The organism is Kocuria flava, assembly GCF_001482365.1.
Classification (GTDB): Bacteria; Actinomycetota; Actinomycetes; order Actinomycetales; family Micrococcaceae; genus Kocuria; species Kocuria flava.
In genome coordinates, this window is record NZ_CP013254.1 from 283,458 (window position 1) to 338,601 (window position 55,144).

General features: G+C 75.4%; 54 protein-coding genes and 3 tRNA genes (2 of these 57 only partly in view). 11 read left to right on the forward strand and 46 right to left on the reverse strand.

Annotation, left to right across the window (positions count from 1 at the left end):
• Positions 1–390, reverse strand: partial view of an amidase gene (locus AS188_RS01295; protein ID WP_058857320.1) — the 5' end (the start) only. Its footprint begins 1,026 nt before the window's first position; 390 of the gene's 1,416 nt are visible here — the first part of the coding sequence; the start codon lies at positions 388–390; its stop codon lies off the left edge, out of view.
• Positions 391–706: 316 nt separating this feature from the next.
• Here AS188_RS01295 and AS188_RS01300 point away from each other — a divergent pair, with 316 nt between their 5' ends.
• Complete coding sequence (locus AS188_RS01300) at positions 707–1,369, forward strand: GntR family transcriptional regulator (protein WP_058857321.1); 663 nt, start codon at positions 707–709, stop codon at positions 1,367–1,369.
• A 120-nt stretch (positions 1,370–1,489) separates the two neighbouring features.
• On the opposite strand, the gene AS188_RS01305 is transcribed toward AS188_RS01300, so the two are convergent.
• Genes AS188_RS01305 through AS188_RS01315 form a run of 3 tightly spaced genes read right to left on the reverse strand, consistent with a single transcriptional unit; the run spans position 1,490 to position 7,355 of the window.
• Complete coding sequence (locus AS188_RS01305) at positions 1,490–2,980, reverse strand: NAD-dependent succinate-semialdehyde dehydrogenase (RefSeq protein ID WP_058857322.1); 1,491 nt, start codon at positions 2,978–2,980, stop codon at positions 1,490–1,492.
• A complete protein-coding gene (locus tag AS188_RS01310) occupies positions 2,977–6,069 on the reverse strand; it encodes an FAD-binding and (Fe-S)-binding domain-containing protein (RefSeq protein ID WP_083529135.1) in 3,093 nt (1,030 codons plus the stop codon). Before AS188_RS01310 ends, AS188_RS01305 begins: the two co-directional genes overlap by 4 nt.
• Positions 6,070–6,077: 8 nt before the next feature.
• Positions 6,078–7,355, reverse strand: coding sequence for an aspartate aminotransferase family protein (locus AS188_RS01315; RefSeq protein WP_058857323.1), 1,278 nt, complete (start codon positions 7,353–7,355; stop codon positions 6,078–6,080).
• Positions 7,356–7,420: 65 nt separating this feature from the next.
• Between AS188_RS01315 and AS188_RS01320 the strand changes: the two genes are divergently transcribed.
• Positions 7,421–8,404, forward strand: a complete 984-nt coding sequence (locus AS188_RS01320; protein ID WP_058857324.1) for a D-2-hydroxyacid dehydrogenase — start codon at positions 7,421–7,423, stop codon at positions 8,402–8,404.
• A gap of 33 nt (positions 8,405–8,437) precedes the next feature.
• On the opposite strand, the gene AS188_RS01325 is transcribed toward AS188_RS01320, so the two are convergent.
• Positions 8,438–8,941 carry a DUF3830 family protein gene (locus tag AS188_RS01325; protein WP_058857325.1) on the reverse strand — a complete coding sequence of 168 codons (504 nt, stop codon included), beginning with the start codon at positions 8,939–8,941 and terminating at the stop codon, positions 8,438–8,440.
• Positions 8,942–9,062: 121 nt separating this feature from the next.
• On the opposite strand from AS188_RS01325, the gene AS188_RS01330 reads away from it, so the two are divergent.
• Positions 9,063–9,773, forward strand: coding sequence for a maleate cis-trans isomerase family protein (locus AS188_RS01330; RefSeq protein ID WP_058857326.1), 711 nt, complete (start codon positions 9,063–9,065; stop codon positions 9,771–9,773).
• An 89-nt stretch (positions 9,774–9,862) separates the two neighbouring features.
• On the opposite strand, the gene AS188_RS01335 is transcribed toward AS188_RS01330, so the two are convergent.
• The 13 genes from AS188_RS01335 to modA form a co-directional block, all read right to left on the reverse strand.
• On the reverse strand, positions 9,863–10,618 hold the full coding sequence (locus AS188_RS01335) for a maleate cis-trans isomerase family protein (RefSeq protein WP_058857327.1): 756 nt from the start codon (positions 10,616–10,618) through the stop codon (positions 9,863–9,865).
• A 100-nt stretch (positions 10,619–10,718) separates the two neighbouring features.
• Entirely contained in the window at positions 10,719–11,138 is a 420-nt protein-coding gene (locus AS188_RS01340; protein WP_058857328.1) for a DUF3151 domain-containing protein, read from the reverse strand.
• 111 nt (positions 11,139–11,249) lie between these two features.
• Positions 11,250–12,272: a class II fructose-bisphosphate aldolase gene (fbaA, locus tag AS188_RS01345; RefSeq protein ID WP_058857329.1), complete on the reverse strand. Its 1,023-nt coding sequence runs from the start codon at positions 12,270–12,272 to the stop codon at positions 11,250–11,252.
• 82 nt (positions 12,273–12,354) lie between these two features.
• Positions 12,355–12,990: a TrmH family RNA methyltransferase gene (locus AS188_RS01350; RefSeq protein ID WP_058857330.1), complete on the reverse strand. Its 636-nt coding sequence runs from the start codon at positions 12,988–12,990 to the stop codon at positions 12,355–12,357.
• The gene (gene pyrE / locus AS188_RS01355) at positions 12,983–13,564 is read right to left on the reverse strand and encodes an orotate phosphoribosyltransferase (RefSeq protein WP_058857331.1); all 582 of its coding nucleotides are present in this window, start codon (positions 13,562–13,564) and stop codon (positions 12,983–12,985) included. The genes AS188_RS01350 and pyrE overlap by 8 nt, the downstream gene beginning before the upstream one ends.
• A 98-nt stretch (positions 13,565–13,662) precedes the next feature.
• Positions 13,663–14,421, reverse strand: a complete 759-nt coding sequence (locus AS188_RS01360; RefSeq protein ID WP_058857332.1) for an SDR family NAD(P)-dependent oxidoreductase — start codon at positions 14,419–14,421, stop codon at positions 13,663–13,665.
• Between the two features lie 30 nt (positions 14,422–14,451).
• Positions 14,452–15,660: an acyl-CoA dehydrogenase family protein gene (locus AS188_RS01365; RefSeq protein ID WP_058857333.1), complete on the reverse strand. Its 1,209-nt coding sequence runs from the start codon at positions 15,658–15,660 to the stop codon at positions 14,452–14,454.
• Between the two features lie 107 nt (positions 15,661–15,767).
• Entirely contained in the window at positions 15,768–16,478 is a 711-nt protein-coding gene (locus AS188_RS01370) for an ATP-binding cassette domain-containing protein (RefSeq protein WP_083529137.1), read from the reverse strand.
• On the reverse strand, positions 16,475–17,371 hold the full coding sequence (locus AS188_RS01375; protein ID WP_058859651.1) for an ABC transporter permease: 897 nt from the start codon (positions 17,369–17,371) through the stop codon (positions 16,475–16,477). The genes AS188_RS01370 and AS188_RS01375 overlap by 4 nt, the downstream gene beginning before the upstream one ends.
• Positions 17,372–17,402: 31 nt before the next feature.
• On the reverse strand, positions 17,403–19,247 hold the full coding sequence (recQ, locus tag AS188_RS01380) for a DNA helicase RecQ (RefSeq protein WP_058857334.1): 1,845 nt from the start codon (positions 19,245–19,247) through the stop codon (positions 17,403–17,405).
• Positions 19,248–19,342: 95 nt separating this feature from the next.
• On the reverse strand, positions 19,343–21,685 hold the full coding sequence (locus AS188_RS01385) for a glycoside hydrolase family 65 protein (protein ID WP_058857335.1): 2,343 nt from the start codon (positions 21,683–21,685) through the stop codon (positions 19,343–19,345).
• Between the two features lie 53 nt (positions 21,686–21,738).
• The gene (locus AS188_RS01390; RefSeq protein WP_058857336.1) at positions 21,739–22,518 is read right to left on the reverse strand and encodes an enoyl-CoA hydratase; all 780 of its coding nucleotides are present in this window, start codon (positions 22,516–22,518) and stop codon (positions 21,739–21,741) included.
• Positions 22,515–23,369: a molybdate ABC transporter substrate-binding protein gene (gene modA / locus AS188_RS01395; protein WP_083529140.1), complete on the reverse strand. Its 855-nt coding sequence runs from the start codon at positions 23,367–23,369 to the stop codon at positions 22,515–22,517. The genes AS188_RS01390 and modA overlap by 4 nt, the downstream gene beginning before the upstream one ends.
• A 78-nt stretch (positions 23,370–23,447) precedes the next feature.
• Between modA and nadE the strand changes: the two genes are divergently transcribed.
• On the forward strand, positions 23,448–24,272 hold the full coding sequence (nadE, locus tag AS188_RS01400) for an ammonia-dependent NAD(+) synthetase (protein ID WP_058857337.1): 825 nt from the start codon (positions 23,448–23,450) through the stop codon (positions 24,270–24,272).
• A 34-nt stretch (positions 24,273–24,306) separates the two neighbouring features.
• On the opposite strand, the gene AS188_RS01405 is transcribed toward nadE, so the two are convergent.
• Positions 24,307–25,650: a CAP domain-containing protein gene (locus AS188_RS01405; protein WP_058857338.1), complete on the reverse strand. Its 1,344-nt coding sequence runs from the start codon at positions 25,648–25,650 to the stop codon at positions 24,307–24,309.
• Between the two features lie 188 nt (positions 25,651–25,838).
• Here AS188_RS01405 and AS188_RS01410 point away from each other — a divergent pair, with 188 nt between their 5' ends.
• Together AS188_RS01410 and AS188_RS01415 are read left to right on the forward strand one after the other, a co-directional pair.
• Entirely contained in the window at positions 25,839–26,645 is an 807-nt protein-coding gene (locus AS188_RS01410) for an exodeoxyribonuclease III (protein WP_058857339.1), read from the forward strand.
• A gap of 5 nt (positions 26,646–26,650) precedes the next feature.
• Positions 26,651–27,523: a DUF8083 family protein gene (locus tag AS188_RS01415; RefSeq protein ID WP_157570904.1), complete on the forward strand. Its 873-nt coding sequence runs from the start codon at positions 26,651–26,653 to the stop codon at positions 27,521–27,523.
• A gap of 13 nt (positions 27,524–27,536) precedes the next feature.
• Here AS188_RS01415 and AS188_RS17050 read toward each other — a convergent pair whose 3' ends face one another.
• Genes AS188_RS17050 through AS188_RS01450 form a run of 8 tightly spaced genes read right to left on the reverse strand, consistent with a single transcriptional unit; the run spans position 27,537 to position 32,937 of the window.
• Complete coding sequence (locus AS188_RS17050) at positions 27,537–28,154, reverse strand: ABC transporter ATP-binding protein (protein WP_058857340.1); 618 nt, start codon at positions 28,152–28,154, stop codon at positions 27,537–27,539.
• On the reverse strand, positions 28,142–29,596 hold the full coding sequence (locus AS188_RS17055; RefSeq protein ID WP_058857341.1) for a hypothetical protein: 1,455 nt from the start codon (positions 29,594–29,596) through the stop codon (positions 28,142–28,144). Before AS188_RS17055 ends, AS188_RS17050 begins: the two co-directional genes overlap by 13 nt.
• A gap of 3 nt (positions 29,597–29,599) precedes the next feature.
• Positions 29,600–29,770 (reverse strand): hypothetical protein, encoded by a 171-nt coding sequence (locus AS188_RS16760; protein WP_157570905.1) that lies wholly within the window; start codon positions 29,768–29,770, stop codon positions 29,600–29,602.
• 13 nt (positions 29,771–29,783) lie between these two features.
• Positions 29,784–30,569: a hypothetical protein gene (locus AS188_RS01430; protein ID WP_058857342.1), complete on the reverse strand. Its 786-nt coding sequence runs from the start codon at positions 30,567–30,569 to the stop codon at positions 29,784–29,786.
• On the reverse strand, positions 30,566–31,480 hold the full coding sequence (locus tag AS188_RS17060) for an ATP-binding cassette domain-containing protein (protein WP_058857343.1): 915 nt from the start codon (positions 31,478–31,480) through the stop codon (positions 30,566–30,568). The genes AS188_RS01430 and AS188_RS17060 overlap by 4 nt, the downstream gene beginning before the upstream one ends.
• Positions 31,477–32,043, reverse strand: coding sequence for a hypothetical protein (locus AS188_RS17065; protein ID WP_058857344.1), 567 nt, complete (start codon positions 32,041–32,043; stop codon positions 31,477–31,479). Before AS188_RS17065 ends, AS188_RS17060 begins: the two co-directional genes overlap by 4 nt.
• Before the next feature lie 26 nt (positions 32,044–32,069).
• On the reverse strand, positions 32,070–32,594 hold the full coding sequence (locus AS188_RS01445) for a hypothetical protein (RefSeq protein WP_058857345.1): 525 nt from the start codon (positions 32,592–32,594) through the stop codon (positions 32,070–32,072).
• Between the two features lie 58 nt (positions 32,595–32,652).
• Complete coding sequence (locus AS188_RS01450) at positions 32,653–32,937, reverse strand: hypothetical protein (protein ID WP_058857346.1); 285 nt, start codon at positions 32,935–32,937, stop codon at positions 32,653–32,655.
• Between the two features lie 222 nt (positions 32,938–33,159).
• Between AS188_RS01450 and AS188_RS01455 the strand changes: the two genes are divergently transcribed.
• On the forward strand, positions 33,160–34,872 hold the full coding sequence (locus AS188_RS01455; RefSeq protein WP_058857347.1) for a glycoside hydrolase family 13 protein: 1,713 nt from the start codon (positions 33,160–33,162) through the stop codon (positions 34,870–34,872).
• 71 nt (positions 34,873–34,943) lie between these two features.
• On the opposite strand, the gene AS188_RS16765 is transcribed toward AS188_RS01455, so the two are convergent.
• The 5 genes from AS188_RS16765 to AS188_RS01475 form a co-directional block, all read right to left on the reverse strand.
• Complete coding sequence (locus AS188_RS16765) at positions 34,944–35,087, reverse strand: hypothetical protein (RefSeq protein WP_157570906.1); 144 nt, start codon at positions 35,085–35,087, stop codon at positions 34,944–34,946.
• Between the two features lie 65 nt (positions 35,088–35,152).
• The gene (locus AS188_RS01460) at positions 35,153–35,605 is read right to left on the reverse strand and encodes a hypothetical protein (protein ID WP_058857348.1); all 453 of its coding nucleotides are present in this window, start codon (positions 35,603–35,605) and stop codon (positions 35,153–35,155) included.
• Between the two features lie 120 nt (positions 35,606–35,725).
• Positions 35,726–35,798 (reverse strand) — tRNA-Phe (locus AS188_RS01465).
• A 58-nt stretch (positions 35,799–35,856) separates the two neighbouring features.
• Positions 35,857–35,930, reverse strand: a tRNA-Asp gene (locus AS188_RS01470).
• Positions 35,931–36,012: 82 nt separating this feature from the next.
• Positions 36,013–36,085: transfer RNA gene (locus AS188_RS01475), tRNA-Glu, on the reverse strand.
• Between the two features lie 143 nt (positions 36,086–36,228).
• Here AS188_RS01475 and AS188_RS01480 point away from each other — a divergent pair.
• Positions 36,229–36,579, forward strand: coding sequence for a metallopeptidase family protein (locus tag AS188_RS01480; protein ID WP_204356328.1), 351 nt, complete (start codon positions 36,229–36,231; stop codon positions 36,577–36,579).
• Between the two features lie 16 nt (positions 36,580–36,595).
• Here AS188_RS01480 and AS188_RS01485 read toward each other — a convergent pair whose 3' ends face one another.
• The gene (locus AS188_RS01485) at positions 36,596–37,660 is read right to left on the reverse strand and encodes a universal stress protein (RefSeq protein WP_083529145.1); all 1,065 of its coding nucleotides are present in this window, start codon (positions 37,658–37,660) and stop codon (positions 36,596–36,598) included.
• Positions 37,661–37,829: 169 nt separating this feature from the next.
• Between AS188_RS01485 and AS188_RS01490 the strand changes: the two genes are divergently transcribed.
• Positions 37,830–39,179 (forward strand): D-arabinono-1,4-lactone oxidase, encoded by a 1,350-nt coding sequence (locus tag AS188_RS01490; protein ID WP_058857350.1) that lies wholly within the window; start codon positions 37,830–37,832, stop codon positions 39,177–39,179.
• Between the two features lie 121 nt (positions 39,180–39,300).
• Here AS188_RS01490 and AS188_RS01495 read toward each other — a convergent pair whose 3' ends face one another.
• From AS188_RS01495 to AS188_RS01535, 9 genes are all read right to left on the reverse strand, one after another.
• The gene (locus AS188_RS01495; protein WP_058857351.1) at positions 39,301–40,731 is read right to left on the reverse strand and encodes an FAD-dependent oxidoreductase; all 1,431 of its coding nucleotides are present in this window, start codon (positions 40,729–40,731) and stop codon (positions 39,301–39,303) included.
• A gap of 101 nt (positions 40,732–40,832) precedes the next feature.
• The gene (locus AS188_RS01500; protein WP_058857352.1) at positions 40,833–41,804 is read right to left on the reverse strand and encodes an ABC transporter permease; all 972 of its coding nucleotides are present in this window, start codon (positions 41,802–41,804) and stop codon (positions 40,833–40,835) included.
• Positions 41,794–42,600 (reverse strand): ABC transporter ATP-binding protein, encoded by an 807-nt coding sequence (locus AS188_RS01505; protein WP_058857353.1) that lies wholly within the window; start codon positions 42,598–42,600, stop codon positions 41,794–41,796. Before AS188_RS01505 ends, AS188_RS01500 begins: the two co-directional genes overlap by 11 nt.
• Positions 42,597–43,727 carry an ABC transporter substrate-binding protein gene (locus AS188_RS01510; protein ID WP_058857354.1) on the reverse strand — a complete coding sequence of 377 codons (1,131 nt, stop codon included), beginning with the start codon at positions 43,725–43,727 and terminating at the stop codon, positions 42,597–42,599. The genes AS188_RS01505 and AS188_RS01510 overlap by 4 nt, the downstream gene beginning before the upstream one ends.
• A gap of 1 nt (position 43,728) precedes the next feature.
• Positions 43,729–45,108 carry a sulfate adenylyltransferase subunit 1 gene (locus AS188_RS01515; RefSeq protein ID WP_058857355.1) on the reverse strand — a complete coding sequence of 460 codons (1,380 nt, stop codon included), beginning with the start codon at positions 45,106–45,108 and terminating at the stop codon, positions 43,729–43,731.
• Between the two features lie 2 nt (positions 45,109–45,110).
• Entirely contained in the window at positions 45,111–46,055 is a 945-nt protein-coding gene (gene cysD / locus AS188_RS01520) for a sulfate adenylyltransferase subunit CysD (protein WP_261766160.1), read from the reverse strand.
• 44 nt (positions 46,056–46,099) lie between these two features.
• The gene (locus AS188_RS01525; RefSeq protein ID WP_058857357.1) at positions 46,100–46,855 is read right to left on the reverse strand and encodes a phosphoadenylyl-sulfate reductase; all 756 of its coding nucleotides are present in this window, start codon (positions 46,853–46,855) and stop codon (positions 46,100–46,102) included.
• A complete protein-coding gene (locus tag AS188_RS01530) occupies positions 46,852–48,546 on the reverse strand; it encodes a nitrite/sulfite reductase (protein WP_058857358.1) in 1,695 nt (564 codons plus the stop codon). The genes AS188_RS01525 and AS188_RS01530 overlap by 4 nt, the downstream gene beginning before the upstream one ends.
• Before the next feature lie 273 nt (positions 48,547–48,819).
• Positions 48,820–49,299 (reverse strand): YflT domain-containing protein, encoded by a 480-nt coding sequence (locus tag AS188_RS01535; protein ID WP_058857359.1) that lies wholly within the window; start codon positions 49,297–49,299, stop codon positions 48,820–48,822.
• Between the two features lie 219 nt (positions 49,300–49,518).
• Here AS188_RS01535 and AS188_RS01540 point away from each other — a divergent pair, with 219 nt between their 5' ends.
• Together AS188_RS01540 and AS188_RS01545 are read left to right on the forward strand one after the other, a co-directional pair.
• Positions 49,519–50,994, forward strand: a complete 1,476-nt coding sequence (locus AS188_RS01540; RefSeq protein ID WP_058857360.1) for an NCS2 family permease — start codon at positions 49,519–49,521, stop codon at positions 50,992–50,994.
• 38 nt (positions 50,995–51,032) lie between these two features.
• Entirely contained in the window at positions 51,033–51,428 is a 396-nt protein-coding gene (locus tag AS188_RS01545; protein ID WP_058857361.1) for a YchJ family protein, read from the forward strand.
• On the opposite strand, the gene AS188_RS01550 is transcribed toward AS188_RS01545, so the two are convergent.
• From AS188_RS01550 to AS188_RS01565, 4 genes are all read right to left on the reverse strand, one after another.
• Complete coding sequence (locus AS188_RS01550; protein ID WP_058857362.1) at positions 51,404–51,787, reverse strand: VOC family protein; 384 nt, start codon at positions 51,785–51,787, stop codon at positions 51,404–51,406. The two genes, AS188_RS01545 and AS188_RS01550, sit on opposite strands and share 25 nt — an antisense overlap.
• 10 nt (positions 51,788–51,797) lie before the next feature.
• Positions 51,798–52,661: an SDR family NAD(P)-dependent oxidoreductase gene (locus tag AS188_RS01555; protein ID WP_058857363.1), complete on the reverse strand. Its 864-nt coding sequence runs from the start codon at positions 52,659–52,661 to the stop codon at positions 51,798–51,800.
• 188 nt (positions 52,662–52,849) lie between these two features.
• A complete protein-coding gene (locus AS188_RS01560) occupies positions 52,850–54,202 on the reverse strand; it encodes an SLC5/6 family protein (protein WP_058857364.1) in 1,353 nt (450 codons plus the stop codon).
• Between the two features lie 209 nt (positions 54,203–54,411).
• A protein-coding gene (locus AS188_RS01565; RefSeq protein ID WP_058857365.1) for a macrolide 2'-phosphotransferase crosses the window boundary here: on the reverse strand, positions 54,412–55,144 show its 3' portion. The gene runs 161 nt beyond the window's last position; the window shows 733 of its 894 coding nt (coding positions 162–894); its start codon lies off the right edge, out of view; the stop codon is at positions 54,412–54,414.

The window sequence follows — 55,144 nt, forward strand, 5'->3', positions numbered from 1 at the left end:
CGCGAACTCGGGCGTGGTCGTCTTGCCCAGGAGCACGGCGCCGGTCTCTCGCAGCCGGGCCACGCAGGGGGCGTCCTCCTCCCACGGGCGGTCGGCGTCGATCAGCCGGGTCCCTCTCAGGGTGGGCCGGCCCCGGGTGTAGAAGATGTCCTTGACGGACGTGGGGACGCCGTCACCGGGGCCCAGCGGCTTCCCGGCCCGCCAGCGCTTCTCCGACGCCTCGGCCGCCTGCAGCGCCTGCTCGCCGTCCACGGAGACGAAGGCGTTCACGGTGCCGTCGAGGTCGTCGACGGCCTGCAGGGCGGCCCGCGCGGCGTCGACCGGGGAGAGGCTGCCGCTGCGGTAGCCCTCCAGCAGCTCCAGTGCCGTGAGGTCGGTCAGATCGCTCATGTGCTCTCCCTGTCGTCGCAGCGCCCTCGGCCGGCGCCCTGCGCCCCGGTCCCCGGACCTCGGGGCCCTCCGCGGTTGCTCCGCACGGGGCGGGCGGTGTGCCGCCCGGAGACCAGCCGATGTCGTCCGATTGTCTACAACTGGAGCATAGGGGTCGAGTGTGATCCAGGCAACACCGTGCCGACACATGTCGACCCGGCGCCGCTCCCCGCGTCAGGGCGGGCCGACCGCCCCGCGGACTCCGTCACCCCCGGTCGACTGAGGGTATGATTGTGGACAATCTTCACTTTCCGCGGTTCGCACGGCCGGAGGCACGATGACCAGTCCCACGCTCCATCCGGTGGTCCAGGAGACCACCCCCGCCCTCATCGCACGGCAGCTGCGCCGGGCCGTCGGCGAGGGCGAGCTCGCCCCCGGGCAGCAGCTGAACGAGGCCGAGCTCAGCCGCCGGCTGGGGGTCAGCCGCGGCCCCCTGCGGGAGGCCATGCAGCGACTCACCCAGGAGGGTCTGCTGGTCAGCATCCGGAACCGGGGCGTGTTCGTCATCGAGGTGACCGACGACGACGTGCGGGACATGTACCTGGCCCGCACGGCCGTGGAGCGGGCCGCGGCGGCGCGGGCCATCGAGGTCGACGGCGCGCACGCCGGCGCCCGCCTGGCCGAGGTGGTCGGGACCATGGCCGAGGCGGTCGCGCGCGACGACGCCGACGCCCTCACCGAGGCGGACCTGGAGTTCCACACGCTGCTGGTGGCCCTGGCCGGCAGCCCCCGGCTCTCCCGGATGCACACGACCCTCATGGTCGAGACCCGCATGTGCATCACGGCCCTCGAGGACCGCTACGCCTCCCACTCCTTCCGGCTGGAGGAGCACCGGGAGATCGCCGAGGCGGTCGGGCGGTGCGACACCGCCCACGTCGACCGGCTGCTGCTGGAGCACATGGAGGACGCCGTCGGGCGGCTCCGGCCCGCCGAGGCCTGACCCCCGGCCCGGTGCCCGCGGGTGCTCCGCCCCGGCGGAGCACCCCGGGCACGGGAGAGCCCCCGGAGGACCGGAGCGGTCCACCGGGGGCTCTCCCGGTGCGTGCACCGGGCACCGGTCTCAGCTGCGGGGCACGGCCATGTACTTGTGCTCGAGGAACTCCTCGATCCCCACGCGCCCGCCCTCGCGGCCCAGGCCGGAGGCCTTGACCCCGCCGAAGGGCGCCGCGGGGTTGGAGACGATGCCGGTGTTGAGTCCGAGCATGCCGACCTCGAGGGCCTCGCCCACCCGGAAGCCGCGGTCGACGTCCTGGGTGAAGAGGTAGCCCACCAGGCCCCACGGGGTGTCGTTGGCCATGCGCACGACCTCCTCCTCCGTGTCGAACGGGATCACGGGGGCCACCGGGCCGAAGATCTCCTCGCTCATGAGCTGGGCCGAGGGATCGACGTCGGACAGGACCGTCGGCGCGTAGAAATACCCCGCGCGGTCCGGGCGGGAGCCGCCGCAGACCACCGTGGCGCCCTTGGACACCGCGTCGTCCACCAGCTCCTGGACCTTGGTGAGCGCCTTCTCCTCGACGAGCGGACCGACGTCGGTGCCGTCCTGCGCGCCGTCGCCCACGGCGAGGGAGCCCAGACGCGCGGCGAGGCGCTCGGAGAACTCGCCGGCGATCGAGCGCTGCACGAAGAGCCGGTTGGCCGCGGTGCAGGCCTCGCCCATGTTGCGCATCTTCGCCGCGACGGCGCCCTCCACGGCGCGGTCGAGGTCGGCGTCCTCGAAGACGATGAACGGGGCGTTGCCGCCCAGCTCCATGGAGGAGCGCATGACGTGCTGGGCGGCCTGCTCGAGCAGGCGCACGCCCACCTCGGTGGAGCCGGTGAAGCTGATCTTGCGGGCGATCCCGGACGACATCCACGGGCCCACGACGGAGGAGGCCTTGGAGGTGCACACGACGTTGAGCACGCCCGCGGGCAGCCCGGCCTCCACGAGGATGTCCACCAGGGCCAGGGAGGACAGTGGCGTGAGGTTCGCCGGCTTGAAGACCATGGTGCAGCCGGCGGCGATGGCGGGGCCGATCTTGCGGGTGCCCATGGCCAGCGGGAAGTTCCAGGGCGTGACCAGCACGCACGGGCCCACCGGCTCCTTGGAGACGAGGATCCGGTTCCTCCCGTCCCCGGTGGTGGTGTGGTCGCCGCCGATGCGCACGGCCTCCTCGGAGAACCAGCGGAAGAACTCGGCGGCATAGGCCACCTCGCCCCTGGCCTCGGCGAAGGGCTTGCCCATCTCCGTGGTCATGACCAGGGCCAGCTCGTCCTGGCGCTCCATGATGAGGTCGTAGGCCCGGCGCAGGATCTCGCTGCGCTCCCGGGGCGCCGTGCGCGCCCACTCCTTCTGGGTCCGCCCGGCGGTCTCGATGGCGCGCCGGGCGTCCTCGGCGCCGCCGTCGGCGACCGTGGCGACGACCTCCTCGGTGGCGGGGTTGACGACGTCGAAGCGCGCGCCGGAGGCGGCCTCGCACCACTGGCCGTCGATGAACAGGCCGGTGCTGACCCTCCCGACGGCGTCGAGGGCCTGCTGGGAGGTGCGGGAAGCGTTGACGCTGGCGGTCATGGGGTGTCCTCTTTCTGGGTCGCGGAGGGGGTGTCGGCAGGAGCCGGTTCACGGGACGGTTCCGGGAGCCGGCCCGGGTCCAGGACCTGGGCCAGGTGCAGGCCCGGCCGGGCGGGGTCGAGGTGGTCGACCTGCATGGCGCAGGAGAAGCCGTCGGTGAGGACCACGGCCTCCGGCCCCGTGGCGCGCAGGGCCGGGGCCAGGGCGTTCTCGGCCACCTGCACGCTGACCTCGTAGTGCTGCTTCTCGAAGCCGAAGTTGCCGGCGACGCCGCAGCAGCCGGTGGCGTCGACGACCTCGGGCACCCCGGCCGCGGCGAGCACGGCCCGCTGCGCACCGGCACCGAAGACCGAGTACTCGTGGCAGTGGGTCTGCAGCACCACCTGCTGCGGCACCGGACCGGCCGGGGCGGGTCGCCACCCGCCGGCGGCGCGCTCGCCCGCGTGGGCGGCGAAGCTGCGCACGCGGGCCGCGACCCGTCGCGCCTGGTCCGTGGGGACGAGTTCCGGCAGGTCCGTGCGCAGGGCGGCGGCGCAGCTGGGCTCCACGACGACGATGGGCCGGTCGGTGCCGTCGTCGAGGGCCGCGGCGGCGTGGGCGAGCAGCTTCTTCGCCGTGCCGAGCTGGCCGGTGGAGATCCAGGTGAGCCCGCAGCACGCGTCCGCCGCGCACTCCACCGCCTCACCGGAGTCGGCCAGGACGCGGGCGGCGGCACCGGCCACCTCGGGGCGGAAGCCCCGGGTGAAGGTGTCCACGAACAGCACCGCCGAGCCGTCCCCGGGCGCGGTGCCGCCGGTCGCGTCGGCGACCTCGCGGCGCCACTGCCTCGCGCCGGCGAAGCGGGGCATCGCACGGTGCGTGGTCAGCCCGCCGGCCATCGCGGCGACCTTGGCCAGCGGGGTGGCCAGCACGGCGTTGACCAGCGGGGCGATCCGGCCGGTGAGCTTCAGCCAGCGCGGCAGCCAGCCCAGGGAGACGTGGGAGAGCGGGCGGAGCCTGCCGCGGTAGTAGTGGTCGAAGAACTCGGACTTGTAGGTGGCCATGTCCACGCCGGCCGGGCAGTCGGTGGCGCAGGCCTTGCAGGACAGGCACAGGTCCAGGACCTCGCGCACCTCCTCGGAGCGCCAGCCCTCCTGCACGGTGGCCGCGCCGCGGACCATGTCCTGGAGCACGCGGGCCCGGCCCCGGGTGGAGTCCTTCTCGTCCCGGGTGGCCCGGTAGCTGGGGCACATCACCCCGCCGGTGTCCGCGCGGCAGCGGCCCACGCCGATGCAGCCCTGCACGGCGTGCACCCAGGGGTCCGTCCCGGCGCCGGAGGCGGTGGCCGGGTCGTCGGTCTCCGCGAGGGAGCCGCCGTGGCCGCCGATCGGGCGCAGGTCGAAGCTCGTGCGCCACTCCCGCGCCGGCACCCCCTCCAGGGCCAGGTGGGCGTCCATCGGGTCCGGTGCCGTCATGGAGCCGGGGTTGAGGATCCCGGACGGGTCCCACAGCCGCCGGTACCGGGCGAAGGCCGCGAGCACGACCGGGGAGTACATGATCGGCAGCAGCTCCGACCGCGCCCGCCCGTCCCCGTGCTCGCCGGACAGCGACCCGCCGTGGCGGACCACCAGCTCGGCGGCCTCGCGCGTGAAGCGGCGGAAGACCTCCCGTCCGGCCCCGGTGCGCAGGTCGAAGGTGATGCGGATGTGCAGGCACCCCGCGCCGAAGTGCCCGTACATCACGCCGTCCAGCCCGTGCCCGTCCAGCAGGGCGCGCAGGTCGGCCAGGTAGTCCGCGAGGTCCTCCGGGGCCACCGCGGAGTCCTCCCAGCCGGGCCACGACTCACCGCCGGAGGCCAGGCGGGAGGACAGGCCCGCCCCGTCCTCACGCACGCGCCACAGGGAGGCGCGCGCCACGGGGTCCGGCACGGCCCGGCCCTCGACGAGCCGCCCGTTCCCGGCCAGCCGCTCGAGCAGCCGCTCGGCCTGCTCGGCCACGGTCCCCGGGTCGTCCCCGTCCAGGTCCACGAACAGCCAGGCCCGTCCGGCGGGCAGGCCCAGGACCGAGTCCGCCCCGCGCCGGAACCGCATGGTCTCCACGATGGCCTCGTCGGTGCCCTCCACGGCAGCCGGGGAGAACTCCAGGATCGTGGGCACGTCGCGCGCGGCGTCGACGACGTCCTCGTAGCCCAGACAGACCAGCAGCGCGCTGGCCGGCCTGGGCACGAGCTTCATCCGGGCACCCACGACGACCGCGCACGTGCCCTCGGAGCCCACCAGGGCCCGGGCCACGTCGAACTTCTTCTCGGGCAGGAGGTGCTGCAGGTGGTACCCGGAGACCTGGCGCTGGATCCGCCCCAGTTCCAGGCGGAACGCGGCCAGGTTCTCGTGGGCCAGGGCGCGCAGGGACTCCGCCAGCTGCGCGGCACGGGTCGCGGACACCTCGTCGTCCGGGTCGGTGGCGCGCAGCCCCGTGCTCGTGGCGGTGAGGCGGGCCCCGTCCGAGGTGACGACGTCGATCTCCGCCACGTGGTCGGAGGTGCGGCCGTAGCGCACGGAGTGGTTGCCGCACGCGTCGTTGCCGAGAGCCCCGCCGACCGTGGCCCGGTTCTTCGAGGAGGGGTCCGGCGCGAAGGTGGAGCGCCTGCCGGTGGCGGCCTCCACCTCCCGGGTGAGGTCCGAGAGCACCACGCCCGGCTCCACGTCCACGGTGCCCGCGGCCTCGTCCACGGTGCGGATCCGGTTCATGTGGCGGGAGAGGTCGAGCACCACCCCGGGGCCCACGGCGTTGCCGGCCATGGAGGTGCCCCCGCCCCGCACGGTCAGCGGCGTGCCGGTCTCCCGGCACGCCGCCACCGCCCCGACCACGTCCTCGACGGTGCGCGGGAACACCACCGCCACCGGGGCGACCCGGTAGTTCGAGGCGTCGTAGGCGTACTCGGCCAGCCGGCGCGGCGCGGCGTCGGCGGCCACGCCGACGGCCGCCAGCCGCGCCAGCACGGCGGGCTCCGCCGAGGCCTGCTCGCGCGCGGCGACGGCCTGGGCGTCCGCGGTCTTCGCGTCGGCGACCGCGCGGTCCGCCGTCGTGGGCTCGGAGGTGCCGGGGTTCATGGTGCCCTTCAGGATCCGGTGGCGGTGGTGACGGCCTCGGTGACGACGGCGACGGCGGCCTCGAAGCGCTCCAGGCCGGTGGCGATCTCCTCGGCCGTGACCACCAGGGGCGGGATGAGCCGGACCACGTTGCCCGCGGGGCCGCAGGTCAGGGTCAGCAGCTCCTGCTCCGTGGTGGCCTGCTGGACGGCGGCGGCCGTCCGGGCGTCCGGGGACCCGTCCTCGGCGGTGAACTCGATGCCCAGCATCAGGCCGCGGCCGCGGACGTCGCCGATCACCGGGAAGCGCTCCTGGATCTCCTCGACCCCAGCCTTCAGCTGCTCGCCGCGCACGCGCGAGTTCTCCACGAGGCCCTCCTCCTCGACGACCTCGAGGGTGGCCACGCCCGCGGCGGCGGAGACGGCGTTGCCGCCGTAGGTGCCGCCCTGGGAGCCCGGCCACGCCTTGGACATGGTCTCCGTGGAGGCCGCGATGGCCGAGATGGGGAAGCCGGAGGCGATGCCCTTGGCCGTGACGAGGATGTCCGGGGAGACGCTGGAGTACTGGTGGCCCCAGAACTTCCCGGTGCGCCCCACGCCGGCCTGGACCTCGTCGAAGATCAGCTGGATGCCGTGGCGGTCGGCGCGCTCGCGCAGCCCGTCCATGAACGTCCCGGGGGTGGGCAGGTAGCCGCCGTCACCGAGGGCCGGCTCGATGAGGAACGCCGCGGTGTCGGCGGGCGCGGTGCGGGTCTGCAGCAGGTAGTCGAGCTCCCGCAGGGCGAAGTCCACGGCGGTGGTCTCGTCCCAGCCGTAGCGGTAGGCGTACGGGAAGGCGGACATGTGCACGCCGGCCATCAGGGGCGCGAAGCCGGCGGAGAACTTCGTGCCGGCCGTGGTGAGGGACGCGGCGGCGACGGTGCGGCCGTGGAAGCCGCCCTGGAAGACGACGATGTTGGGCCGGCCGGTGGCCATGCGCGCCAGGCGGATCGCGGCCTCGACGGCCTCGGAGCCGGAGTTCGCGTAGAACACGGAGTCCAGCCCCGCGGGCAGCACCTCGCCCAGCTTCTCGGTCAGCGCCAGCAGGGGCTGGTGCATGACGGTGGTGTACTGCGCGTGGATGATCCTGCCCACCTGCTCCCGGGCGGCGGCCACGACCTTCGGGTGGCAGTGCCCCGTGCTCGTCACGCCGATGCCGGTGGTGAAGTCGAGGTAGGACCGGCCGTCGGTGCCGTGGATCCAGCTGCCCTGCGCGTGGTCCACGACCACGGGGGTCGCCTGCTTGAGAACGGGGCTGAGAGATGTCATGGCTCACATCCTGACGGCCATATCGAATTATTGTCAACAATCTTCCACCCTCTTACAGTGGAGCCATGGAAGAGACCCGCCCCCGCCCGAAGGTCGTCGTCCTCACGGCCGCCGGCACGCCCCCGCCGTACAACACCGCGACCCTCGAGGAGCACGCGGAGCTCGTGCAGACCGACGCCGCGGGACTGCCCGGTGCCCTGCCGGGAGCCCGGGCCCTTCTCGTGTGGGACTTCTTCTCCCCCGCCCTGCGCGACGCCTGGCCCCACGCCGGCTCCCTGGAGTGGGTCCACGTGGCCGCCGCCGGGGTGGACTCCCTGCTCTTCGACGGACTGCGCGCCTCGGACGTGGTGGTCACGAACGCCCACGGCGCCTTCGACGGGCCCATCGCCGAGTTCGTCCTGGCCTCCGTCCTGGCCCACGACAAGCAGCTGCACCCGAGCAAGGAGCTGCAGCGCCGCGGGGTCTGGCGGCACCGCGAGCTGCGGCGCACGGCGGGCCGGCACGCCCTGGTCGTGGGCACGGGCGGGATCGGGCGCGCCACGGCCCGGCTGCTGCGGGCCGTGGGCCTGGAGGTCCGCGGCGCCGGGCGCGCCGCCCGGGAGGACGACCCGGACTTCGGGACCGTGGTCCCGAGCGCGGAGCTCGCCGAGCACGCCGGATGGGCGGACCACCTCGTGCTCATCGCGCCGCTGACCGAGGACACGCGGGGGATCGCCGGGGCGGAGGTGTTCGCGGCGATGCGGCCCACCGCGCACCTGGTGAACGTGGGACGGGGTGCGCTCGTGGACGAACCGGCCCTGGTCCGGGCCCTGCAGAGGGACGAGATCGCCGCCGCGTCGCTCGACGTCTTCGCCGAGGAGCCGCTGCCCGCCGAGCACCCGTTCTGGCGGATGGACAACGTGCACGTGTCCGCCCACATGAGCGGGGACGTCGTGGGCTGGCGCGACACGCTGGCGGACCAGTTCGCGGACAACCTCGCCCGCTGGTGCGCCGGCGAGGACCTGGTCAACCAGGTGGACAAGCAGCTGGGCTGGGTGCGGCGGGGCTGAGGACCGGCCCCGCCGCACGCCCCGCTCCGCGCCTCAGGCGCCCTCGGCGCGGGCGAAGCTCAAGGTCTCGCCGCGCGCTCCGCCCATCCAGACGTCCTGGCACGCGGCGGCGAGCTCCTCGAGCCCCTCCTCGATCGTCGCGAAGACGTTGCCGGGCACCCACCCCACGTCCCCGTTGACGAGGAGGTTGTTGCGGCCGTAGAAGACGGCGAGGTCGATGAGCAGCCGGTTCTCGGTCGTGCCCGCCGAGGCCTCGTAGCCGTAGGCGGGGTTGTCGAGCACCCCCTCGAAGGTGAAGTAGCACAGGTCACCGGGAAGGGGCGTGACGGTCTGGTTCTCCGGGCCCGGCTCCTCGTCGGCGAAGGCGGGGACGAGGGCGTAGATCTCGTTGCGGGCGAACTTGCCGTGGAACACCTGCCCGGACTGGGGCAGCGCCTGCCAGACGGCCTCCGCCGTGCGCGGGGCGGCGTCGTCGAGCAGACGGGCCCGGGCGGTGACACCGCGCTTCTCCAGGGTGATGGTGAGGTACCGGGTCATGGAGGGTCTCCGTTCGGGTGAGGCCGCGGGCACCGGAGCACGGCACCCTGTGATTGTCGACAATCCAACTGTAAGCTTTTCGGTGAGACCTGCACCACACCACGAAGGGGCCGTCGCCACCATGACCACCGTCGCCATCCTGTACCCCGGTCACAGCGCGGAGGACGAGTTCCCCGCCCTCGAGAAGCTCGTCCCGGAGGCCTCCTTCCCGGTGGTCCACACCTGGGAGGGCAGCACGGACCACGACGTCGAGGCGCTGCTGACCCTGGGCTCCCGGGAGAACCTGGCCCCCTCCGCCGAGAGGGCCCGCGACCTGTCCCCCGACGCCGCCATGTGGGCCTGCACCTCCGGCAGCTTCGTCTACGGCCGGGACGGCTGCCGGGACCAGGCGGGCTGGGTCGAGGAGGCGGCCGGCGTCCCCTCCTCGTCCACCTCCCTGGCCTTCGCCGAGGCGGTGCACCATCTGGGCCTGAACAGGGTCGCCGTCGCCGCGACGTACCCGGAGGACGTCGCGACGCACTTCGTGCGGCTCCTGGAGGCCGAGGGCATCACCGTGACGGCCCTGTCCACCTACGACGTCCCCAGCGGCGAGGACGCCGGCCGGCTCGACGCCGAGTGGGTGCTGGCCACGGCCCGCGCCGCCGACCTCACCGGCGCCCAGGCCCTGCTGGTCCCGGACACCGCGCTGCACACGGTCGCCGTGCTGCCCCGGCTCGAGGAGACCCTGGGCATGCCGGTGCTCACGGCCAACCAGGTCACCGCCTGGTACGGCCTCCGGCTGGCCGGCCACCCCGCCCGCGCCGAGGGCCTCGGCGCCCTCTTCGCCGGCTGAGGCCGGGCCGGCCCCCGCCGCCGGCCGGGATCCGCCCCCACGACGACGGCGCCCCGCGGGGCGCCGTCGTCGTGGGGGCGGGCCTGCGGTCAGGCCGCAGCGGGTCCGGCCGAGCCCAGCCGCTGGTCCTCCGTGACCAGCGGCAGCCCGAGCCGGCGCAGCCCGGCCCACGCCGTGACCTGGTTGGCCGTGAGCACCGGCTTGCCGAGCTCGTCCTCGAGCGCGGCGATGATGTGGAAGGTCGGCAGGTTGGTGCAGGAGACGAAGACGGCCTGCGCGTCGGAGCGGTCGGCCCGCCGGACGAGCTCCGCCGTGGTGGCGTACGGGACGTGCCAGATCAGCCGGTCCAGCCCCAGGCCCGCCGTGCCCACGACCGTGCGCCCGTCGGCCGCGAGGAAGTCCTCGAGCCGGGCCGTCAGCCGCTCGACGTAGGGGGTGGCGATCGCCAGGCGGGTGACCCCCAGCGCGTCCAGCGCCTCGAGCAGGGCCTCCGACGTGGTCACGGCCGGGGCGCCCACCTCCTCCGCGATGGCGGCGGAGATGCGCCGGGCCCCCTCGATCCCGTTCACGAAACTGCCCGAGGTGCAGGCGAAGACGACCGCCTCCGGCTCGACGGCCGTGAGGCACCGGGCGGTGGAGCGGATCTCCGCGTCGTCGCCCAGCGCGCTGGCCATGATCTCGTCGACCACCAGGGGGTGGTGGGGCGTGCGGGCGACGGCCAGCGAGACGTCGTCCGGCATCCAGCGCCACAGCTCCCGGTCGAGCGCCATGTCGTAGGGGTTCACGACGCCGATGACGCGGTCCGGGGCCGGCCCCTCCGGGATGAACCGTGAAATGTTGGCCATGCCACATGGTCCCACGGTGTCTGATCGTCGACAATCCTCGGCCGGGAGGATGACGTCCGCCCGGTCCGGACGTCCCCCGCCCGGGAACGGCGCCGGCGGGTCAGCGGGAGAGCTGCGCCGCCGCGGTGGGGTCGGAGTCGTCGAGGAACTGCTGGATGCGCTCGGCCTCGTCGAGCTCGCCGATCGCGGCGGCGGCCCGGCCGAGGGCGGCGAGGGCCCGCAGGAAGCCGCGGTTGGGCTCGTGGGCGAAGGGGACGGGGCCGTGGCCCTTCCAGCCGTGGCGGCGCAGGGCGTCGAGGCCGCGGTGGTAGCCGACGCGGGCGTAGGCGTAGCCCTCGAGGGTGCGGCCCTCGTCGAGGGCGTCCTCGGCGCACATCGCCCAGGGCAGGGAGGCCTTGGGGAAGCGGAGGGCGAGGTCCTCGGCCTCGTCGCCGGCCTCGAGCCGCGCGCTCAGCGCGGGGTCCTCGCTCAGGAGGGTGGGCTCGGGGCCGTCGAGGAGGTTCTTGCCGGCGAGGCTCATGGGTGCGGGTCCTTCCGATCGGTGTCGCGGGGCGGGTGGGACGGGCGACGGCGGCGCCCGTGGCAGGGCGCCGCCGTCGGTGCTCCGCCGGGTGCGGCGGGCGCGGGGGTCCTACTTGACCGAGGTCCCGGCGGAGCCGAGGTTCTCGCAGGCCTCGACCACGCGGGCGGCCATGGACTCCTCGGCGAGGGCGCCCCACACGCGCGGGTCGTACTTCTTCTTGTTGCCGACCTCGCCGTCGATCTTCAGCACGCCGTCGTAGTTGGTGAACATGTGCCCCGCGACCGGGCGGGTGAAGGCGTACTGGGTGTCGGTGTCCACGTTCATCTTGACCACGCCGTAGGAGACGGCGTCGGCGATCTCCTGCGCGGAGGACCCGGAGCCGCCGTGGAAGACGAGGTCGAAGGGCCGGTCCTGGCCGAGCTTGGCCCCGACCTCCTGCTGGATCTGCTGCAGCAGCTCCGGGCGCAGCTTGACCCCGCCGGGCTTGTACACCCCGTGCACGTTGCCGAAGGTCAGGGCGGTGAGGTAGCGGCCGTTCTCCCCGGCGCCGAGGGCCTCCACGGTGGCCAGGCCGTCCTCGACGGTGGAGTAGAGCTTCTCGTTGATCTCGTTCTCGACGCCGTCCTCCTCGCCGCCGACCGCGCCGATCTCGACCTCGAGGATGATCTTGGCCTTGGACGTGCGGGCCAGCAGCTCCTGGGCGATCTTCAGGTTCTCGTCGAGCTCGATCGCCGAGCCGTCCCACATGTGGGACTGGAAGATCGGGTCCTCGCCGCGGGCCACGGCCTTCTCCGACTCCTCCAGCAGCGGCAGCACGAAGCCCTCGAGCTTGTCCTGCGGGCAGTGGTCGGTGTGCAGGGCGATGTTGACGTCGTAGTTCTTCGCGACCTCGCGGGCGAAGGCGGCCATCGCGAGCGAGCCGGTGACCATGTCCTTGACGGAGGCCCCGGACCAGTAGGCGGCGCCGCCGGTGGAGGCCTGGATGATGCCGTCCGAGCCGGCCTCGGCGAAGCCGCGGATCGCGGCGTTGAGGGTCTGGGAGGAGGTGACGTTGATCGCCGGGTAGGCGAAGCCCTTCTCCTTGGCGCGGTCGATCATCTCGGCGTAGACGTCAGGGGTGGCGATGGGCATGCTGACTCCTTCGGGTCGGGTGTGGCCTGCGCCCCACTCTAGCGGCCCGGCCCGCGGGGGACGACGGGCGCGGCGCGGGGCGTCACGGAACGGTCTGGCCGAAGACGTGGCGGCGGACCCAGGCGTGCATCGCGACCGCGGCCGCCGCGGAGGCGTTGACGGAGCGGGTCGAGCCGAACTGGGCGATGGACAGGGTGGCCTGGGCCGCCGCGTGCATCTGCGGGCTGAGCCCGGGGCCTTCCTGCCCGAAGACCAGCACGCAGCGCTCCGGCAGGTCGTAGGTCTCCAGCGGCCGGGAGTCCGGGAAGTTGTCGACCCCGATCACGGGCAGCCCCTCGGCGCGCGCCCACGCGGTGAACTCCTCGACGCCGCCGTGGTGGCGCACGTGCTGGTAGCGGTCGGTCACCATCGCGCCGCGGCGGTTCCAGCGCCGCCGGCCCACGATGTGCACCTCCCGGGCGAGGAAGGCGTTGGCGGTGCGCACCACGGAGCCGATGTTGAGGTCGTGCTGCCAGTTCTCGACGGCGACGTGGAAGGCGTGCCGGCGGGTGTCGAGGTCGGCGACCACGGCCTCCGTGCGCCAGTAGCGGTAGGCGTCGACGACGTTGCGGCGGTCGCCGTGGGCGAGCAGCTCCGGGTCCCAGTGCTCGCCCTCGGGCCACGGGCCCTCCCAGGGGCCGACGCCGACCTCCGGCGCGCCGTCCGGCCGGTCAGTCAAGCCCGAGCTCGTCCTTGGTGAAGGCGTGCAGGCAGGGCACGCCGGCGGTGTCCTGGATCCGCTCGGTGGCCCCGGTGAGCCGGTCCACGATCACGGCCACGGCCACGACGTTGGCCCCGGCCCGCTGCAGGGCCTCGACCGCGGTGAGCGCGGAGCCCCCGGTGGTGGAGGTGTCCTCGACGACGACGACGTCGCGGCCCTGCACGCCCGGGCCCTCGACCTGGCGGCCCATCCCGTAGCTCTTCTGGTCCTTGCGGACCACGAACGCGTCCACGGCCCGCCCCTGGCCCCCGGCCGCGTGCATGACGGCGGTGCCGACGGGGTCGGCGCCCATGGTCAGCCCGCCCACGGCGTCGAAGGAGATCCCGGCCTCGTCGAGCATCGCGAGCATCACCTGCCCCACGTAGCGGGAGGCCTCGTGGTGGAGGGTCACCCGGCGCAGGTCCACGTAGTAGTCGGCCTCGATGCCGCTGGCGAGGGTCACCTTCCCGCGCACCACGGCGAGGTCGACGATCAGCTGGCGGAGGCGGTCGCGGGCCGTCGCGAGGTCGACGGGCGAGAAGTCAGTGGTCATGGGCCCAGTCTATGGGGCGTCCCGGGGCGCGGGCGGCGGCTCCGCACGCTCCCGGGGGCCCGCCGCCCCTCGCACGGCGGATCCCCGGGAGACGGGGCTCAGCGCGGGGCCATGCGCAGGGCGCCGTCCATCCGCACGGTCGTGCCGTTGAGGTAGTCGTTGTCGAGGAACGCCGCCACGAGCTGCGCGAACTCCCCGGGCCGGCCCAGCCGCCGCGGGAACGGGACCCCCGCCGCGAGGCCGGCCCGGAACTCGTCGCTGACCGTGGCCAGCATGGGGGTCTCGACCACGCCGGGGGCGATGGTGTTCACCCGGATGCCGGCGCTCGCGAGGTCGCGGGCCGCGGTGAGGCCGAGGCTGTGCACCCCGCCCTTGGAGGCCGCGTAGGCGGCCTGCCCCACCTGTCCCTCGAACGCGGCGACGGAGGCGGTGTTGACGACCAGCCCGCGCTGCCCGTCGTCGTCGACGGGGTCGGTCGCGGCGATGTGCTCGGCGGCGAGCGCGAGGACGGTGAAGGTGCCGAGCAGGTTCACGCGCAGCACGGTCTCGAACAGCTCGAGGTCGTGCACGCCCCCGCGTCCCAGCACGCGGGCGGAGGGGGCGATCCCGGCGCAGTTGACGACCGTGCGCAGCGGCCCCTGCCCGGCGGCGGTCTCCACGGCGGCGGCCACGGCGGCGCGGTCGGTGACGTCGGCGGGGGCATAGCGGACCCCGGGCACGTCGGGGGCCCGCTCGAGCGCGGCGGGCAGGTCGAGGCCGGTCACGCGCACGCCGCGGCCGGCGAGCATGGCGGCGGTGGCGGCGCCGAGGCCGGAGGCGGCGCCGGTGACGAGGGCGGAGGTGTCGGTGACGTCCATGCGGGGTCCTTCCGTGCGGCGGGTCGGGGCTCAGACGAAGGCGGAGACGCCGGTGACGGCCCGGCCCACGATCAGGGCGTTGATCTCGTAGGTGCCCTCGTAGGTGTGGATGATCTCGATGTCGGCGAAGACCTTGGCCATCCCGTGCTCGGCGACCACACCGTTGCCGCCGAGCAGGTTCCGGCCCAGGGCCGCCGACTCGCGGGCGAGGCGGGTCGTGGTGGCCTTCGCGAGCGCGGCCTGGGGCATGTCCAGGCGCCCCTCCTCCTGCAGCCCGGCGATGCGGGCCATCAGACCCAGGGACGCGGAGGCGTTGCCCAGGATCCGGGCCAGCGGCTCCTGCACGAGCTGGAAGGCGGCCAGGGGCCGGCCGAACTGCCGGCGGGCGAGCGCGTAGTCGCGGGCGATGTCGAAGACCGCGAGCTGGGCGCCGGCGGCCTGCCAGCCGACCCACGCGCGGGAGTTGCGCAGCATCTCGTTGGCGGCGGCGAAGCCGGTGGCCCCCGGCAGGAGGGCCTCGGCCGGGACGCGCACGGCGTCGAGGACGAGGTCGGCGTTCTGCATGATGCGCAGCCCGAGCTTGTGCTCGATCTTCGTGGCGGTGAACCCGGGGCGGTCGGTCTCCACGAGGAAGCCCTTGATCTGCCCGTCGGCGGTGTCGCGGGCCCACACGATGGCGACGTCGGCGACGGTGCCGGCCCCGATCCACCGCTTGGTGCCGGTGAGCACCCAGTCCCCGCCGTCGCGGGTCGCGGTGGTGGACAGGCCTCCGGCGATGTCGGAGCCGTGCTCGGGCTCGGTGAGCGCGAAGGCGCCCAGGGCGCGGAAGGTGCGCAGGGCGGGCAGCCACCGCTGCTTCTGCTCGGGGGAGCCCAGGGCGTCGATCAGCCCGAGGATCAGCTCGTTGTGGATGCCCACGAGGGCGCTCAGGGACACGTCCGCCCGGGCCACCTCGGCGTGGGCGAGGCCGGTGAACAGCCGGGAGGCCCCGGAGAGCTCGAGCTCGCCCAGCCCGTGCTCGGCGAGGGCGGGCAGCAGGTGGGCGGGGAACTCCTCGCGGGTCCAGGGCTCGACGACGGCGGGGCGGATGCGGGTCTGCAGGAACTCGTGCAGGGCCGCGAGCCGTTCCCGCTCGGCGGGCGGCAGGAGGCCGGCGAAGCCGAGCAGGTCGGCGTCGGGGCAGGGGATGCCGGGGGTCTCCGTCACGGACGGGGATTCCCCGCGCAGGACCGGTGTCATGGGGTGTCCTCTCGCCGGACCGCCCGTGCGGGGGGTCTCCCCGGGGGTGCGGGCCGGACAGTGCGTCGGTGCGGTGGGTCGGTGCCACGATCGTACTGTGACCGGGCTCACCGGGCGGGCCGCACCGCCGCGCCGGTCCCGCTCCCCCGGTCCGGTTGGTGGTCCCGGGCCGGGGGCGCCGCCCGTCCGTGCTCGATCCGCAGGCCCGCGCCGGCCAGCGCGGCGACGTCGGCGGGGTCGTGGGTGACGACCACCGCCATCCGGTCGGCGAGCACGCGGGCCAGCAGCCGGCGCAGGGCGGGGGCGGTCTCGGCGTCGAGGGAGGCGAAGGGCTCGTCGAGCAGCAGCAGCCGCGGCTCCGCGGCGAGGGCGCGGGCGAGGGCCACGCGCTGGGCCTGGCCGCCGGAGAGCTCCCCGGGGCGGCGGCGGGCCAGCCCGGTGGCGTCGACCGCGGCCAGCCAGCGCAGGGCGCGCTCGCGGGCCGGGCCGCGGCCGGCCCCGCGGGCGCGGGGGCCGAAGGCGACGTTCTCGAGCACGGACAGGTGCGGGAAGAGCAGGGGGTCCTGGGCCAGCAGGACGATCCCGCGCTCGGGGGCGGGCACCCAGCGGCCGCGGCCGCGGGCGTCGAGGTCGAACAGGACCCGCCCGTCCAGCACGGCCCGGCCGGTGTCGGGCACGAGCAGCCCGGCGGCGACCTCGAGCAGGGAGGACTTGCCCGCGCCGTTGGGCCCGGTCACGGCGAGGGTCTGCCCCTCGGCCACGGTGACGGACAGGTCCAGCCCGCGCCGGGCCACCCGGGCGGTGAGCTCGAGGCTCACCGGCGGTCCCCCGTACCGGGGCGCGCGCCGTCGGCGGGGGTGCCGGCCGGGGCGCCGCCCGCACCGGGACCGCGGGCGGCGCGGAAGCGCCCGGGGGCCGAGACGCCGACGACGGCCACGGCCACGACCACCAGCAGCAGGGACAGGGCGACGGCGGCGTCGGGGTCGGTCTCGCGCTGAAGGTAGATCTCCAGGGGCAGGGTGCGGGTGACGCCCTCGAGGCTGCCGGCGAAGGTGAGGGTGGCCCCGAACTCCCCGAGGCTGCGGGCGAAGGCGAGCACGGCCCCCGAGGCGAGCCCGGGCAGCACGAGGGGCAGGGTGACTCGGCGCAGCACCGTGCCGGGGCGGGCGCCGAGGGTCGCGGCGACGCGCTCGTAGCGCTCCCCGCCCGTGCGCAGGGCGCCCTCGAGGCTGACCACGAGGAACGGCAGGGACACGAAGGTCTGGGCGAGGACCACGGCGGCGGTGGTGAAGGCGATGCTGATCCCGGCGAGCTCGAGGTGGCGCCCGAGCAGGCCGTTGCGCCCGAAGGTGTAGAGCAGCGCCAGGCCGCCGACGACGGGCGGCAGCACGAGCGGCAGCAGCACGAGCCCGCGCAGCGCGCGCCGGCCGGGGAAGGCCGTGCGCGCCAGCAGCAGCGCGAGGGGCACGCCCAGCAGCACGCACAGCACGGTGCTGGCGGCCGCGGTGCGCAGGCTCAGCCCGAGGGCGTGCAGCGCCGAGGGGGAGCCGATCAGCCCGAGGAAACCGCTCCAGTCCACGCGGGCGACCATCGCGACCACGGGAAGGACCACGAGCGCCGCGCCCAGCGCCGCGGGCGCCCACAGCCAGCGGGGCACCCCCGTGGCGGCGCGCGGGCGGCGGCGTACCCGCGGCGGGCGCGGGGTCCTCACGGGGGCGGGGGGCCGGGCGGTCACGGCCGTCTCATGCCCCGGCGACGGCCTCGAGCACGGCCTCGCCGTAGCGCTCGAGCTTGGCGGCGCCGACCCCGGAGAGCCCGCTCAGCTCGCCGAGGGAGCCGGGGCGGGCCCGGGCGATCGCGGCGAGGGTCGCGTCGGTGAAGACGACGTAGGCCGGCACGCCCTGCTCCTTGGCCACGGCGGAGCGCCAGGCCCGCAGCTGCTGGAAGAGCTCCTGCTGGGGCTCGTCGAGCTCCGGCCGGGCGGCCCCGGACCGGGGCCGGCGCGGTGCGCGCACGCGCTCGGGCTCGCGGCGCAGGCGCACCTCCCGGCGCCCGCGCAGCACCTCCCCCGCGGCCTCGGTGAGGGCGAGCACCCCGTACTCGCCCTGCACCTGCAGCAGGCCCTGGGCGAGCAGCTGGCGCACGACCCCGCGCCACTCCTGCTCGGTGAGCTCGGTGCCGATGCCGAAGGTGGTGAGCGCTGTGTGGCGCATCCGCACCACCCGCTCGGTCTCCCGCCCGAGGAGGATGTCCACCAGGTGCCCGGCGCCGAACTGCTGGTTACGCTCGCGGGCCAGCCGCACGATCGTGGACATGAGCTTCTGCGCCGGGACCGTGCCGTCGAAGGACTCGGGCGGGTCCAGGCAGGTGTCGCAGTTGCCGCACCGGCCGCTCTCCTCCCCGAAGTAGCGCAGCAGCTGCTGCCGGCGGCACTGCACGGTCTCGCACAGGGCGAGCATCGCGTCCAGGTGCAGGGCCTGGGCGCGCTTGCGCTGCCGGTCCCCCTCCCCGTCCTCGATCATCCGCCGCTGCTGGACGACGTCCTGCAGGCCGTAGGCCAGCCAGGCCGTGGACGGCAGCCCGTCGCGGCCGGCGCGGCCGGTCTCCTGGTAGTAGCCCTCGATGCTCTTGGGCAGGTCGAGGTGGGCGACGAAGCGCACGTCGGGCTTGTCGATGCCCATGCCGAAGGCGATGGTCGCGACCATGACCACGCCGTCCTCGCGCAGGAAGCGGGACTGGTGCAGCCGGCGCTGCTCGGCGGGCAGTCCCGCGTGGTAGGGCAGCGCGGGAACGCCCTGGGCGGCCAGCCACTCGGCCGTGCGCTCGACCGAGGCGCGGGAGAGGCAGTAGACGATGCCGGCCTCGCCCGGGTGCTCGGTGCGGATCAGCTGCAGCAGCTGCCGGCGGGCGTCCTGCTTGGGGCCCACGCGGTAGCAGATGTTGGGCCGGTCGAAGCTGGAGACGAAGACGCGGGCGCCGCCCAGGTCGAGGTTGCGGACGATCTCCTCGCGGGTCTCCGCGGTGGCGGTGGCGGTGAGGGCGATGCGCGGGACCCCGGGCCAGCGCTCGTGCAGGAGCGTGAGCCCGAGGTAGTCGGGGCGGAAGTCGTGGCCCCACTGGGCCACGCAGTGGGCCTCGTCCACGGCGAACAGGGCGATCCGGGTGCGGTCCAGCAGCTCAGCGGCCGCGGGCAGGCGCTCGGGGGCGAGGTAGAGCAGGTCGAGCTCCCCGGCGAGCAGGCGGGCCTCGACCGCCCGGCGCTCCTCGACCGTCTGGGTGGAGTTCAGGTACGCGGCGCGCACCCCGAGCTGCTCGAGGGCGTCGACCTGGTCGTGCATCAGCGCGATGAGCGGGCTGACGACCACACCGGTGCCCTCCCGCACGAGCGCGGGGATCTGGTAGCACAGGCTCTTGCCGCCGCCGGTGGGCATGAGCACGAGCGCGTCGTGGCCGGCGACGACCGTGTCGATGATCTCGGCCTGCTGCCCGCGGAAGGCGTCGTAGCCCCACACCCGGGCGAGCACCTCGAGCGGCGCGGACCGGCCCGGCCCGGGCGCCGGGAGGTCCTCCGGTGCCCGTCCGTCCACGTCCTCCGGCGGCTCCGGCCCGCTCCACGTCTCGCCCACACGGCCAGGGTAGCCGCTGCGGGCGGCGCCCCGGTGCGGGGCGCCGTGCCGGGCGCTCAGGCGCGCGGGGCCCGGCCGGGGGGCTGGACCGGCGCGGGGGCGGGCGGGTCGGGCACGTGCAGCGGGGCGGTCGCGGGGCGCCCGGGCGCGGCCGTGCGGGCCCGCCCATCGATCTGCAGGTCCACCGCGCCGGGCTGCCCGTCCAGGACCCGCACGACGGTGCCCGCGCGGGTGGTCTCCACCCCGAGGCGGCGCCCGCGCCAGCGCAGGCGGAAGGCGATGCGGTCCAGGCCCGCCGGCAGCCGGGGGGCCAGGCGCAGCCGCCCGCCCTCGGGGTCCAGGCCGCCGAGGCCGCAGACCAGCGCCAGCCACGCCCCACCGGCGGAGGCCAGGTGCAGTCCCTCGGCGGTGTCCTGCTGGAGATCCCGCAGGTCCACGAGGGCGGCCTCGCGCAGGTACGCGTGGGCGAGGTCGAGGTGGCCCACCCGGGCGCAGACCACGGCCTGCACGCACGCGGACAGGGACGAGTCGCGCACGGTGCGCCGCTCGTAGTAGTCGAGGTCCCGGGCGGTCTGCTCGGGGGTGAAGTCCTCGGCGCACCACCACAGGGCCAGCACGAGGTCGGCCTGCTTGACGACCTGGCGGCGGTAGATCTTCGCGTAGTGGAAGTGCTCCTCGATCGGGTAGCCGTCCCGCTTGGCCTCGAAGTCCCACTCGCGGTAGGTGGTGAAGCCCGCGTTGGCCGGGTGCACGCCGCGCACCTCGTCGAAGGGGACGTGGAGGCGCTGCGCGAGGTCCCGCCACCGGTCCAGCTCGTCGGCGCTCACGCCGAGGCGGCCCACGTGGTCGGGGTGGGCCGCGCACGCCGCGGCGGCGGCCCGGAGGTTGCGCCGGGCCATGAGGTTGGTGAACACGTTGTCGTCGACCACGCCGGTGTACTCGTCCGGCCCCGTCATCCCGAGCAGGTGGACCCCGCCGTCGTGGTCCTCGTGGGCCGTCGCCGCCCACACCCGGGCGGTCTCCACGAGCACGTCCACGCCGCCGACGGCGGTCAGCTCCTCGCCGGTCGTGTCCGCCCACCAGGTGAAGGCCCGGGCGATGTCGGCGTTGACGTGCATGGCCGCCGTGCTGGCGGGCCAGTACGCGGAGGTCTCGTGCCCGTCGATGGTGCGCCAGGGGAAGGACGCGCCGCCGAGGTCCAGGACGCGGGCCCGCTCGCGGGCCCGGTCCAGGGTGGAGGAGCGCCACTGCAGCAGCCGGGCGGCGTCGCGGGGGCGCAGCAGCGCCAGGGCCGGCAGCACGAAGCCCTCGACGTCCCAGAACGTGTGGCCGCTGTACCCGCCGCCGGTCAGTCCCTTCGCCCCGACCGGGGCCCGGTGCACGCAGGCCGAGGCCTGGAGGAGCTGGAACAGGTCGAAGCGCAGCGCGAGCTGCAGGTCGGGGGCGCCGTCGACCTCGACGTCGGCGCCGGCCCAGTGCTCGTCGAGGACCGCGCGCTGGTCCGCGACCAGCCCCTCCCAGCCGCGCCGGCGCGCCCCGGCCATCGCGGCGAGCACCTGACCGCGGAGGTCGTCGGCGGGGTCCTCCGCGGACCAGGAGTGGCACAGGTACTTCACGAGGTGCAGCCGCTGCCCGGGGGCGAGGTCGGTGACGACGGTCGTCATCACGCGGTCCTCGTCGCACTGCGTGCTCACCGCGCCGCCCTCGGGGACGTCGAGGGCGTGCTCGACGGCGGCCGCGACGCCGATGCCGCTGCGGGCGGTGCGGTGGACGAGGACCCCGCCGGTCCCGTGGCAGGAGTGCCGCTCGGCGCGGAAGGGCTCGGCCAGCACCTCGGCCACGCGGGGGTCCTCGTTGCGCACCTTGGGCGGGGTGCCGTTGGCCACGAGCCCGGAGCGCAGCACGACCTGCACGGTGCGGTCCAGGGCCTCGACCTCGTAGCGGATCGCCGTGACGGAGCGGTGGGCCAGGGAGACCAGGCGTGTGGAGGCCAGCCGCATCCGGGACCCGCGCGGGGTGGTCCACTGCGTCTCGCGCTCCAGCGTGCCCGCCCGCAGGTCCAGCACGCGCTCGTGGTGCTCGGGCGGGCTCTCCCGCAGGTCCAGCGGCACGCCGTCGACCTGCAGGTGCACGGTGCTGCCGTCGGCCACGCCGACGATCGCCTGCCCGTGCTCGGGGTGCCCGTAGCCGCCCTCGGGGTAGGACAGCGGGTGGTACTCGTAGACCCCCGCCATGAACGTGCCGCGGGAGTCGCTGGGCTGCGGCTCGTCGAGGGTGCCCCGGACCCCGACGTAGCCGTTGGAGAGGGTCAGCACGGCCTCCAGGGCGCCCCGGTCCCCGAGGTCGAGGGCGGACTCGCGGACCTGCCAGGCGGAGGCGTCGTGCGGCGGTGTCTGCATGGCACCACCGTAGCCGCCTCGGCCGGGGACTCCCGGCCGCGGCGGCGGGCGGCTCAGCGGTGCGTGAAGCGCGGCTCGCGCTTGGCCGCGAACGCGGCCATGCCCTCCTTCTGGTCCTCGGTGGCGAACAGCCCGTGGAAGAGCCGGCGCTCGAACAGCACCCCCTGGGCCAGGCCGGTCTCGAAGGCGGCGGAGACCGCCTCCTTCGCGGCCATGGCCGCCGGCAGGGACTTCGCCGCGATCGTGCCCGCCACCTCGAGGGCCTCGTCGAGGAGGCGGTCGGCGGGCACCACGCGGGAGACGAGGCCCGCGCGCTCGGCCTCCGCGGCGTCCATCTGCCGGCCGGTGAGCACCATGTCCATGGCCTTGGCCTTGCCCACGGCCCGGGTCAGCCGCTGGGAGCCGCCCATCCCGGGGATGACCCCGAGGTTGATCTCGGGCTGGCCGAAGCGGGCGGTGTCGGCGGCGATGAGCACGTCGCACATCATCGCGAGCTCGCAGCCCCCGCCGAGGGCGTAGCCGGCCACGGCGCCGACCACCGGGGTGCGGACCCGGGTGAAGGCGTCCCAGCCGGCGAACCAGTCCGCGCGGAACATCTCCGAGAAGCCCCGGTCGGCCATCTCCTTGATGTCGGCCCCTGCGGCGAAGGCCTTCCCGGAGCCGGTGAGCACGATCGCCCCGATGCCCGGGTCGGCGTCCATCGCGGCCGCGGCGGCCACGACCTCGCGCAGGGTCGCGGCGTCGAGGGCGTTGAGGGCCTTGGGCCGGTGCAGGGTGATGATCCCGGTGCGGCCGCGGGTCTCCACCCGGATGTTCTCGTGCTGCTCGGTCATGCGCTGCCTCCTGGGTCGTGCGGATCGGGGTCGGTGCCCGCCGGCGTCGTCGCGGCGGGGGGCGGGCCGAAGCCCGCCGCGGCCAGCCGCTCCCGGCCCGCGGGGCCGGTGAGCAGCTCGGCGAACGCCGCGGCGGCGTCCTCCTCGCCGCCGGGGACCACCACGGCGGCGTACGGGTTGGCCGCGGCGGCGGCCTCGGGCAGGGCCACGGCGTCGAGCTCGTCCTCGTGGGCGGCGACGTCGGTGACGTAGACGAGCCCCGCGTCGGCCTGCCCGGTGCGGACCTTGCCGAGGACGTCGGTCACGGCGTTCTCCTCGCTCACCGGGCGCAGGTCGACCCCGGCCAGGTCCTGGACGGTGCGCGCGGCGTGCCCGCAGGGGACCTGCTCGGCGCACACCACGGTGCGCACCCCGTCCCCGGCGAGGTCGGCGAGGGAGCCCACGCCGCGGGGGTTGCCCTCGGCCACCGCGATCACCAGCCGGTTGGTCGCCACGGGCCGCGCCGGCCCGGCGGCCCGGCCGGCGTCGAGGACCCGCTGCAGGGTGCGCTCGTCGGCGGCGACGAACAGGTCGGCGGGGGCGCCCTCGGCGATCTGCACGGCGAGGTCCGAGGAGCCGGAGAAGTTGAGGGCCACCTCCGTGCCGGGGTGGGCCCGCTCGTACTCGGCCGCGAGCTCGGGGAGCACGCCGGCGAGGGAGGACGCCGCCCACACGTCCAGGCGGTCCCCGGCCGCGGTGGGAGCGCACCCGGTCAGGGCCGCGAGCGGCAGCAGCGCGGCCGCGGCGCGGCGGCGCGCCCGGCCGGTCGGCCGGGCGGCCGGGCGGGCGTCTCCTCCGGTGCGCTGGGGCATGGCGCCGATCCTAGCCGGGCGCCTCCCGGCCGGGCGGGTCCTTGCCGCCGCGCGCCGGGGCCCGTCTAGCATGGGGGCATGCGCGAACTGCAGAGGGCAATCATCGACGAGATGGGCGTGAAGCCCGAGATCGACCCGGAGCAGGAGATCGAGGCCCGGGTGGGCTTCCTGTGCGACTACCTCCGGGCCAGCGGCACCAACGGCTTCGTGCTGGGCATCAGCGGGGGACTGGACTCCACGCTGGCCGGCCGGCTCGCGCAGCTGGCGGTCGAGCGCCTGGCCGCCGACGGTGTGACGGCCGAGTTCGTGGCGGTGCGCCTTCCCTACAGGGTCCAGCACGACGAGGACGACGCGCAGGCGGCCCTGGAGTTCATCCGCCCGTCCACCACCGTGACCTACAACGTGGCCGCCGCCGTGGACGGCTTCGAGACGGAGTTCCGCCAGGCCGCGGGCCGGGAGATCTCCGACTTCAACAAGGGCAACATCAAGGCCCGGGTGCGGATGATCGCCCAGTACGCCCTGGCCGGGGAGCGCAACCTGCTCGTGCTCGGCACCGACCACGGCGCCGAGTCCGTGACGGGGTTCTTCACCAAGTACGGCGACGGCGGGGCGGACGTGCTGCCGCTGTTCGGGCTGAACAAGCGGCAGAACCGGCTGCTGACGAAGACCCTCGGCGCCGAGGAGCGGCTGTGGGCCAAGGCCCCGACCGCCGACCTGCTCGACGACGCCCCGGGCCAGACCGACGAGGCCGAGCTGGGGCTCTCCTACGACGACATCGACGACTACCTCGAGGGCCGGGAGGTCGACGACGCGGTGGCGGAGCGGATCGAGCACCGCTGGCGCATCACCCGTCACAAGCGCACGACGCCCGCCACGCCCCTCGACGACTGGTGGCGCCGCTGAGCCCGCGCTCCCGGCCCGCTCCCGCGGGCCGGGTTCAGCGGGTGACCCACACCCGCTTCGTCACCGACGACCAGTGCACGGTGTGGCCTCCGGAGAAGCGCTGGCGGACCTCCGTGCCCCACCGGTACTCGTCGGTGACCGGGAAGCCGTAGCCGCGCTCGTAGCCGGCCGCCTTCCACCGCTGCCCGATCGCGCTGTTCTCCTGCACGATCCGGGCCCCGGCGCCCGGGCTCCAGAGCACCTTGTAGACGTTCGTCCCGCGGCGGAACATCTGCCAGGCGCCGCCGGGCAGGGACCGCTCCTCGATCACGGGCAGGCCGTGGGTGTGCTCCCGGCCCGCGGCGATCCACTTGCGCCCGATCGCGGTCCAGTTCTCCAGGGGCCAGGCGCCGTGGCCCGGGGCCCAGTAGATCGTGGTGGTGCGCCCGGCGCGGGCGAACTGCTGGTAGACCCCGCCCTCGGCGAGCCCGCCGCGCTCGGGGGTGGTCGGCGCCCCGACCACGGCCTCCCCGCCCATCCGGGCCCAGCGCGAGCCGATGGCCCCGCCCACGGGGTGGGCCGTGGGCACGGGGGCCTGCCAGCCCGACTCCGGGTCGGCCCAGGTGCCGGGCACGGCCTGCCCGGCCGGGTACGCGTAGTAGTAGAGGGTCAGGTAGGTCTCCCACCCGGGACCGTCCGGGCCGGTCGTGGGCACGTGGGCCACCCCGATGCCCACGTGCGTGAGGTCCCGGGCGAACTGGTCGGTGCCGTTGCGCGGGTAGAAGTCCAGCAGCCAGTGGGTGAGCGCCTGCACGGCGTCCGTGCCCGCGAACGTCCCGGTGAACTCGCCCTTGCCGTAGTACTGGTCCATCCGCGTCCCCCCGGCCGGGGCCCCGGACCACGGGTCGGGGTTGGACAGCGGCGCCCGGGCCGCGGCCATGGTCTCGGCCCACCGCTGGGCGGTGCGCGAGAGGGCGCTGTTGTAGGCCAGCGGCGCCCGTCTCGCCTGCCCCCGGTGCTCGTTGACGATCCGGAAGGCCTCCTCGACGTGGGCGAGCGTGGTGACGGGGGCCGCGGCGGCGGTGCCCGTGCGGCCGGCCGAGGACCCCGGGGCGGAGGGCTCCCCGGCGCGGGGATCCGCGGCGGCCGCCGCGGCACCGGCCGGGGCCGCGGGCGGGGCGGCGGGCGCGCCGTCGATCGTCGCCCCGCCGCTGAGCACGCCCCCCGGGGCGGATCCGGGCCGGCCGCCGGGAGCGGACGCGCCCGGCTCCGGGGCGGGCGCACCGGGGTCCGCGGCGGCCGGGGCGGGCAGCTCGGCGGCGAGCGCCGGAACGCCCCCGAGCAGCAGGGCCGTGGCGGTGGCCAGGGCCAGGAGGGAGCGGGGCGGGACAGCGGGCACGGGGGGCTCCTCGGGCTGGGGGCGGCACCGCCGGGGGACGCGGGCCGGACAAAAATTAGCATTAGCAATCCAGCCTGGCCAGGGGAGCGCGTCACGGGGAGTCGCCGGGCCGGGCGGGCGCGGCACGGGCGCGGCGCGGACCCGTCCGGGGCACGGGCGCGGGCACGCCAGCCGGTAACGTGGAGCGCATGAGGATCGCCACCTGGAACGTGAACTCCATCCGCGCCCGCGCCGACCGCGTGGAGGCGTGGCTGCGGCGCTCCGACGTGGACGTCCTCGCGATCCAGGAGACCAAGGCGAAGGACGAGAACTTCCCCTGGGAGCTGTTCGAGTTCATGGGCTACGACGTCGCCCACTTCGGCCTGAGCCAGTGGAACGGCGTGGCCATCGCCTCCCGGGTGGGCCTCGACGACGTCGAGCGCACCTTCCCGGACCAGCCCGCCTTCGGCAAGCCCGGCGAGGAACCGGTGCCGGAGGCGCGCGCGATCGGCGCCACGTGCGGCGGGGTGCGCGTGTGGTCCCTCTACGTCCCCAACGGCCGGGGCCTGGAGGATCCCCACATGCCGTACAAGCTCGAGTGGCTGCGGGTGCTCAAGGACCACGCCCGCCGGTGGGTCGAGGAGGACGCCGCGGCGCAGGTCGCCCTGGTCGGCGACTGGAACGTGGCCCCGCAGGACGAGGACGTGTGGGACCTGCAGTTCTTCCTCGACAACGGGCTCACCCACGTCAGCGAGCCCGAGCGCGCGGCCTTCCGGGCGTTCCTCGAGGAGGCCGGCTACCAGGACGTGGTGCGCCCCCGCCACCCCGGCCCCGGCGTCTACACCTACTGGGACTACAAGGGCCTGCGCTTCCCCAAGAAGGAGGGCATGCGCATCGACTTCCAGCTCTACTCCCCCGCCCTCGCCGCGCGCGTCACCGACGCCCTGATCGACCGCGAGGAGCGCAAGGGCAAGGGCGCCTCCGACCACGCGCCCGTCGTCGTGGCGATCGACTGAGCGCCGTGGCCCAGCTGCTGCAGGTCGGGCGGGCGTTCCGCTCCGCGACGGGGATCCCGCACGAGTTCGCCCTGCGGGTCTACGTGCCCGCCGAGGACCTCGACGCCCTCTACGCGCCCCTGCTGCCCCGGGCGCTGCCGCCGGAGGAGGCCGGGGTCAACCAGCTCACCGAGCAGCTGGCCCGCCTCGCCGCACCGGGGGCGGACCCCCTGCCCCCGGCGAGCGAGCCCCTGTGGACGCTGCCGTTCTCCTGCGCCCCCGCGGGGCGGCGGATGCTCGCCGCCGGTCTCGGGGACTTCCCCGTCTTCCACCCCCCGCAGCGGCTGCGCCGGTCCCTGCGCCTCGTGGCGCTGGCGGAGGAGGAGGGCGGGCAGCCGCTGCCGTCCCTGCTCGTCCCGGAGGAGGCCGTGAAGGCCGCCGGCGAGCGCGTCACCCGGGAGCACTTCACCCCGGTGTACGCGCGGCAGGCGGCGTTCACGGCGCCGATGGCGTGGTTCGCGCCCTTCACGGCGGAGGACCACGTGGAGAGCCTCCACCACGGCAACCGGGTGCACCGCTGCGCCGTGCCGGTCGACGTCGCCACCCGCCGCGTCGTGCACGCCGCACAGGTCGTGGAGGACGCCGGCGGGGAGGACCTCGAGGGGCTCGGCGAGGACCTCACGCACCTGGCCCGGTGGCTGGGGGCCTTCCCCGCCAACGGGCTGCTGGTGCTGCACTACGGCGCGGTCGCCGACCGGTTCCAGCCCGACGAGAGCCCGCAGGACCTCCAGGACGCCGTCGCCCTGCTCGACGCCCGGGACGACACCGGCGCGGCGGTGGCCTTCCGCCGGCTGATGCACCGCTGGCTGCCCCTGGCCCACCTCGAGACCGCCAGCTGAGCGGCGGGGCCGCTCAGCCGACGGCGGCGCCCAGCGCCACCTCGCGCCGGCCCGTCAGGGTCCGGGGGACGTCGTGGCTGACCAGCAGCACCGCGCGGTCGCGGCTCCACTCCACGAGCTCCTCGGCGAGCACCCCGGCGGCCTCCTCGTCGAGGCCCAGGAAGGGCTCGTCCAGGCCCACCGCGGCGAACTCCCCGAGCGTGCACATGATGATCCACAGCTTGCGGGCGCTGCCCGTGGAGAGCGCGGAGACCGTGTCGTCGGTCCACCGGTCCAGCCCGTACCGTTCCGCCCGGGACGCGGCGGCACGCCACGGCAGGCCCCGGGCGCGGGTGGCGAACTCCAGGTGCTCGCGCACCGTCAGCTGCGGGTAGAGGGCCTGGTCGACCCCGCAGTAGCGCCGGAGTGCCCGCACGGCCGGGTCCTGGGCGTCGTGCCCGCACACCCGCACCGCACCGGAGCCCGCCGCTGCGTACCCGGCGTAGAGCAGCAGCACCGAGCTCTTGCCGGAGCCGTTGGGGCCGGTCAGGTGGACCACGGCGCCGGGGTCCGCCGTGAGGCGCAGCCCCCGGAGCACCGGCTGGTCCCCGTAGCCGAAGAACACGTCCTGGAAGTCGATCAAGCCCGCCACGGGACTCCTCTCGTGCGGTGGACCGCGACGGCCACGCCCACGGCGAGCACGGCGCAGGTGTATACGGACAGCGCTGCCACGCCCCAGGCCCCCGAGGACAGCGCGAAGAACGGGGCGCACAGTGCGAGGACGCACACGGAGGAGACCGTGCCCTGGGTCGTCCTCCCGTCGACGCCCTGCCCCCCGCCCTCCACGGCCTCGGCGATCAGGGCGGCGCCCACCACGAGGATCGGCAGCAGGCCGAGCGCCAGCGCCGACCGGGCGGAGACGAGCAGGCCGACCCCCGCGGCCAGGAACAGCCACTCCCGGCCCACGAGCCGGGGCAGCGCCCCGAGCGCGCCGAGGAGCACCCGCGCCATGCTCCGCCCCGAGACCTCCCACTCGTAGCGCAGGTGGGCGACCGAGGCGCTGGGCCCGGCCACGGAGAAGAACAGGCCCACGAGCACGATCGCGGAGATGAAGGCGTAGCCCCGCACCACCGACCACACCACCGGTGTGAGCTCCGCCCCGAGACCGCCGCCCAGCCGGCACCCCGCGCCCAGCAGGCCCAGCACGGCCACCAGGCGGCCCGTGGAGCGCAGGAAGGGGAGCACGGCCGAGCCGGCCACCCTGCTGCTCGTGCGCGAGGCCACGCCCGCGCCCGCCGGAACGGGGGCGGGCCCGGGCGCACCGGCGTCGTACCCGGCGCGGCGCAGCACGGGGACGAGCAGCACCACGGCCGTGAGCAGCAGGGCGTCCACGGCCAGGACCGGCCAGGGCGCCACGGCGAGGGCGGGCGCCGGGACCGGCACCGGGAGGCCGGCCGTCCCCGCGCGGATTCCGGCCGTCACGGCCCACGCGAGCACCAGCACCGCGGCCCCCAGCAGCGGGTTCAGGCGCACCGGCCCGCGCCGGCGCGCCTGGGGGCGCGAGAGCGCCCACAGGGCGTCGACCAGGGCGACCGCCAGGAGCGCGCCCCCGAGCAGGGCGGCGACGGCGCCCGCCTGGGAGGGGCGAAGCCCGGCGGCCGCGCCGAAGGCCGTGAGGAGGACGGCGAGGCCCGCGAACGCGGCCAGGTCGGGACGGAGGGAGCGCACCAGCCACACGTGCAGCCGGGTCACGTCCGTGATCGCCAGCAGCGCCCGCTCGGGCGGGGCGCAGACGGCGGTGCGCCGTTCGGACATGCTGTTGCGCAGGATCAGCAGCCCGCCGGCGGCGACGGCCAGCAGCGAGGCCGCCGACGCGGCGGCGGCCGGGGTGCCGCCGGCCGTCGTCCACAGCGCACCGGCCAGCCAGCCGGCGCCGGCCGCCAGGACGGCGCCGGCCGTGCGCAGGCTCCGGCGCAGGAGGAGCCAGACGCGGAAGCCCACCCAGTCCCTGAGCGGCGCGTGCTGGGAGCGCCCGACCAGCGTCGCGTAGGCAGCGACCACGCGCAGGTCGGCCGCGGCGGCGGGGACCGGCACCGCTCAGCGCGACCAGAGCTTGGCGACGCTGACCGAGCACAGCAGCCCGAAGAGCGCCCACACGGCGCCGATCACCACCAGCCCGGTCTCGCCCCGGGACAGGCCGACGCCCGCCAGGACGAGACCGGCCACGACGGACAGGAGGACGACGGCGGAGAAGCCGATGCGGAGCATGGTTGACCTTCTTTCAGGGGTTGACATCACGGATCCGGAAACTTCTGGCCCCCATCATCGCCGCGCCGAGGGCGAACACGGTGAAGTACACGACCGTGGCGTCCGCGCCGTCGCCGGGGGCGAGCACGAGGGGCGCGTCGACGGCCAGCGGTGCGCGCAGCAGCTCGGCGCCCCGGAACGGGTCGACCGAGGACAGCCACTCGGGCGCCCTGGTCGAGGCTCCCAGGGCGCGGAAGAGCTGGCCGAGCACGAACGGGAGCGCCAGGACGGCGGGGACCGTCCAGGGCGATCCGCGGAGCAGGACGCCGAGGCCCGTGCCGTAGGCGATCCACAGCAGGGCGTTCGCGGCGCCGCCGAGCACCACGGTGAGGACGAGGCCCGGTGGGCCCGCCGTCTCCGCGCCGGCCAGCACGGGGATCAGCGGCACGCACACCGCGGCGGTCACGACCTGGAGCGGCAGCACGCAGGCGGCGGCCACGAGCGCCTTGGCGGCGAGCCACCGTCCCCGGCGCCCGTCGGCGACGAGCAGCTGCGCCGCGCGTCCGCTGCCGAGCTCCGCCCCCACGGCCAGGGCCCCGTGCAGCGCCGCGTACAGGTGGAGCACCGAGCCCTTGCCGAGGGCCAGCTGCACGGCCTCGACGGCCGTGCCGCCGTCGCCGGGGGTCAGCTGACGGAGCAGCACCAGGTAGCTGAGGCAGCCCAGCACGGAGACGACCACCGCCGTCAGCGCGGCGGCCCGGTGCAGCGGGGAGAGCACGACGCGGAGGAACTCGTAGCGCACCATCGTCCCGAAGCTCATCGGCCCCCCTCCCCGTCCGCGCCGCGCGCGCCGACGAGGCCGACGAACGCGTCCTGCAGGGACGGCTCGCGGCGGCGCAGCTCGAGGACGGCCACCCCCGCCCGGCTCAGGAGGTGCCCGATCTCGTCGGTGGTGCGGGCCTCGACGAGCAGCCCGTGCGCCGCCGACCGGGCCCGGTGGCCGGCCTCGGCGAGCCGGGCCAGCGCGTGCCCGTCGTCGTCGGTGCGCACGAGGAGCTCGTCCGCACCGGCGGTGCGCAGCAGCTGCTCCTTCGTGCCCGTGAACAGGACCTCGCCCCCGCGCAGGAGGGTGACGTCGGCGACGACGTCCTCGAAGCCGTCGAGCGTGTGCGAGGTCACCAGGACGCACGCCCCGTCCCGGGCGAGCCGCTGGATCCGTTCGACCACCTCGAGCTTCGTGAAGACGTCCAGCCCGTTGAACGGCTCGTCCAGGAGGTAGAGGTCGGCCTCGGTGGCCAGTGCCAGGCACAGCGAGAGGAGCTGGCGCTGCCCGAAGGAGAGCTCCGCGACGCGCCGGCGCCAGAGGGAGCCGATCGGGCCGTGGGAGCGGACCGCCTCCCGGAGCCGCGCGGACCGGGGCCGTGCGGCGGCGTAGAGACGGACGACGTCGCGGACCCGGGCCCCGCGGTCGGCCCCGAGGCGGTCGAAGCAGGCGGCGAGCCGGGGACCGTCCTCGTGCCGCCGCTCCAGCGGGCCGCCCGAGAAGAGGATCTCCCCCGCGTCGGTGCGGCACAGCCCGAGCAGGGCGCGGACCGTGGTCGTCTTCCCCGAGCCGTTGGGGCCCAGCAGCGCGTGCACGCGGCCGGGACGGACCGCGAGGCCGACGTCGGTGAGCACAGCCGTCCCGCCCACCGCCTTCGAGACGCCGCGCAGCGTCAGTCCCCCGGTCACGGGAGCCAGTTCCAGCCGGCCAGGACCGCGAGGAGGAAGGCGCTGGCCACGGCGACGGACCGGGGCCTCGGCGCCGCCCGGCGCAGGGGCCCGGACAGGGCGAGCGCCCCGCCCCCGGTCGCGGCCACGGCGCACGCGAGCGGGACCAGCAGCGGTGCCGCCGCCGCGGCGGCGGGCCACAGCGCGGGGACGGCCTGGTTCACCACCACCGACAGGACGTAGACCGTGGTGTGCAGACCCACCTCGAGGCCCCCGGCGCGCACGGTGCGGGGGAACACGGTCCGCTCCAGCTGCCGGGCGAGGAGGACGAAGACCGCGGCGGCCAGGACCGAGACGAGCAGGCCGACGGCGACCCCGACCCGCAGGGCCAGCGTCCGCAGCTGCGGATCGCTCAGCTCCGCGGCCAGCTCCGCCGGGAAGTCCCGCTCGAGCGCGGCGTAGAGGGAGGGCAGGCGCACGGCCATGACGCAGGTCAGGACGAGCACCAGCAGCACGGCCGTGCGCCGGCCGGTGGTGCGCGCGGCGGGACCGGCCGGGGAGAGGGTCTCGGCGGTGTGGCTCATGACGGCCTTTCCGGATGCGATGGGCATCACAGCAGAGCGGACTCGACGACGGCGCCCACGGCGACGACGGCGGCGCCGGCGACGGCGACGGCGGCCGCCGGCACGAGGGCGCCGAGATAGGCGGACGGGCGGGGGCGGGCGTCCGCGAGGGCGGCGCGCCCGGCGTGGACCGCCGGCAGCAGGCCCCCGACCGCGACGAGCAGCAGGCCCCCGAACTCGAGCCCTGCGTAGGGCCCGATCTCCTCGAGCACCCGCTGCCAGCCCAGGTTGCCGGTGGCCACGGCCCAGGTCGCCCCGACGTAGGCGGAGACCAGGAGCAGGCCGACGGCGGTGCCGATGCCGCCCGTGGCGGCCCCGGAGAACAGCAGGGCGGCGGCGGCCAGGTTCGTCGTGGCGATCCGGGCGGCGGGGACCGGTTCCGTGCCGGCCCGCGGGGCCCACGTCCCGTCCCCGCTCAGGCCCGCCAGCGAGGTGTAGCCCAGCAGCACCCCGGCGGCCGTGAGCACGAGGACCGCCGCCGCGCTGACGAGAAGCGTCCGCCGCAGCGCCACGGGTGCGCGCCCGCGTCCGCCCCGGCGGAGCCCGCCGGGGCTCCGCCGGGAGGGTGCGTCAGGCAATCGCGGCGCCCTTGCCCTTGGTCGTGATGAACCACATCACGGTGGCGGCGATGGCGCCGATCACGCCCGCGCCGAACACGATGATGACGGCTCGCAGGGCCCAGCCGCCGGCGGCGATGGCCGCGACGATCTGGCTGGCGGCGGCGGTCGAGATGCCCAGCGATCCGGCCACCCACAGGGCGCCGAAGGCGGCGAACAGGGTGCCGATGCTCGATGCGGCGAGGACGGCGGCGGCGCCGCCGAGCTTCTTCCGGTCCAAGGTCGTGGTGGTGCTCATCAGTGCTCTACCTCCTGGTGGCGTGGTCGGCCCGGCGGGGATCCGCCGGCGACTCCTCGACCCTAGAGCGGAACTGATCCGAATACATGTACTTTCGGATGGATCCTCCCGCCCACCGGTCCGCCGTCCGGATGAGGACCGCCGCGGCCCGTGCTGACACCGCACCCGTGGGCTGGCAAGCTGGGGGCGCACATCCCCGCGACCGGAGGACCCCCAGACCCGATGACGCAGCAGGCCGAGACCGACCGTTCGACCGACACCGCGCCCTGGTGGCGCTCCGCGGTGATCTACCAGATCTACCCGCGCTCCTTCAACGACTCCGACGGCGACGGCATGGGCGACCTCCCCGGCATCATCGACCGCCTGGACTACCTCGCCGACCTCGGGGTGGACGCCCTGTGGCTGTCCCCGTTCTACGTCTCCCCCCAGAACGACGCCGGCTACGACGTCTCGGACTACCGGGACATCGACCCCCGCTTCGGCACCCTCGAGGACTTCGACCGGATGCGCGCGCGCATGGCCGAGCTCGGGCTGCGGCTGATCGTGGACCTGGTCCCCAACCACACCTCGAGCGAGCACGGGTGGTTCCGCGCCGCCGTCGCCGCCGGGCCGGGCAGCCCCGAGCGCGACCGCTACGTCTTCCGCGAGGGCCGCGGCGAGCACGGCGAGCTGCCGCCCAACAACTGGCGCTCGGTCTTCGGCGGCGAGGCCTGGACCCGCCTGCCGGACGGCCAGTGGTACCTGCACCTGTTCGACTCCACCCAGCCGGACCTCAACTGGGAGAACCCGGAGGTGTGGGAGGAGTTCCGCTCCGTGCTGCGCTTCTGGCTCGACCGCGGCGCCGACGGGTTCCGGGTGGACGTGGCCCACGGCCTGGTCAAGGCCGAGGGCCTGCCCGACTGGGACCGGCAGGTGCGCATGGTCGAGGGCGAGCACGAGGCGAGGGAGCACGACCGGCCCGAGGGTCCCGAGACGCCGATGCACACCGGCAGCCCCTACTTCGACCAGGACGGGGTGCACGAGGTCTACCGCGACTGGCACCGGGTGCTCGCCGAGTACGACGGCGACCGGATGATGGTCGCCGAGGCCTGGGTGGAGCCCGCGCACCGGCTCGCGATGTACGTGCGCTCCGACGAGATGCACCAGGCGTTCAACTTCGACTTCCTGGTCGCCGGGTGGGACTGGGCGCGGCTGTCGCGGGCGATCGAGGACTCCCTGGCCGAGTCCGCGAAGGTCGGCGCGCCCACCACGTGGGTGCTCTCCAACCACGACACCGTCCGGCACGTCTCCCGCTTCGGGCTCGCCGACCCGATCGCCTACCCGATGGGCATCGCCGCGGAGCACGAGCAGCCCGACTACGACCAGGGCCTCGCCCGGGGCCGCGCGGCCGCCCTCGTGGAGCTCGCGCTGCCGGGCTCGGCCTACCTCTACCAGGGCGACGAGCTGGGCCTGCCCGAGCACACGAGCCTGCCCGCGCACGTGCGCGAGGACCCCACGTTCGCCCGCACGGACGGCGCGGAGATCGGCCGGGACGGCTGCCGCGTGCCGATGCCGTGGTCGGCCGGGGAGCCGGGCCTGGGCTTCGGGCCCCAGCCGTGGCTGCCGCAGCCGCCGGCCTTCGCCGCGCTGGCCGCCGACCGGCAGGTGGGGGTGCCGGGGTCCACGCACAGCCTCTACCGGGACGCCCTGCGGCTGCGCCGTGAGCTCGGCCTGGGCCGGGGCTCCTTCGCGTGGCACGAGGCGCACGACGGCGCCACGGGGCTGCTGGCGTTCGTCAGCACCACCCCGGCGGGCCGGCGCGTGCTCGTCGCCGCGAACACCGGCGAGCAGCCCGTGGCGCTGCCGGCGGGCGAGGTGCTGCTGACCAGCCTGGAGGACGCCCTGGTGGACGGGGTGCTGGGCCCCGCCGCCGCGGCGTGGGTGTCCCTGGACTAGCACGCCGGGGCTCCCGGGGGGACGCGCCCGCCGGGAGCCCCGGGTGCGTCAGCGGCCGGCGCCCGCGGGCGTCAGGGCCGCTCCTCCTCGGCGGGCGGGTCCTGGCGGGCGAGCTCCTCGGCCGGCTCGCCGCCCGGCTCCAGCACGATCCCGTCCTCCCGCTGGACCGCGGGCTGGTCCTCGAAGCTGCCCGGATCGGGCTGCTGCTCCGTCATGGTCGTCCTCCCTCCGTCGCAGGCCCCCGGCGGGGGCGGTGCCCCCATCGTAGGCAGGAGGCTGATCACCGGGTGGGGGCGGGCTCCTCGCAGCGGGCCTGCAGCCACTCGTCGACCGGGGCGAGGGTGCGCTGCAGCTCCGCCAGCTCGGCGGGCTGCAGCGAGTCGCCGGCACCGGCCAGCACCGCCCCGGCGTCGTCGAACGCGGGGCGCAGCTCGGCGGGCACCCGGGAGGCGAGCTCGTGCACGGAGGCGCTGATCTCCTCGGGCCGGTAGCGCGGGTCGGCCTCGTCGGTGGACAGGGGGACCACGGCGAGGGCCGTGTGCGCGCCGGCGACGTCGAAGCAGGTGCGCGGGTCCGCCGCGGGCAGCGCGGTCGGGGCGGGATCGGGCCGCGCGCTCGGGGTGTCCTCGAGGACGATGCTGCGCTGCGGGGCGGCGGTGCCGCAGGCGGGCAGTGCGAGCAGGCACAGGACCAGCCCGGCGAGCGGGCCCGTTCGTCGGAGGTGGCGGTTCACGCCCCCACCGTAGGCCGGGAACCTCGGGAGGTGCTGGCAGCCGGCGGCGGGCTCCCCGGACGTGCGGCGGCCGGGAACGACGAAGCCCCCGGTCCCTGCTGGGACCGGGGGCTTCCGCGGTGGCTCCGACCGGCGTCGATCCGGTGACCTTACGATTTTCAGTCGTACGCTCTACCAACTGAGCTACAGAGCCTCGGCGCATCGGATGCGCCGAGACGGCGCAGCTGTCCGGGGACACCTCGCCGCCTGAGCGACCCTGACGGGACTTGAACCCGCGACCTCCGCCGTGACAGGGCGGCGCGCTAACCAACTGCGCTACAGGGCCTTGCTGTTGTCGCCAACGAGGACTGATCCTATCAGCACTCCTCGGCTGTTGTGCAAATCGGTGCTCCCACCGTTTCCACGCGTACCCCCAACGGGATTCGAACCCGTGCCGCCGCCGTGAAAGGGCGGTGTCCTAGGCCGCTAGACGATGGGGGCCTGCGGCTCCCCGCTCCGGGTGCGCTCGGCCGGCGGGCCGGGTTCCGGGACGGGAGACAGCCACCTCAGCTTAGAGGCAGGTGGGGGTTCGCACAATTCCCGCGCGGCCCCCGGCGGGCCGCGTGCGGTAGGAAGGAGTGGTGATGGAGATGACGCACGAGGAGTTCGACCGGGCCGTCGACGACGCGATCGACCTGATCCCCGACGAGCTGTTCCGGGCGATGGACAACGTGGTGATCCTCGTCGAGGAGGAGCCCCCGGCGCACTCCCCGGAGCTGCTGGGCCTCTACGAGGGCGTGCCCCTGACCGCGCGGGACGGCGGGTGGGGCGCGGGCTCGCTGCCCGACCGGATCTTCGTCTACCGCGGGCCGCTGCGGCGGATGTGCACCGACCGGGAGGAGCTGGTGGAGGAGATCACCGTGACCGTCATCCACGAGGTCGCCCACCACTTCGGGATCGATGACGAGCGCCTGCACGAGCTCGGCTGGGGCTGAGCCGGCCCCGCCCGGGTCAGGCGTCCCAGGGGCGGACGTCGTCGAGGTCGAAGTCCTTGCGGGTCTCGATCCGCTCGTCGTAGCGGTCCGGGACGATCAGCACGGGCCCGGCCGCGTTGTGCAGCACGCCCTGGGAGGTGGAGCCCAGCAGCATCCCGGCGAAGCCGCCGCGCCCGCGGGTGCCGACGACCACGAGGCGGTTGCGGCGGGTCTGGTCCACGAGCACCTGCACCGGCGGGCCGTCGGCCAGCTCGGAGCCGATCTCCAGGTCCGGGAACCAGCTCTTCAGCCAGGCCACCCCGCCCTGCAGGGCGCGGGCGACGTCGTCGTACATGGCCTCGAAGTCCACGGCCGTGGGCATCCACGCGACCGCGCCGCTGACCGGCGGGACCGCGCACACGACCGTCAGGGGCACGTCCAGCAGCCGGGCCTCCTCCGCGGCCTCCAGCATCGCGGCCCGCGCCTGGGACGAGCCGTCCGAGCCGACGACGACGCGCTCGACCAGCGCCGCGGTGCCGGCGAGGGCCTCCTCCCCCAGGTGCTCCTTCGACCACGGCAGGGGGACGACCCCGGTGGGGCACGTCGCGTGGGCGGGCACGGCCGTGGAGACGGTGCCCAGCAGCCGGCCGAGCAGCCCGCCGCGCCCGCGCGAGCCGAGCACGAGCAGCTCCGCGGTGCGGCTGAGCTCGAGCAGGGCCCCGGAGGGGTCGCCCGTCTCGACCGTGGCGCGCAGCTCGACGCCGGTGGAGCGCACCTGCGCGGCGGCGTCGTTGAGCAGCTCCTCGACGCCGCGGGCGAGGGCCGCCTCGTCGACCGTCGCGTAGCCGGTGTCGAAGCCCGACCCGGAGAACACCGGGAGGCTGTAGGCGGTGACCATCCGCACGGGCAGACCGCGGCGGCGCCCCTCCCGGGCGGCCCAGCGCAGCGCGCCGTGGCTCTGCTCGGAGCCGTCGATGCCCACCACGATCTCGCCGGTGGCGTCCGGGGCGTCCCCGGCCGTGCTGCCCGTGCTCGCGTCCTCCGGCCGCCCGGGTCCCCGGCGCCGCTCGCGGTCCCGGTCACGGGACGGTCGGTCGGTCATGACGGTGCCTTCCTGTGCGCGGGTCCCGCGGGTCGTCGCCGGTGCGGCTCCCCCGGTGCGGGGCTTCGCCTCCGATGGTACGCGCGCACCCCGGCGCGCCGGGGCCGCCCGCGGTGAGAGGATGAGGGCGCGCGCTGCACCCCGCAACCGAGGAAGGACGGTCCTGGCGATGAGCGAGACGCCGCTGCCCGGGGAGACCGGGACCAGGGAGTGGACCACGTGGGGCCGCACCCACACGGTGACCCCGGAGCACGTGCTGGCGCCCTCCTCCGTGGAGGAGCTGGCCCGGGGCGTGGCCGCCGCCGCCCGGCGGGGCCTGCATGTGCGCCCGGTGGGCTCCGGCTGCAGCTTCTCGGCGCTCGCGGTGGCCCCCGAGGTGCTCGTGGACCTCTCGGCGCTGACCGGGCTGGTCGACGTGGACGCGCAGCAGCACCGGGCGACCGTGCTCGCCGGGACCACCCTCGCCGCGCTGAGCCAGGACCTCGAGGAGCACGACCTCGCGGTGACGAACCTGCCCGACAGCACCTGGCAGACGGTGGCCGGGGCCGTGGCCACCGGCACCCACGGCACGGGGCTGCGGTTCCCGTCCCTGTCCGGGCAGGTCGTGGCCCTGACCCTGGTCAGCCCCTCCGGGGAGCTGCTGGAGTGCTCCGCCGAGCAGCGGCCCGAGCTGTTCCGGGCCGCGTGCACGGGTCTCGGCATCACCGGGGTGGTCGCGACCGTCACCCTGCAGTGCGAGCCGGCGTTCCGGCTGCACGCGGCGGAGCTCAAGGAGCCCCTGGGCCAGCTCGTGGACTCCCTCGGGGACCGGATGGCCGGGGCCGACCACTTCGAGTTCTTCTGGACGCCGGGGACCTCCACGGCCCAGACCCGCATCCTCACCCGCCTGCACAAGCTCCCGGAGTCCTACACCCGCCCGGGCTCCCCCGTGGCGCGCACGGTCCGGCGGCTCGACGACCTCCTGCTGCGCAACACCCTCACCGCCGGGCTGCACCAGCTCGCGACGGTGCTGCCGCGCTCCACCCCGGGGGTGAACCGGCTGGACGCGTTCACCAACAGCCCGCGCCGCTACAGCGACCTCTCCCACCGGGTGTTCACCGTCCCGCGCCGGGTCCGGTTCGTCTCCACGGAGTACGCGCTGCCCGACGAGGAGCTGGTCCCCGCCTTCCGGGAGCTGCAGGCGCTGATCGAGCGCCGCGGCTACGCCTTCTCCCTGCCCGTGGACGTGCGCTGCTCCGCGGCCGAGGAGGCCTGGCTCTCCCCCGCCCACGGGCGGGCCACCGGCTGGATCGCGCTGCGGCAGTACTGGCGCCGCCACGACCCGAAGGTCTTCGCGGCCGCCGAGGAGATCTTCGCCGCCCACGGCGGGCGCCCGCACTGGGGCACCGTGCACACCCGCGACGCCGAGTACCTGCGCAGCGTCTACCCGCGGTTCCAGGACTTCCTCGACGTCCGGGCCGAGCTCGACCCGGACGGGGTGTTCCTCAACGACCACGTCCGGTCCCTGCTCGGCCTCTGACCCACCACGCCGCGGGGGGACCACCACGGCGTGGACCACCACGGCGCGAGGGGCGGCGTCCGGTGGGAAACCGGTGCGGTTTCCCACCGGACGCCGCCCCTGGCGGGCCGGGGACGGTGCCTCAGACGTTCGAGGAGACCGGCTGCTGGACGCCGTCGCGGGAGACGCTCACCATCTCGTCGCGCTCGACGACCTTGACGCGCTCGCGGGGGTTGCCCTCGGCGTCGTGCGAGGACTGCCCGAGGGCCTGCTCGTGCTCGTCGAGGGCGAGCCAGCCCTCCCACGTCGTGTACGCCACGCCGCGGGCCTCGAGCAGATCGACGACCGAACGGGGGTCCGGGGAGGTCGCCGCGGGCAGCACCGGCCGGTCCTCGAGCAGGTGGGTGACGGTCTCGAGGGCGTCGGACTTGGTGGCGCCGATCAGGCCCACGGGCCCGCGCTTGATCCAGCCGGTCGCGTAGAGCCCGTGCAGCACGGTGCTGCCGTCCTCGCTGAGCACCCGGCCCTCCGCGTTGGGGATCACGCCGCGGGCGTCGTCGAAGGGCAGCTCGGGCAGCCGGGAGCCGAGGTAGCCGATCGCGTGGTAGACGGCCTGGACGGGGTGGTCGATCAGCTCGCCGGTGCCGGAGACGGAGCCGTCGCCGTTGAGGCGGGTGCGCTCCATCCGCAGGCCCACGACCTTGCCGTCCTCGCCGAGGATCTCGCGGGGGCTCTGCAGGAAGTGCAGGTGCAGGCGCCGGGAGGCGGTCTTCGGGGAGTCGTCGGCCCGCCACTTCTCGAGGGTCCTCACCATGACCTTGACCTGGTTGTTCTCGGCCACGGCCTGCTCGGAGGCCTCGTCGTAGGCGAAGTCCTCGTCGTAGACGACGATGTCGACGTCGCGCGACTTGGCGAGCTCCCGCAGCTCCAGCGGGGTGAACTTCACCTGGGCGGGGCCGCGGCGGCCGAAGATGTGCACGTCGGTGACCGGGGACCTCTTCAGCCCCTGGTAGACGTTGCCGGGGATCTCGGTGACGAGCATGTCGTCGGCGTGCTTGGCGAGCACCCGGGCGACGTCGAGGGCGACGTTGCCGTTGCCGATGACCGCGATCTCCTTCGCGGCGAGCTCCCACTCGCGCGGGAAGTCGGGGTGGCCGTCGTACCAGGCCACGAACTCGGCGGCGCCGTGGACGCCCTCGAGCTCGATGCCGGGGATGTTCAGCGGGGCGTCGTAGACGGCGCCGGTCGCGAAGATCACCGCGTCGTAGTGGGCGCCGAGGTCGGCGAGGGTCAGGTCCGTGCCGTACTCGACGTTGCCGAAGAAGCGGATGTCGCCGCGGCCCAGGATCGAGCGCAGGGCGGTGATGATGCCCTTGATGCGGGGGTGGTCGGGGGCCACGCCGTAGCGGATGAGCCCGAACGGGGTCGGGTAGCGGTCGAACAGGTCGATGCTGACCGCGAGCTCGCCGCTCGCGACCGGCTCCGACTTGGTGAGCATGTCCGCGGCGTAGATGCCGGCGGGGCCGGCCCCGATCACGGCGACGCGCAGGGGGCGGGTGGTGGTGTCAGCCACGTGGGATTCCTTTCGGGAGCGCGCACGGGGACCGCCGCGCGCATCGGGTCTGGGACAACGTTAGTGAACTTCCCCGGGAATCGCCCGGGAGGTAACGGAACTCACGGGCGGGGGCCGAGCAGCCCGCGCCCGCGCAGCAGGCGCCGCTCGAGGGGGTTGAACAGCAGCAGCTCCACGAGGATCCCCACGGCGAGGATGGACAGGACCGCGGCCATCACCACGGCCATGTCCGAGACGGTCCGTCCCTGCTCGAGCAGGGAGCCCAGGCCGAAGCCGATGGAGCCGCCGACGGCGATGAGCTCGGCGCCCATCAGCGACCGCCACGAGAACGCCCACCCCTGCTTGAGGCCGGCGGCGTAGCCGGGCAGCGCCGCGGGGAGCACGACCTTGACGGCCATGGTCCACCCGCGGGCGCCGAGGACGTGCCCGGCCCGGCGCAGCTGGGGCGGGATCTGGTCCACGCCGGCGAGCATGCCGTTGACGATCGAGGGGATCGCGCCCATGAGCACCACGAAGTAGACGGTGGCGTCCGAGAGGCCGAACCAGATGATCGCGGCGGGCACCCACGCGACCGAGGGCAGCACCTGCAGCCCGGAGATCAGGGGCCCGACGGCGTTGCGCAGCCCCTGCCGCTGGGCGACGAGCAGCCCGAGCGGGGTGGCGACGGCGACGGCGATCAGGAACCCGCTGACCCCGCGCCACAGGCTCGTGCCCAGGGCGGAGAGGACGGTGCCGTCCGAGAGCAGCTCGGCGAACCGGCGGGCGACGTCCAGCGGCCCCGGCACCACGTCCGGGCGGGGGCCGAGGACGGCGACGAGCAGCTGCCACAGCAGCAGCCCGAACAGCAGCGCCACCAGGGGCGGGGCCGCCTTGGTGCGCAGCACCTCAGCGGCCGGGGTCCGGCGGGTGCGCTCGGTCTGCAGCGCGTCCAGCCCGGCGAGCTCCTGCCCGGCGCCGGCCGCGGCGGGGGCCGGGACGGCCGCGGGGGGCACGGCCGGCGGCGGGACGGGTGCCTGGGACGGCCGGACCGCGGTCCCGGCCGGGACGGCGGGAGCGGCGGTGTCATTGCGCATGGCGGCTGATCTCCTCCCGGAGGCGTGCGGTGACGGTGCGGGTGAGCTCGGCGAGGGTCTCGTCGAGCGACTGGGCGCTGCCCTCGAAGCCGTAGGACTGCGGGTCCTTCCACGGGCGGGTGTCCCACTCCTGGACCACCCGGCCGGGCCGGGAGGACATCAGCAGCACCCGCTCGCCCAGGCGCACGGCCTCCGCGACGTTGTGGGTGATGAACACGATCGTGCGCCCGGTGCTGCGCCAGACCCGCAGCAGCTCCTCGTGCAGCAGGTCGCGGGTGATGGCGTCCAGCGCCGAGAACGGCTCGTCCATCAGCAGCACCTCCCGCTCCTGGGCCAGCGCCCGGGCCAGGGCCACCCGCTGGCGCATGCCCCCGGAGAGCTCGTGGGGGCGCTTGTCCCCGGCACGGCCCAGCCGGACGAGCTCGAGCAGCTCGCCGGCGCGCGCCCGCCGCTGCGGGCCGGGCACGCCGCGCAGCTCGAGGGCGAGCTCCACGTTGCGGCGGGCGGTGAGCCACGGGAACAGGGCGGCGTCCTGGAACATCAGGGCGGCGCCCTCGGCGGGGACCGTCACGGACCCGGTGGTGGGGTGCTCGAGGCCGGCGACGATGTTGAGCAGCGTGGACTTCCCGCACCCGGAGGCGCCCAGCAGCGCGACGAACTGCCCGCGCTCCACGCTCAGCTCGACGTCCTGGAGGACGGGCCCGTCCTCGGGGGCGAAGGTCTTGCCGAGACCGCGCAGCCGGATCGCGGTCCGCTCCTCGGCCGGGGCCTCGGGGCCGGCGGCGGTGGGGGTCATGCTCCCTCCTCCGGGTCGGGGCGCACGCGCTCGAGCGCCGTGGGGTCCACGAGACCCTCGAGCGGGGCCGGGTCGGTGGTGCCGGCCGCGACGGCGTCCTCGAGCAGCACGGGGTAGGTCCCGGCCAGCGGGTCGGTGGTCCACTCGATCGCGGCCAGGGCCCCGGCGACCGTGTCCTCGGGGAGGGTCTCGACCTCGGCCCGCTCCAGGCCGCGGTTGAGGGTCGCGGCCAGCAGTGCCGGCTCGTCCTCGTGGGCCTCCAGCCAGTCCACGGAGCGCTGCAGGCCGCGCACGAGCCGCTCCACGGTCCGCGGGTGGCGCTCGAGGTAGTCCCGGCGCACCACGAGCACCGTGGTGGGGTAGCGGCCGCCGGGCCACAGCTCGCGCTCGTCGACGAGCACACGGGCGCCCTCCGCCACGGCCCGGGTCGCCCAGGGCTGGGGCAGCCAGGCGCCGTCGACCCGGCCCTGGCGCAGGGTGTGCAGGGTCTGGCCGTTCGGCATGGGGGTGATGGCCACGGCGTCCTCCCCCTCGCCGTCGGGGACGTAGCCGTGCTCGGCGAGCCAGGTGCGCAGGGCCACGTCCTGGGTGCCGCCGAACTCGGGGGTCGCCAGGGTGCGCCCGCCGAGGTCGCCGGCCCCGGCCACGTCGGGGGAGACCACGAACTGGGCCCCGCCGGAGGCCGCGCCCGCCACGATCGCCAGGGACCGCCCGTCGGACTGGACGAAGGAGTTGATCGCGGGGTTCGGGCCGACGAACGCGGCGTCGAGGGAGCCCGCGTTCATGGCCTCGACCGCGGTGGGGCCGCTGCCGAAGACCTGGGTGGACAGCTCGGTCCCGCCCAGCTCCTCGGCCAGCAGGCCCTGGTCCAGGCCGACCAGGGCCGGGCCGTGGGTGAGGTTGCCGAAGTAGCCCAGGCGCAGGTCGGCGGCCTCGGAGGTCTCCACCGGGGCCGCCTGCCACGCCTCGAGGGTCCCGTTGCCCCGCAGCACGGTGGCCGTGGCCGTGAGCACGGCGAGCAGCAGCAGGGCCGTCAGCACCAGCGGCCAGCCCCCGCGGCGGCCGGCCGGGCGCGCACCGGCACCGGCCGTGACCGTGGTCGGCTCCGGCCGGTCCTGCGGCTGCACCTCAGGCGCCCCGGGCGAGCCCGGCGGCGAGGGTGCCGCCGGTGGCCGGGTCGATGACCAGGAAGGCGCCGGTGCGCCGCAGCCGGTCGTAGGGGTCCACGGGCAGCGGCGAGGCCAGGCGCAGCCGGACGCGGCCGATGTCGTTGAGCTCGAGCGTGTCCGCCGCGCGCAGCTCGAGGGCGTCGAGGTCCAGCCGGCCCTCGAGCTCCTCGACCATGGCCTGGACCGTGGCGGCCCCGTGCTTGACGAGCACGCGGTCGCGCGGGCGCAGGGGCCGGTCCCCGAGCCAGGCGAGGGAGGCGGGCAGCTCGCGCACGGGCTCGGGCAGCTCGTCGGCGGCGCCGGCGAGCAGGTCGCCGCGGGCGATGTCGATGTCGTCGGCCAGCCGCAGCGTCACGGACAGCGGCGCGGCGGCCTCCGCCAGCTGCTCCCCGGGCAGGGGCGCCCCGGGAGCGGGGGCGGTGCCGGCGACGTCGATGCCGGTGACGGTGGTGCGCCGGCCCGAGGGCAGGACCACGACCTCGTCCCCGACCGCGACGGCGCCGGAGGCGATCTGGCCGGCGTAGCCGCGGTAGTCGCGCAGGGCCTCGGGGTCCAGCCCGGGGGCGGTGCCGCCCTGGGGGCGGAGGACGTACTGGACGGGCAGCCGGAACGGGCGGGCGGCGCCGCGGCCGGACTCGTCGGCCGTGGGCAGCTCCTCGAGCACCCGCAGCAGGGGCCGGCCCGTGTACCAGGGGGTCCGCTCCGAGGGCTCCACGACGTTGTCGCCCTCGAGCGCGGAGACCGGCACCACGTGCACGTCCTCGACGCCCAGCCGGGCGGCGACGTCGCGGGCGTCGCCGGCGACCCGCTCGAAGACGTCCCGGGAGCAGTCCACGAGGTCGATCTTGTTCACGGCCACGACCACGTGCGGCACGCGCAGCAGGGCGGTGACGGCGAGGTGGCGGCGGGTCTGCTCGACCACGCCGTGGCGGGCGTCGACGAGCAGCACGACGGCGTCGGCCGTCGAGGCGCCGGTGACCGTGTTCTTCGTGTACTGCACGTGCCCGGGGCAGTCGGCGAGGATGAAGGAGCGGCGGTCGGTGGCGAAGTAGCGGTGGGCGACGTCGATCGTGATGCCCTGCTCCCGCTCGGCGCGCAGGCCGTCGGTGAGCAGCGCGAGGTCGAGCCGGCCCGTGCCGCCGCCGAAGCCGCGCTCGGCGGAGGTGCGGCCCACGGCCTCGAGCTGGTCGGCGAGGATGGCCTTGGCGTCGTGCAGCAGCCGCCCGACGAGGGTCGACTTGCCGTCGTCGACCGACCCGGCGGTCGCGAAGCGGAACAGGGAGCCGGGGTCGATCGTGGGCGCGTGCTCGGCGGCCCGGGCGGTGGTGGGGGAAGTCATCTCTAGAAGTACCCGTCCTTCTTGCGGTCCTCCATGGCGGCCTCGGAGATCCGGTCGTCCGCGCGGGTGGCCCCGCGCTCGGTCAGTGTGGACACGGCGACCTCGGCCACCACGTCGGAGACGGTCCGCGCCCCGGAGAGCACGGCCCCGGTGCAGGACATGTCGCCCACCGTCCGGTAGCGCACGGTGCGCCGCTCCACGGTCTCGGCCCCGGTGGGCGCGGAGAACTCGCCCACGGCCATCCACATCCCGTCGCGGCGGAAGACCTCGCGCTCGTGGGCGTAGTAGATGGCGGGCAGCTCGATGTTCTCGCGCTCGATGTAGCGCCAGATGTCGAGCTCGGTCCAGTTGCTGATGGGGAAGGCCCGCACGTGCTGGCCGGGGGTGTGCCGGCCGTTGTAGAGGGTCCACAGCTCGGGGCGCTGGTTGCGCGGGTCCCACTGGCCGAACTCGTCGCGCAGGGACAGGATCCGCTCCTTGGCGCGGGCCTTGTCCTCGTCGCGGCGTCCGCCGCCGAGGACGGCGTCGAACTTGTTCTGCGCGATGGCGTCGAGCAGCGGCACGGTCTGCAGGGGGTTGCGGGTGCCGTCGGCGCGCTCGAGCAGCCGGCCGTCGTCGATGTAGTCCTGGACGGCGGCCACGACCAGGCGCACGCCCAGCCGCTGCACGGTGCGGTCCCGGAAGCCGAGGACCTCGGGGAAGTTGTGCCCGGTGTCCACGTGCAGCACGGGGAAGGGGATGCGGCCGGGCCAGAAGGCCTTGGCGGCCAGGTGCAGCATGACCACCGAGTCCTTGCCGCCCGAGAAGAGCATGGCCGGGCGGTCGAACTCGGCGACCACCTCGCGCAGGATGTGGATCGACTCGGCCTCGAGCGCGTCGAGGCTGCTGTGCACGCCGGCGCCGGTGCGCTCGGTGTCCGGGGCGGCGCCCGGTGCGGCGCTCACGATGGTGCTCACGGTGTCCTCCGTCGTCGTCCGGTGGGAAGGTGCGCTCACAGGTGGATGCCGCACTCGGTCTTGTCCTTGCCGGCCCAGCGGCCGGCGCGGGGGTCCTCGCCCGGGGTGACCGGGCGGGTGCAGGGGGCGCAGCCGATGGAGGGATAGCCCTCGGACATCAGCGGGTTCACGGGCACCCCGTGCTCCTGGGACCACCCGAGCAGGTCGTCGAGGCTCCAGCGCACCATGGGGTTGACCTTCACGAGCCCGTGGGTCTCGTCGAAGGCGACCATGGGGGCGTTGGTGCGGGTCCAGGACTCGTCGCGGCGCACGCCGGTGAACCACACCTCGTAGCCGGACAGGGCCTGCTTGAGCGGGTCCATCTTGCGGATCGCGCAGCAGCGGGCGGGGTCGGTGGCGAAGAGGTCCGTGCCGATCGTGGCGTCCTGCTCGGCGACCGTGAGCTCGGGCAGGACGTCGACGACGGTGATGTCGAGCATGTGGGCGACCGCGTCGCGGGTGCCGATCGTCTCGGGGAAGTGGTAGCCGGTCTCCAGGAACAGCACGTCCACGCCGGGCAGGTGCTCGGCGACCAGGGCCGGCAGCACGGCGTCGGCCATGGAGCAGGCCACGGCGACCTTGGCGGGGTCGAAGTGCTCGGCGACCCAGCGGATCGCCTCCTCCGTGCTCGCCTCCCCGGCGGCGGGCACGCGGCCCTCGGCGTCGAGCGCGGCGCGCAGCGCGGTGGCGCCCTCGGCCGCGAGCCCGCGCAGGGTCCGCTCGTCGCGCAGGGCGGTGGGGGTCGTGCTCATGCCAGGTCCTCCTCGTCGGCGCGGCGGGTCCACTCGGCGAAGGTCTCCTCGCCGGTGCGCTGGTCCAGGAAGCGGCGCACGAGCCGCTCCACGTAGTCGGCCAGGTCGTCCTGGTAGACCTTCAGCCCGCGCACGGTGCGGCCGAGCTCGGCCTCGGCGCGGGTGTCGTCGGTCAGCCCGCCGCCCAGGTGCACCTGGTAGCCGGGCTTCTGCCCGCCGTCGTCGGTGGGCAGCAGCTGGCCCTTGAGCCCGATGTCCGCGGTCTGGATGCGGGCGCAGGAGTTGGGGCAGCCGTTGACGTGCAGGGAGATGGGGTGGGGCAGCTCCACGCCCTCGAGGCGGCGCTCGAGCTCGTCGATGGTCTCCGAGGCGGTCCGCTTCGTCTCGACGATGGCGAGCTTGCAGTACTCGATGCCGGTGCAGGCCACGGTCGAGCGGCGGAACGCGGAGGGCCTGGCCTGCAGGTCGAGGGCCTCGAGCTCGGCGACGACGGCCTCGACGTCGGCCTCCTCGACGTCGAGGACCACGAGCTTCTGGTGCGGGGTGGTGCGCAGCCGGTCGGAGCCGTACCTCGCCATGACGTCGGCGAGCGCGAGCAGCTTCTGCCCGGAGACCCGGCCCACGCGCGGGGCCACGCCGATGTAGTAGCGCCCGTCCTTCTGCCGGTGCACCCCGACGTGGTCGCCGGGCACCGCGGAGCGGGCGGGGGCGGGGCCGTCGGCCAGCGCGTAGCCGAGGTACTCGTCCTGGAGGACCTGGCGGAACCTCTCGGTGCCCCAGTCCTGGACGAGGAACTTCAGGCGGGCGCGGTTGCGCAGCCGCCGGTAGCCGTAGTCGCGGAAGATGCCGGTGACCCCGGCCCAGACCGCGGGGACCTGCTCCTGGGTCACGAACGCGCCGAGGCGCCTGCCGAGGAACGGGACGACGGACAGGGCGCCGCCGACCCACAGGTCGTAGCCGGGGCCCAGCTCGGGGTGGACCACGCCCACGAACGCGCAGTCGTTGATCTCGTGGACCACGTCCAGGGAGGGGTGGCCGGTGATCGCGGTCTTGTACTTGCGCGGGAGGTTGGAGAACTCGGGGCTGCCGATGTGCTCGCGCTTGATCTGCGCGATCACCGGGGTGGGGTCGATGATCTCGTCCGCCGCGATCCCCGCCAGGGGGGAGCCCAGGAGCACGCGGGGCACGTCGCCGCAGGCCTCGGTGGTGTCGAGGCCGACCTCCTCGAGCCGGCGCCAGATCTCGGGGACGTCCTCGATCCGGATCCAGTGGTACTGGATGTTCTGCCGGTCGGTGACGTCGGCCGAGTCGCGGGCGAACTCCGCCGAGATCTGCCCGAGCACCCGCAGCTGGGCGCGGGTGAGCGCCCCGCCGTCGAGGCGCACGCGCATCATGAAGTACTCGTCCTCGATCTCGGCGTCGGTGAGCTTGCCCGTGCGCCCGCCGTCGATGCCGGGGCGGCGCTGGGTGTACAGGCCCCACCAGCGGAACCGGCCGTGCAGGTCGGTCGGGTCGATCGAGGCGAAGCCGTGCTCGGAGTAGACCTCCTCGATGCGGGTGCGCACGTTGAGCCCGTCGTCGGCCTGCTTGAACACCTCGTTGGGGTTCAGCGGCTCCCGGCCGTCGACCTTCCACTGGCCCTCGGGCTTGGCCTTCCGGGCGGTCCGGGGCGCACGCGTCGTCTGAGTCATGGCCCCGATTCTTCGTCCCCGGCCCCCGTCGGTCACGCCGGGCGTCACACTCCGCCACGGGCCGTAGCCCGGCGTCACACGGGCTGGACAGCCCCGGCCGGACGTGGGAGCCGGCCGCTTCCGGGCCCGAGGGAGCTCCCGGGCACGCGGCGGCCCCCGGGTCGCGCCCGGTGCGGGGCGGGACCCGGGGGCCGTGCCGGGAGGAAGGGCGTGCGGGGGGCCGGGGACGACGGCGGGGCGCGTCCCCGGCCCCGCCGCGGACGGGCGGGCGCCTCAGGCGGTGGGGCCGGCGCCGTCCAGGTGCGCGGCGGCGGCCTCGACGTGCTCGGCCTCGACCAGGACGTCGTAGGCCTCGGCCTCGAAGCCCTGGACGCTGCGGAAGTCGCGGCGCCCGCCGGTGGCGGCGTGGCCGATCAGCCCGAAGAGCAGGCCCCACACGGCGCCCAGGGCCACGGCCCACAGGATCACGGCGAGCCAGGAGCCCACGGTGAAGATGCCGAGCAGCAGGCCGATGAACAGCCCGAGCCACGCGCCCGAGGCCGCGCCGTAGAGCGCGGCCCGGCCGTTGGTCATCCGGCCGGTGACCTGCTCGACCGAGCGCAGGCCCGTGCCGACCACGCGCACGTGCTCGACCGGGAACCCGGCGTCGGAGAGGGTGTCGACGATCCGTTGCGCCTCGTCGTAGGTGGGCACGCTGCGCAGGACCCGGTAGTTGCGGGAGGAGGTCGGAGGGATCGGGGAGGGCTGGGTCATGGACGGTCGCTCCTGGTTCTTCGGTCTCGTCGTTCCGCGAGGGCTTGCTCCCGGTGCAACACGGGAGGCCGGGGAGGTGTTCCGGTGCGCACCCCGGGTCCCGGGGTCCGCGCGCCGCCGCGGGGCGGCCTCGGCCCGGGCGCGGCAGCCGCCGTAGACTGCGGAACGGCTCCCGGCGAGCCGTCCGTCCCTCGTCCGCCCGACCGCCCAAGGACCGCCATGGCCTCCTCCCCCTCCGTCTCCGCCGAGACGTCCCCGTCCCGCCCGCCGCGCAACGGCCTGGACCGCTTCTTCAGGATCAGCGAGCGCGGCTCCGACGTGACCAGCGAGGTGCGCGGCGGCGTCGCCACGTTCATCGCCATGAGCTACATCGTGGTGCTCAACCCGCTGATCCTCGGCTACGGCCCCGACGGGGCCGGCAACGTCCTCGGCGGCGAGCGCGTCGCGGCCGTGACCGCCCTCGTCGCCGGCGTGATGACGATCCTCATGGGCCTGGTGGCCCGCTCGCCCTTCGCGATCGCCACCGGTCTGGGGGTCAACGCGTTCCTGGCCGTGACGATCGCGACCACCCCGCAGCTGACCTGGCCGCAGGTCATGGGCCTGGTCGTGTGGGCGGGTCTCATCATGTTCGTGCTGGTGCTCACCGGGTTCCGCACCGCGGTGTTCAATGCCGTGCCGCCGTCGCTGAAGACCTCGATCGTCGTGGGCATCGGGCTGTTCATCGCCCTGATCGGCTTCGTCAACGCCGGGTTCGTGCGCCGCGTGCCGGACGCCGCGGGCACCACCGTGCCCGTGCAGCTGGGCGACGGCGGGACGCTGCTGGGCTGGCCCACGCTCACGTTCGTGGTGGGGCTGCTGCTGACCGTGGCGCTCGTGGTGCGCAACGTGCGCGGGGCGATCCTCATCGCCGTGGTGCTGACCACTGTCCTGGCCCACGTGCTCGAGGCCGTGGTCCCCTCCGGCTCCTCCGTGGACAGCCCCACCGGCTGGTCGCTCGTGGTGCCCGCGACCCCCGAGTCCCTCGTCGCGCTGCCCGACCTCTCGCTCGTGGGCGCGGTGGCCCCGCTCGAGGCCTTCCGCAGCCTCGGGGCCCTGGCGGCGGCGCTGCTGGTGTTCACGATCCTGCTCTCGATCTTCTTCGACGCGATGGGCACCATGGTGGGCCTGTCCCAGCAGGCGGGTCTGGTCGGGCGCAACGGCCAGATCGAGAACGTGGACCGGGTGCTGCTCGTGGACGCCGCGGGCGCGATCGCCGGCGGCGCCGGGTCCGTGTCCTCCAACCAGATCTTCGTGGAGTCCTCCACGGGCATCGCCGACGGCGCCCGCACGGGCCTGGCCAACGTGGTCACCGGCGTGCTGTTCCTGCTGGCCATGTTCGTCACCCCGCTGGTCAACGTGGTGCCCTTCGAGGCCGTGGCCCCGGCGATGGTCGTGGTCGGCTTCCTGATGGCCAAGCAGGTCGTGCGCGTCGAGTGGGACGACTGGGGCCTGGCCGTGCCCTCGTTCCTGACCTTCGCCGTCATGCCGTTCACCTACTCGATCGCGGACGGCATCGGCGCGGGCTTCGTCTCCTACGTGTTCATCCGCATGGTCCAGGGCCGCGCGAAGGAGGTCCACCCGCTGATGTACGTCGTGGCGGCGTCCTTCGTGGTGTTCTTCGGCAAGGGCGTGGTCGAGGGCTGGCTGGCCGCCTGAGCGGCCGGCCCGCCCCGGCGGGGAGGAGGACCGAGGACGTGCTCGACGACGACGCCCGCTGCCCCTGCGGCACCGGGGAGACCTACGGCGCCTGCTGCGGGCGCTTCCACGCCGGGCGCCCGGCGCCGACGGCGGAGCTGCTGATGCGCTCGCGCTTCAGCGCCTTCGCCGCCGGGGACGCCGCGCACCTGCTGGCCACGTGGCACCCGGGCACCCGGCCCGCCGCCCTCGAGCTCGACCCGGGGCGGCGGTGGTACCGGCTGGACGTGCACGGCACCGCGGCCGGCGGCCCGTTCGACGACGAGGGGTGGGTGGACTTCACCGGCCACTGGCGCGGGGCCCCCGGCACGGGTCAGCGCGGCGCGCAGCGGGAGAGCTCCCGGTTCGTGCGCGAGGACGGGCGCTGGTACTACGTGGACGGCGTGCCCGGCTGAGGCGCCCCGTCCAGGACGCAGAACTCGTTGCCCTCGGGGTCGGCGAGCACGGTCCACGGGACGTCCTCGCCCTGGCCGACGTCGACCCGCCGGGCGCCGAGGCCCTCGAGGCGGGCGACCTCGCCCGCCCGGTCCCCGTCCAGGGCCCGCAGGTCCAGGTGCAGCCGGTTCTTCCCCCGGCGCTCCTCCGGCACGAGCACGAGGTCGAGGTGGGGGCCGGTGCGCCCCTCGGCGGGCACGAGGCCGACGTAGCCCTCGGCCTCGCCGTGGACCGTGTAGCCCAGGGCCTCGCTCCAGAAGCGGGCCAGGACCTCGGGGTCGCGGCAGTCGATCACGACGGCGGAGACGGTGCTGGTCATGGGGCCCAGCCTAGGGGCGCGGGCGCCGTCCGGGAAGGCGCCGCAGCAGGGGGCGCCCGCGCTCCAGGACCGGCCAGTACGAGCCCGGCAGCAGCCGCACCACGACGTCGAGCGCGAGGGCGCCGGGGCTGATCAGCAGCCGGGCCCGCCGCCGCTGCACCGCGGCCAGGATCTCGGCCGCCGCGCGCTCCGGCGGGTAGCCCAGCAGGGCGGCGAACTCCGCCAGGTCCCGCCGCGCCCGCTCCGGTGGCACCCCCTCGGGGACGCGGGCTGACGCGGCGATGCGGGTGCGGATCCCGCCGGGGTGGACCACGGTGACGCCCACCCGCCCGGCCAGCTCGTGGCGCAGGGCCTCGGTGAACCCGCGCAGGGCGTACTTGCTCGCGGCGTAGGCGGCCTGCCCGGGCGGGGCCATGAGCCCGAAGAGGCTGGAGACGTTGACCAGGTGCCCGCCGGGGGCGGCGAGCAGCGCGGGCAGCAGCTCGCGGGTGAGCACCACGGGCGCGCGGAAGTTGACGTCCACGAGCCGGTCGAACTCCTCGGCGGGGACCTCCTCGAAGGACCCGACCAGGGCGGTGCCCGCGTTGTTGATCAGCAGGTCGATGCGCGGGTGCTCGGCGCGCACGAGCGCCGCGAGCGCGGGCAGGGCCTCGAGGTCGGCGAGGTCGACGACGGCCGTGTCCACCCGGACCCCGGGGTGGCGGGCGCGCACGGTCGCGGCGACCGCGCTCAGCCCGGCCGCGTCCCGGTCCACGAGCACGAGGGCCGTCCCGCGCGCGGCCAGCCCGTGGGCGAGCTCCTCGCCGATGCCGGAGGCCGCGCCGGTGAGCACGGCGGTCGCGCCGGGGAAGCGGAAGGGGGCGAGCGGGGCCACGGGCAGCTCCTGGGGGCCGGGGACGGCGGACTCCCCCAGTCTGCACGGCACCCCTCCCCCTGCGCACCGGTCCCGCGCCCGGTCCGGCGGCCGGTCCGGCGGCCGGTCCGGCGGCCGGTCCGGCGGCGCCGCCCCGCCGGCGGGACCGGCGGGGCGGCGGAACCGGCGGGGCCTGCGGGGGCGGGCGCTCAGCCGATCAGGGAGAAGAGGATCCCGCTGATCGCCACGATCCCGGCGACCGTCACGAACACGTTGGACAGCCGGCCCCGGTAGGGGGCCAGGGCGGGGATCCGGCGGATCGCGTACATCGGCATGAGGTAGAGGATCGCGGCGATGACGGGCCCGGCCAGGGACTCGATCAGCCCCAGGATGCTGGGGTTGAGCACGGCGGCCAGCCACGTCGTGAGGAAGACGAACACGGCGATGCCCCCGCGCAGCGTGCGCTCGCGCGGCTGCGGGACGCGGGCGGGCAGCAGCCCGCGCACGATGCCCGCCGCGCCCTCGCTCGCGCCGAGGTAGTGGCCGAAGAAGGAGGAGACGATCGCGGCGATCGCCACGGCCGGGCCGAGGTAGCCGATCAGCGGGTTGCCGAGCTCGTTGGCCAGGTGGGAGAGCACGGGGAGGTTCGCCTCGCGGGCCCCGGCCAGGCCGTCGGCGCCCAGGGCCAGCACGCAGGACCAGACGAAGCCCATGGTGAAGACCACGAGCAGGGCGGTGGTCCGGCGCAGGACCCGGGAGGCGGCCTCGGCCGCCCCTGCCCCGTGGGCGCGCTGCATCGCCAGGGAGAACTGGGAGATCGCCGGGGAGTGGTTGAACGCGAAGACCAGCACGGGGATCACGAGCCACACGGACGCCGCGAGGTCCCCGGCGGAGGGCACCGCGGCGAGGTCGCCGACGTGCCAGGACGGGACGAGGTAGAGGGTCACCCCGAGCAGGGCGAGGATGAGCGGGTAGACCAGCCACTGGGTGACCGCGAGCATGATCCGCTGGCCGGCGACCATCACGACCATCATGGCGGCGATGAGCACCCCGGACAGCAGCACGCGCGGCACGGGCGGGAGGCCGAGCTGGTTGACGAGGAGGCTGTCGACGGTGTTGGTGATGCCCACGCCGTAGATCAGCACGATCGGGTAGATCGCGAGGAAGTACAGGACGGTGATCACCCGCCCGGCGCCGTCGCCGAAGTAGTCCCGGGCCACGGCGGTGATGTCCTCGCCCCGGCGCGGGGAGGCGCACACGAACCGGGCCAGCGCGCGGTGGGAGAGGTAGGTCATCGGGCCGATGAGCGCGGTGACGACCAGCAGCGGCCACAGCCCCCCGGCCCCGGCGTTGATCGGCAGGAACAGGATCCCGGCGCCGACGGCGGTGCCGAAGAGGCTGATCGTCCAGGCGGTGTCCACGGCGGCGGGCCGTGGTGCCGCCTCGGGTGCGGCCGCTCCGGGGGCGGCGGCTCCGGGGGCCGGCGGTGCGGCGACGGGGGGTTCTGCGGCGGTGGTGGCGGGGCCGGCGGAGGTCGTCCGCCCGGCAGGAGTGCGCGACATGGTGGTCCTCGCGGTCGGGTGGTGGCGGGTGGTGCGGCCTCCTCCGGGAACGCGCGGACCGGTCGGGTCCCGCACGCCCGGCGCCGGGGCCGCGGTGGGCGGGCCCGGCGCGCACGGTGGGTGACGCCCCGCACACTGTAGCCGACCGCGCGCCCGGTCCCGTCCCCGGTGCGGACCGTCCCGGCGCCGTGCGGTGCGGGCCGCCCGTCTCAGGGGCCGAGCTGGGCGGCGGCGGTGGCCCGGTGCCCGGCCTCCCCGGTGCGCAGCGCGAAGAGGGCGTAGGCCAGGGGCCCGGTGGCCTGCAGGGCCGCGCACCGCTCGGCGAGGCGGGGCTCGTGGCGCCCGGAGCGCTCCTCGTAGCGGCGCACGGTCGCGGCGAAGGCCTCCGGCGGGGCGACGAGGTGCTGGTACATGAGGTCCACCGCGGGGTCGCCCACGGCGGCGGTCGTCCAGTCGAGCACGCCGAGGATCCTGCCCTGCTCGTCGTGCAGCGTGTGGGCGGGGTAGAGCTCCCCGTGGGTGACGACGGCGGTGCGCGGCCACAGCCCGTCGTCGTCGAGCCACGCCCGCCACCGCGCGGTGAGCGCGGGGGCCACGGCGAACTCGTCCAGGACCCGCTCGAGGTCCTCCGCCCACTGCCGGCGCAGCTGCTCGGGGGTCCTCGCGGGCACGCCGGCGGCCGCCGCCTCGGCCGGGTCCAGCCCGTGCAGGGCGGCGACCAGCTCGCCCAGCGACCGGGCGTGCACGGGGGAGGCGGGGTCGAGGTGCCACACCGGCCGGCCGGCGGCGTCGAGGGTCAGCCCGGGGCGGCCGGGCAGCAGCGGGTAGGCGATCAGCTCCGGGGAGACCACCTGCCAGTCGGGCACCCGCACGGGCAGGCGGGGGCGCAGGTGCGCCAGCACGCGCCGCTCCTCGGCCGCCCGGGCGGCCGCGTCCGGGCGG

Bases quoted from the DNA above. Each gene is read 5' to 3' on its own strand.
- AS188_RS01335 (WP_058857327.1), bottom strand. From the start codon at position 10,618: ATGGCCAACATTTCACGGTTCATCCCGGAGGGGCCGGCCCCGGACCGC.
- AS188_RS01360 (WP_058857332.1), bottom strand. From the start codon at position 14,421: ATGGACGTCACCGACACCTCCGCCCTCGTCACCGGCGCCGCCTCCGGC.
- AS188_RS01340 (WP_058857328.1), bottom strand. From the start codon at position 11,138: ATGAGCCTCGCCGGCAAGAACCTCCTCGACGGCCCCGAGCCCACCCTC.
- AS188_RS01525 (WP_058857357.1), bottom strand. From the start codon at position 46,855: ATGAGCACGACCCCCACCGCCCTGCGCGACGAGCGGACCCTGCGCGGG.
- AS188_RS01485 (WP_083529145.1), bottom strand. From the start codon at position 37,660: ATGACCGACCGACCGTCCCGTGACCGGGACCGCGAGCGGCGCCGGGGA.
- AS188_RS01550 (WP_058857362.1), bottom strand. From the start codon at position 51,787: ATGACCAGCACCGTCTCCGCCGTCGTGATCGACTGCCGCGACCCCGAG.
- fbaA (WP_058857329.1), bottom strand. From the start codon at position 12,272: ATGCCCATCGCCACCCCTGACGTCTACGCCGAGATGATCGACCGCGCC.
- AS188_RS01320 (WP_058857324.1), top strand. From the start codon at position 7,421: ATGGAAGAGACCCGCCCCCGCCCGAAGGTCGTCGTCCTCACGGCCGCC.
- AS188_RS01540 (WP_058857360.1), top strand. From the start codon at position 49,519: ATGGCCTCCTCCCCCTCCGTCTCCGCCGAGACGTCCCCGTCCCGCCCG.
- AS188_RS01490 (WP_058857350.1), top strand. From the start codon at position 37,830: ATGAGCGAGACGCCGCTGCCCGGGGAGACCGGGACCAGGGAGTGGACC.
- AS188_RS01505 (WP_058857353.1), bottom strand. From the start codon at position 42,600: ATGACCCCCACCGCCGCCGGCCCCGAGGCCCCGGCCGAGGAGCGGACC.
- AS188_RS01430 (WP_058857342.1), bottom strand. From the start codon at position 30,569: ATGAGCTTCGGGACGATGGTGCGCTACGAGTTCCTCCGCGTCGTGCTC.
- AS188_RS01480 (WP_204356328.1), top strand. From the start codon at position 36,229: ATGGAGATGACGCACGAGGAGTTCGACCGGGCCGTCGACGACGCGATC.
- AS188_RS16760 (WP_157570905.1), bottom strand. From the start codon at position 29,770: ATGCTCCGCATCGGCTTCTCCGCCGTCGTCCTCCTGTCCGTCGTGGCC.
- AS188_RS01560 (WP_058857364.1), bottom strand. From the start codon at position 54,202: ATGTCGCGCACTCCTGCCGGGCGGACGACCTCCGCCGGCCCCGCCACC.
- AS188_RS01530 (WP_058857358.1), bottom strand. From the start codon at position 48,546: ATGACTCAGACGACGCGTGCGCCCCGGACCGCCCGGAAGGCCAAGCCC.
- pyrE (WP_058857331.1), bottom strand. From the start codon at position 13,564: ATGACCACTGACTTCTCGCCCGTCGACCTCGCGACGGCCCGCGACCGC.
- AS188_RS01300 (WP_058857321.1), top strand. From the start codon at position 707: ATGACCAGTCCCACGCTCCATCCGGTGGTCCAGGAGACCACCCCCGCC.
- AS188_RS16765 (WP_157570906.1), bottom strand. From the start codon at position 35,087: ATGACGGAGCAGCAGCCCGATCCGGGCAGCTTCGAGGACCAGCCCGCG.
- AS188_RS01385 (WP_058857335.1), bottom strand. From the start codon at position 21,685: ATGCAGACACCGCCGCACGACGCCTCCGCCTGGCAGGTCCGCGAGTCC.
- AS188_RS01330 (WP_058857326.1), top strand. From the start codon at position 9,063: ATGACCACCGTCGCCATCCTGTACCCCGGTCACAGCGCGGAGGACGAG.
- AS188_RS01500 (WP_058857352.1), bottom strand. From the start codon at position 41,804: ATGCGCAATGACACCGCCGCTCCCGCCGTCCCGGCCGGGACCGCGGTC.
- AS188_RS17065 (WP_058857344.1), bottom strand. From the start codon at position 32,043: ATGAGCCACACCGCCGAGACCCTCTCCCCGGCCGGTCCCGCCGCGCGC.
- AS188_RS01315 (WP_058857323.1), bottom strand. From the start codon at position 7,355: ATGACATCTCTCAGCCCCGTTCTCAAGCAGGCGACCCCCGTGGTCGTG.
- AS188_RS01450 (WP_058857346.1), bottom strand. From the start codon at position 32,937: ATGAGCACCACCACGACCTTGGACCGGAAGAAGCTCGGCGGCGCCGCC.
- AS188_RS01410 (WP_058857339.1), top strand. From the start codon at position 25,839: ATGAGGATCGCCACCTGGAACGTGAACTCCATCCGCGCCCGCGCCGAC.
- AS188_RS01325 (WP_058857325.1), bottom strand. From the start codon at position 8,941: ATGACCCGGTACCTCACCATCACCCTGGAGAAGCGCGGTGTCACCGCC.
- AS188_RS01305 (WP_058857322.1), bottom strand. From the start codon at position 2,980: ATGACCGCCAGCGTCAACGCTTCCCGCACCTCCCAGCAGGCCCTCGAC.
- AS188_RS01310 (WP_083529135.1), bottom strand. From the start codon at position 6,069: ATGAACCCCGGCACCTCCGAGCCCACGACGGCGGACCGCGCGGTCGCC.
- modA (WP_083529140.1), bottom strand. From the start codon at position 23,369: ATGCCCCAGCGCACCGGAGGAGACGCCCGCCCGGCCGCCCGGCCGACC.
- AS188_RS01515 (WP_058857355.1), bottom strand. From the start codon at position 45,108: ATGACTTCCCCCACCACCGCCCGGGCCGCCGAGCACGCGCCCACGATC.
- AS188_RS01455 (WP_058857347.1), top strand. From the start codon at position 33,160: ATGACGCAGCAGGCCGAGACCGACCGTTCGACCGACACCGCGCCCTGG.
- AS188_RS01390 (WP_058857336.1), bottom strand. From the start codon at position 22,518: ATGACCGAGCAGCACGAGAACATCCGGGTGGAGACCCGCGGCCGCACC.
- AS188_RS01535 (WP_058857359.1), bottom strand. From the start codon at position 49,299: ATGACCCAGCCCTCCCCGATCCCTCCGACCTCCTCCCGCAACTACCGG.
- nadE (WP_058857337.1), top strand. From the start codon at position 23,448: ATGCGCGAACTGCAGAGGGCAATCATCGACGAGATGGGCGTGAAGCCC.
- AS188_RS01365 (WP_058857333.1), bottom strand. From the start codon at position 15,660: ATGACACCGGTCCTGCGCGGGGAATCCCCGTCCGTGACGGAGACCCCC.